Below are 57,671 nucleotides of genomic sequence, written 5' to 3' on the forward strand. Positions count from 1 at the left end.
GATTTGCGACCGCGTGGCGGTAATGGAGAACGGCAAAGTGGTGGAAGAGGGCGATGTGCTGAGCGTCTTTACCCATCCGCAGCAGCCGATCACCAAACAGTTTGTGCGCCAGGTGAGCCAGTATAAAGAAGAAGAGGCGTTCAACCCGGAGCTGAACAGCGATCTGGACGGTACGGTGATCAAGCTGACCTTTACCGGCCACAGCACGCACCAGCCGATCGTCGGCGAACTGACGCTGCGCTATGGTCTGCCGTTTAACATTTTGCACGGCAAGATGTCGCAAACCGCGCACGGCGTATTTGGACAATTATGGGTGAACGTGAAGGCGACCCCGGAACAACTGAACAATATCCTTGCAGACCTGAGCAAGACGGATATTGAAAGCGAGGTCGTGACACATGGCTGAATCTCTCTTTCCGCACCTGAAATGGGCGCAACTCTGGGCGGCGACGCAAGAGACACTGTATATGACAGCGCTGTCGGGCGCGGCGACTTTTGTACTGGGGATCGTGCTCGGTCTGGCGCTGTTTCTCACCGCGCGCGGCGGCCTGTTCCAGAATCGCACGTTGTACAGCGTGATTTCGATTGTGGTGAACGTCTTCCGTTCTATTCCGTTCATCATTTTGATTGTGCTGCTGATCCCGTTTACCAAAACCCTCGTTGGCACCATTCTTGGCGCGAACGCCGCGCTGCCTGCGCTAATTGTTGGTGCCGCGCCGTTTTATGCGCGCCTGGTCGAGATTGCGCTGCGCGAAGTGGATAAAGGGGTGATTGAGGCGACGCGTTCGATGGGCGCGCGGTTGAGCACACTGGTATTTCGGGTGTTACTGCCCGAGTCATCACCAGCGCTGGTGTCCGGGATTACCGTGACGCTGATTGCGCTGGTGAGCTACAGCGCCATGGCCGGCGTTATCGGCGCTGGCGGGTTGGGCAATCTTGCTTATCTGGAAGGATTCCAGCGGAACCATAACGACGTCACGCTGGTGGCGACGGTGACCATTCTTATCATCGTCTTCATCATCCAGTTCTGCGGCGACGTGATTACTTCTCTGTTAGATAAACGATAATTATTGGAAACCAACATCATGAAAAAAACACTGACACTGATTGCCGCAGCCACTCTCAGCGTGCTGAGCTTCTCCTCCTGGGCCGATACGCTGACCGTTGGCGCGTCAAACGTGCCGCACGCCGAAATCCTTGAGCAGGCGAAACCGATTCTGGCGAAACAGGGAATTGATCTGGAAATTAAACCATTCCAGGACTACATCCTGCCGAACACGGCGCTGGCCAGCCGCGAACTGGATGCCAACTACTTCCAGCACATTCCGTACCTGAATAGCGTTATCAAAGATCACGCGGGCGACAAAACCTATGATTTCGTCAGCGCAGGCGCCATTCATATTGAGCCGATTGGTATTTACTCCAAAAAATACAAATCGCTGAAAGATCTGCCGCAGGGCGGCAAAATTATCATGCGTGATGCGGTGTCTGAAGAGGGGCGCATTCTCTCTATTTTCGAAAAAGAGGGTGTCATCAAGCTGAAACCGGGCATCGACAAAGTGACGGCGCGTATTGATGACATCGTTGATAACCCGAAAAAACTGCAGTTCCTGCCGAACGTCGAAGCAGCGCTGTTGCCGCAGATGTACAACAATGATGAAGGCGATGCGGTGGTGATCAACGCCAACTATGCGATTGATGCCGGTCTGGATCCGGTTCACGATCCGATTGCGGTGGAAAGCGGTGAAAACAACCCGTATGCCAATATCATCACCGTACACCGTGGCGACGAGAAGAAAAAAGATATCGTGGCGCTGGTAAACGTGCTGCACTCCAAAGAGATTCAGGACTGGATCCGCACCAAATATAAAGGCGCGGTGATCCCGGTTAACAACTGATTTTCCCCTTCTGCGCGGCCTTGCTGGCCGCGCAACTTGCCGCTGCTTTCCCGCCTCTGACTTTCGCTGTGACTAATCTCACCAATTTTAAACAATTGAGTTAATACTTGTTAACAATGCACTACTATTGCCGGGTTGAACAACTGCGGGGGTAGGGATGAAAGATGTCGTGATAGTCGGCGCGGTTCGCACGCCTATCGGCTGTTTTCAGGGCGCATTGTCACGCCTCTCTGCCGTTGAGTTGGGCAGCCAGGTGGTGCGCGCATTGATTGAGCGTAGCGGCGTGCAGCCACAAGATATCGACGAAGTGATTTTAGGCCAGGTGCTGACAGCAGGCGCCGGGCAAAACCCTGCGCGGCAGTCGGCGATCAAAGGCGGCCTGCCGAATACGGTTTCGGCAATTACCATTAATGACGTCTGCGGCTCCGGGCTGAAAGCCCTGCACCTGGCCTCTCAGGCGATCCAGTGCGGCGAAGCCGATGTGGTGATCGCCGGTGGGCAGGAGAATATGAGCCGTGCGCCGCATGTGCTGACCGACAGCCGCACCGGCGCGCAGCTCGGCAACAGCCAGCTTATTGATAGCCTGGTGCATGACGGGTTGTGGGACGCCTTCAATGATTATCATATGGGCGTAACGGCGGAAAACTTGGCGCGTGAATATGGCATCAGCCGTGAACGCCAGGATGAATGGGCGTTAAGCTCGCAGCATAAAGCGCGTGTCGCTATCGATTCCGGGCGTTTTCGTGATGAAATTGTGCCGGTAAGTGCGTTGGATGCAGCAGGCCAGACGCAGGTTATCGATACCGATGAACAACCGCGTACCGACCCCAGCGCGGAAGCGCTGGCGAAACTCGCCCCCGCTTTTGAACAAAGCGGCTCCGTCACCGCCGGTAACGCCTCGCCGATCAATGACGGTGCGGCGGCGGTGCTGGTAATGAGCGAAGCAAAAGCGCAGGAACTGAATTTACCGGTGCTGGCGCGCATCCGCGCGTTTGCCAGTGTCGGCGTCGACCCGGCGTTAATGGGCATTGCGCCGGTTTATGCCATGCGCCGCTGCCTTGAGCGCGCGGGCTGGCAGCTCGATGATGTCGATCTGATTGAAGCGAACGAAGCCTATGCGGCGCAGGCGCTGTCGGTCGGTAAAATCCTTGAATGGGATGAGAAGCGGGTGAATGTCAATGGCGGGGCGATAGCGCTGGGCCACCCGATTGGCGCTTCCGGCTGTCGTATTCTGGTTTCGCTGGTGCATGAAATGCAAAAACGACAGGCCCGTAAAGGACTGGCAACCTTATGCATCGGCGGTGGCCAGGGCGTGGCGCTGGCAATCGAACGCGATTAATCTGACTTTAAGCTAAATAAAACCTTCCCGCTGGAAGGTTTTATTATTTTTGGCACCCATTACCTCTCGCGTTTCAATTTAATTAAAACTTCCACCTTTCCAACTAATAATTTTCCTGGCTTATTCAAAATCACTTCTTCAGCGCTGATTATTAATATCGTACCCTGCGTGACCATTATGTCTGCAAGCGATAAGTGTGCTTATTATTAATGATTTTGTTTTGTAGGTATCTGTTTTATTTTATGTTTTTAATTTGTATTTGAATTTGTAAGTTAACAGTTAATAGAAAGTTGGTGTGATCTTTATCATATTAATCCGCCATTTTAGGAGAAATATATTGATATTCATCACGCCGTTATACATAGTTCCGTTCCATACAAATATTTACGATCGCGATCACTAAAATAAAGTTACCAAAAAAATAAAATGAAATTCCATAAAAATGGAACATAATTTTAATTATTGAGGTAATCTCATGTTTAAGAAAACTCTGGCTCTTGCTTCACTCCTTGGCGCTTCCTTTGCTTCACAAGCCGTCACCGTGGATTTACGTCATGAATACATCGACAGCGGTTCCAACGCCGATCGCGTAGCGGTTTCTCACCGTTTCGATAATGGCTTAGGTTTCGGTGTTGAAGCGAAATGGAAATCTGGCGGCGATGACGCCGACAAACCGTTAACGGAAATCGTGGGTAACGGCCACGAAGAGTCCATTAACTGGCGCTGGGCTGCGACGCAGAATTTTGCGTTAACACCGGGCTTTAATATCGAAAGTAAAGATACCAACTCCATCTATAAACCGTATCTTCATGTGCAATACAGCTTTGATAACGGCGTCTATATTGCCGGTCGTTATCGCTACGAATACACACGTAACCCGGATTCCAATACCGTTGATAACAAGGTCAACAAATTTGATACCTGGGTCGGCTGGGCGATGGGCGACTACCGTATTGAGCTGAACTATGTTTACGCGAAGAGCACCGAAGATGTTATTCGTGAAAACAACAAAACCTATTCCAACGAATATAACGCCAAGGTGGCGTACAAACTGGATAAAAACTGGTCCCCGTATGTGGAAGTGGGCAACGTGGGTGTGAAAAGCACCGACGAACGCCAGACCCGTTTCCGCCTCGGTGTAGCTTACTCTTTCTGATTGTCTGAACTACCTGTGTTACCCTCACAAAAACCCCGGAGCCATTGGCCGGGGTTTTTTATATTTATGCCCGCCATATTCACCGCAATCACTTACTTCAGTTAGCTCCCGGGAACTCGCTGCGTTGCCGCCTTCCTGTGACTCAAATGATTCAGGGCAGACCTGAGCAAATGCAAAAAGCACTCTCCAAAAGTCCAAAGAAAGTAACGAACCTGTAGCGAAAAGTAAGGCAGCCAGCACACCAGTGGCTGAAAGTATGACGGGCAAGAACGGCACAAAAAAAAAGCCCCCCAGGAGGAGGGCAAGGCCAGTTACAGAAACACTAACTCAAAGTTTATGCTTGCAACATTACGCGTTGCTCAGGAAGTTTCGCGATATAAAGCGCCGGTTTACCGTCTTTATCGGAACTAAACAGAATCGCACTGTCGTCCGGTGTGAACGACGGATGCGGATGCGTTACCTGGCGGCTGTTGGCAACCGTTGCCCAGGAGGTATCGTGGCGCGCCACGCGGAAATAGGCTTTTTTCGCCACGTCGAAAACATACAAATACGGATCGTTATCAATGGTGTAACCGCTGGTATCTTTCACATCCACCGGCGTGCCGGAACCATCGCCGACCAGTAATGTGCCGTCGAAGTTGCTCATCAGATGTGAACACGCAGGCATCGGCATCACCGCGTCGTTCACGCCGGTATCCGGATTGAAGCTGTAAATCATGCGCCCCTGTTTGCCTTTCAGGTAAGAGACGTACACCAGCGCGGAACCGTTCGGCACCCAGAATTCGTGGGTACAGCTTTCGCCTTCGGCGTGATCTTTAACTTTGCGCACATGGCTGCCGTCTTCATTGACCAGCCACATCCGCGCATCCACCAGATCGTGCGGGCCTTCGTGGCAAAACGCCACGGTGTTGTCGTCGAATGGGCGATAGATCGGGTGCCCCAGCCAGTTTTTCTCTTCATGGATCACGCTGCTTTCGCCGCTTTGCAGATCCACGCGCAGCAGACGGCAGTGCGGGCCTTTATGAAAGAAATCATGGAACAATTTCCAGTCATTGAGCGGCGTCCAGTCGCTGGCGGCGATCTCAATCCCAACCAGTTTGCTGCAATCGCTGTTTGCCACCCAGGTGCCGTAGCCGACCCACTCATCCGGTACGCGATAAATTTCGCGCTCGGCGAGTGTCTGTAAATTCACTTCACGCAGCGTGCGATCGTTTTTCACATAATATAAGGCACTGTCATCCGGCGAGAGGAAACCGCCAAAGGTGTTATCGCCCGCGCCTTCCGTTAACTGCACGGCTTCGGCTTTCGCGATATCCAGCAGGTAATAATTCCAGTGGCCATCAAATTCACCGGCAAACAACAGGTGGCTGCCATCATTGAAAAAACACTTCTGATAGAAGTAGTTCCGGTGACAGGTCACTTCCGGTGGTGTTAAGCGGGTGACTTCCGCGCCGGTATCCGGATCGCGGCTGATTGCGTAATTGAGTTTTACCCGCATGCCTTTCGCCATATTTCACTCCTTTAGATGGTCCGGTGGGAAAGTTGCGCCCCCAATGATGACCACAGATGATTACAAGTTTAAAAATAGAGTATTAATTTATCAAAACAACGTTTCAATGTGTGTGATTGCTGACGCACTTTATAAGAAAACAACGTCTGCGAGCCGGATAAATGCGAGGTGAAAAAGCGTTTGTGCTAGCGGGCTTTGATTTTACACACAAAAATTACTGATTAGCCGTCAAAACTCAAAGACGGGGTTAACTTATTGTTTGCTATGATTTATTTAAACTTACTCTCATAACCTAACCGGTAATGACGCACTGTCAACGCCAAACAATCGTGATCGGACTTACAGATTTAATAATAAGTCGCAGAAAAATTGAAACGTTGTTTTATTCAAGATTGAAAACATGTTTTAGCCGGGATAAGATGCGCCTAATGAAGAAACGGAACACTGTTTCTGCGTTTCGTTAAGTGACGTTTCGGTCAAAATTTACTTCGGAGGTTATTGTGGAAGTCAGACAAAGCATCCACAGTGCGCATGCGAAAACGCTGGATACCCAGGGCCTGCGCAATGAGTTTTTAGTCGAAAAAATATTCGCTGATGACGAATACACCATGGTTTACAGCCATATCGACCGCATTATTGTCGGCGGTATTAAACCGGTGAATAAAACCGTTTCTGTCGGTGGCGAAGTGGGTAAACAGCTTGGCGTGAGCTATTTCCTTGAGCGCCGCGAACTGGGCGTGATTAATATCGGCGGCCCGGGCACCATCACCGTTGATGGTCAGTGTTATGAAATTGGTCATCGCGATGCGTTATATGTCGGAAAAGGCGCCAGAGAGGTGGTTTTTGCCAGCATAGATAGCGCGAAACCGGCCAAGTTTTACTACAACTGCGCACCCGCACACACCACCTTCCCAACGAAAAAAGTGACGCCAGCCGATGTCGCACCAGTGACACTTGGCGATCCGCTGACCAGTAACCGTCGCACCATCAACAAATATTTCGTGCCGGACGTGCTGGAAACATGCCAGTTAAGCATGGGGCTGACCGAGCTTGCGCCGGGCAACCTGTGGAACACTATGCCGTGCCATACCCATGAGCGCCGCATGGAAGTGTACTTCTATTTCAATATGGAAGAAGACGCCTGCGTATTCCATATGATGGGGCAGCCGCAGGAAACGCGTCACATTGTGATGCATAACGAGCAGGCGGTCATTTCTCCCAGCTGGTCAATCCATTCAGGCGTTGGTACGCGTGCGTATACCTTCATCTGGGGGATGGTGGGTGAGAACCAGGTCTTTGATGACATGGATCACGTCGCTGTAAAAGATCTGCGCTAATAGCGGGCAGCATAAAACCATGCCTGTCCAACACAGGCGCTGATAGATTAAGGAATAAACATGATTCTGGATGCATTTTCTCTTCAAGGTAAGGTTGCGGTAGTCAGCGGTTGCGACACCGGTCTGGGCCAGGGTATGGCGCTGGGCCTGGCGGAAGCGGGCTGCGATATCGTCGGTATCAATATTGTTGAACCAACAGAAACCATCGAGCGCGTGACCGCGCTGGGCCGTCGTTTTCTTAGCCTGACTGCCGATCTGCGTCAGATCGATGGCATTCCGGCGCTGCTGGAGCGCGCGGTCGCCGAGTTCGGCAAAATCGACATTCTGGTAAACAACGCTGGTTTGATCCGCCGCGAAGACGCGATCAACTTCAGCGAGAAAGACTGGGACGACGTGATGAACCTGAACATCAAGAGCGTATTCTTTATGTCCCAGGCGGCGGCAAAACACTTCATCGCACAGGGTAATGGCGGCAAGATCATCAACATCGCGTCAATGCTCTCTTTCCAGGGCGGCATCCGCGTACCGTCTTACACCGCGTCAAAAAGCGGCGTCATGGGCGTGACGCGTCTGCTGGCGAACGAGTGGGCGAAACACAACATCAACGTTAACGCTATCGCGCCGGGTTATATGGCGACCAACAACACTCAGCAACTGCGTGCCGACGAGCAGCGTAGCGCCGAGATCCTCGATCGCATCCCGGCGGGTCGCTGGGGGCTGCCGAGCGATCTGATGGGGCCGGTTGTGTTCCTGGCATCAAAAGCGTCTGACTACATCAACGGCTACACCATTGCGGTGGACGGCGGCTGGCTGGCGCGTTAATTCGCCTGGCATTAGCTGCATAAAAAACCTGCCTGCGGGCAGGTTTTTTTATCTCTGCGTATTAATTGTCCATATCTGATGAATAGAAAAATCCATATCCTTTTATCTTAATTCGCAGGCTATTGATTAAAAAGCGTTAAAAATAAGTAAGTTAAAATTAGTTTAGTGCTTAAACTATATTTTCAAAATTGTAAACTCCATCACAAAACACCATGCCACAGCGCATTTATCCATATCTTCGCGTTTTCAGCACTGACGCTTTGACCCGTCGCTGACTTACTTTCATAGGACGTCTTATTCTGTGTAGGCAGGAAAAAATGACTTCTATCAGTAATGATTCCGTAGCTTTACCGCGCGCCCTGCGTGATACCCGGCGTATGAATCTGTTTGTCTCGGTGTCGGCAGCGGTTGCCGGGCTGTTGTTTGGTCTCGATATTGGGGTGATTTCCGGCGCGCTGCCGTTTATCACCGACCATTTCACCTTATCCAGCCGTTTGCAGGAGTGGGTGGTGAGCAGCATGATGCTGGGCGCGGCGCTGGGTGCGCTGTTTAACGGCTGGCTCTCTTTCCGCCTTGGGCGCAAATACAGTTTAATGGCGGGCGCGGTGTTGTTTGTCGCCGGCTCGCTCGGTTCCGCGTTTGCCGCCAGTGTAGAAGTGCTGCTGCTTTCCCGCGTGCTGCTCGGGGTTGCGGTCGGCATTGCGTCTTACACCGCGCCACTGTATCTATCTGAAATGGCGAGCGAAAACGTGCGTGGCAAGATGATAAGCATGTACCAGTTAATGGTCACGCTGGGCATTGTGCTGGCGTTCCTGTCGGATACCGCGTTTAGCTACAGCGGCAACTGGCGGGCAATGCTCGGCGTGCTGGCGCTGCCAGCGGTGTTGCTGATTATTCTGGTGGTGTTCCTGCCTAATAGCCCGCGCTGGCTGGCGCAAAAAGGGCGGCATATTGAAGCGGAAGAGGTGCTGCGTATGCTGCGCGATACCTCGGAAAAAGCGCGCGAAGAACTTAATGAAATCCGCGAAAGCCTGAAACTGAAACAGGGCGGTTTTCAGCTGTTTAAAGCTAACCGAAACGTGCGCCGCGCCGTTTTCCTCGGCATGTTATTGCAGGCGATGCAGCAGTTCACCGGCATGAATATCATCATGTATTACGCGCCGCGCATCTTCAAAATGGCCGGGTTTACTACTACGGAACAGCAGATGATCGCCACGCTGGTGGTGGGGCTGACCTTTATGTTTGCCACCTTTATCGCGGTGTTTACCGTAGATAAAGCCGGGCGCAAACCGGCGCTGAAAATTGGTTTCAGCGTGATGGCAATTGGCACCTTGATCCTGGGCTACTGCCTGATGCAGTTTGATAACGGCACTGCGTCGAGCGGGTTATCCTGGCTTTCCGTTGGTATGACGATGATCTGTATTGCCGGGTATGCAATGAGCGCCGCGCCGGTAGTGTGGATCTTGTGTTCTGAGATCCAGCCGCTGAAATGTCGCGATTTCGGTATCACCTGCTCGACCACCACTAACTGGGTGTCGAACATGATTATCGGCGCGACTTTCCTGACCTTGCTGGACGCGATTGGCGCGGCGGACACCTTCTGGCTCTATACCGCGCTGAATCTGGCATTTGTCGGCGTCACTTTCTGGCTGATCCCGGAAACCAAAAACGTCACGCTGGAACATATCGAGCGCCGTCTGATGTCGGGTGAAAAACTGCGTAATATCGGCGTGTAACAACATCCCTCTCCCTGGCGGGAGAGGGCAAAATTACACCCGCGCCAGGTACAGCGCGGGCATGCCTTCGGCATCGGAGGTGTAGAGTACCCACTGGTTATCTGGCGAGAAAGACGGATGCGGGTGAGTGACCTGGCGGTCGCCATCCAGCACTTTCCAGCTACTGTTATGCTGGCAAATCGCGTTCTGTTCGCCGCTTTTGATATCAAATACCCAGATAAACGGATCGTTAAGGTGGATATCCCCGGTGTGATGCGGCGCGCCGTCGCCAACCACCAGGCTGCCGTCTTGATTACTCATCAGGTGCGAGCAGGGCGGGATCGCCATCAACTGCTGGTTTTCCAGCGTGTTCGGATCCGCGCTGAAGAGATACCGGCGCGGATCGTTTTCCTGGTGCGCCACGTAATAGAGCGCGGAGCCGTCCGGCACCCAGAATTCATGGGTAAAACTTTCTCCCGGCTTGTGCTGGCGCACTTTGCGCACATTGCTGCCATCTTCGTTAATCAGCCACATACGTGCATCAATCACATCGCGCGGGCCTTCGTGGCAAAACGCCACGGTGTTATCGTCAAACGGGCGATAGATCGGGTGGCCAAGCCAGCGTTTTTCCTGCAACAGGGTCTCACGTTTACCGCTTTGCAGATCAATGCGGATCAAGCGGCACTCCGGATGAGTGAAGTAGAAATCGCGGAATTTCTGCCAGTCGGTAAGCGGCTGCCAGTCACTTTTCTTGATTTCGATACCAACCAGTTTTGTGCAACCGGAGTTGGCGACCCAGGTGCCGTAAGCCACCCATTCATCGTCGACTTCGTAGACGATATGCTCTTCGAGCGTCTGCAAATCCACGCGGCGCAGTTCGCGGGTATTTTTCACATACCACAGCGCGCTGTCATCGGCGGATAAAAAGCCGCCGAAGGTATTATCGCCCGCGCCTTCGGTGAGTTGTGTCGCTTCGCGGTTAGCGAGATCCAGCAAGTAGTAATTCCAGTGGCCTTCAAACGCGCCGCCGAAAATCAGTTTCTCGCCGTCGCGGGTAAAGCATTTTTGATAGAAGTAGTTACGGTGACAAATAATATGCGGCGGCGTCAGCCGGATAACTTCATGCCCGGTTTTGTCGTCTTTCTGGCTGCGGAAGGTGAGAGAGACTATTTTCCCCTTTGCCATTACCTGCTCCTTAGATAAAAAAATACCCTGCCGCGAACGGGCAGGGTATGTCATTGCGGTAAAACCTTAGCGCATGGCGCGTTTCAGAATACGTTCAGCCTGACGCTGGAAGTCGGCTGCGGTTTCTTCAACGGATTTCTGGCCATAGTCGATGTACTGAATTGCGGTACCGAACTGGGCAACAATCTGCGGATCGTCAAAGTAAGGCGATACCGAGAGTTTGGTCGGCAGAGACTGCGCCAGACGCAGACCCGCAACCGCCGGATCGGCCTCTTTGATCGCGCCATTGGCGGTCAGCGTTTGCACCGCGGCTTTGCTCAGCGGCACACCGCGCTCCAGACCCAGCGTTTCCGCGCCTTCTTTGCTGTTCAGCAGGAAGTTGATCACCTGGGCCGCCTCTTTCGGATGCTTGGTGGATTTACCAATCGACAGCATTTGCGCCGGTTTGAAGAACAGGCCCGCGTCTTTCGCGCCCGGCAGCATCGGGTAGTCACCCAGCACCAGTTTGGCTGGCGGCTTCAGGTTGTCGGAGTATTTGGTGATGGTGGAGTTCCACATGTAAGTACCGGCCCATTCACCTTCGATCCACGGCTTCATTTCATACATGTTGCTCTTACCAAATGACGCGTAGTACTTAGCGTCCGGCATCACGTGGCTATCGACCAGTTTTTTATACATCTGGAAGAATTCGACCCATTGCTCGCTGGTGTAGCTGAATTTCTTCGCTTTTTCATCCACGGCAGGAATGTTGTATTTCTGCACCATGTAGGAGTTCAGCAGCGCCAGCGTATCCTGGTGCTCCAGCACTACCGGGTAGTACTGTTTGCCGAGCTTGCTTTCAAAGGTTTTGCCCGCGGCTAACAGCTCATCCCAGGTTTTCGGGAAGGCGACGCCCGCTTTTTTCCACTGCTCATCGTTGAAGTAGAACACGCGCGCGGTGACGGAGATTGGAATGCCGTTCAGCTTGCCGTCAACGGTGGTGGACTGCAGCTCTTTAGCGTCGAACTGGCTTAAATCAATAATGTCTTTCACCTGGTTCAGGTCGTAAAAACCGTCGCCATTTTTGGAGAAAATCGGCAGCCAGTTCCAGTTGGTCTGCATCACGTCCGGCTCGGTGCCGCCCGCGATTTGCGTGGTCAGACGGGAGAGGTGGCCGTCCCAACCGGTGTATTCGGATTTAACGGTAATGTCCGGATGCTGTTTATGAAACTCTTCCAGCGCTTTTAAGGTGACCTGATGACGACCGTTGCCCCCCCACCAGGACATACGCAGATCAACATTATCAGCGGCGGTTGCGGGTACAGCGCACATGCCCAGAGTTGCGGAGATGATGGCGCCGGTAAGCACTTTTTTCATTTTTATACTCCAACGTTTAGTTAAATTTCATTCTTCAGGCTGCCCCTTTGGTGGCTGCGTTGATGTCTGCCGGCGACTTACTTGCGTAAGCGCCGGGAGACACCGACTTGCCGCGCCGGGGCATCGCGAATGATTTCGTCGTTATAAGGAAATGTTCTGTTCTGTTTTCGCGTCAAAAATATGACACTTATTCATATCAAACTTAAAGTACACCTTCCGGTGAAGCTCCTTTGCAATCATTGGCTTAGCTTCATCAGAAGGGATTCGGGCGGTCAGTTCGTAGTCGCCAACTTTCAGGTAAACAAAGAACTCGTGACCCATGTTTTCGACGCGCACCAGCTCACCGGAGCCGCAATCGTCGCTGTAAGGCTCATCTGAAACGGAGACAAACTCCGGGCGCACACCAAAAAACACCTCTTTGTCGGCGTAATCGGCGACTTTCTCCTGCTGATAAGCGTTCAGCGCCAGCGTTTCATGACCAACGGTGATGTGCAGTTGGTCGGCTTTTTTCACGATTTTCGCCGGTTTGATGTTCATCTCCGGCGCGCCGATAAAGCCCGCCACGAACATGTTTTTCGGGAAGTGGTAGAGGTTGTCCGGGGTATCCACCTGCATGATATGACCGAGTTTCATCACGCAGATACGGTCGCCCATGGTCATTGCTTCAGTCTGATCGTGCGTGACGTAAACGGTGGTCGCCGGTTTACCGGATTTCTTTAACTGCTTGTGCAGGTCGGAAATACGGATACGCATTGAGGCGCGCAGCTTGGCGTCCAGGTTCGACAGCGGTTCGTCAAACAGGAACACATCCGGCTTTTTCACAATCGCGCGGCCAACCGCCACGCGCTGCGCCTGACCACCAGAAAGCTGGCGCGGCAGGCGGTCCATCAACTCTTCCAGTTCGAGGATCTTCGCCGCTTCATCAACCTGTTTGTTGATCTCCTCTTTCGGCATTTTGCTGAGCTTGAGGCCGAACGCGAGGTTTTCACGCACCGTCATGTGCGGGTAGAGCGCGTAGTTCTGGAACACCATCGCGATACCGCGTGATTTTGGCGCGAGGTTGTTGACGATCTTCTCGCCGATGCGCACTTCGCCGCCGCTGATGGTCTCCAGACCTGCCAGCATACGCAGCGTGGTGGATTTGGCGCAGCCGCTTGGGCCGACAATCACCATAAATTCGCCATCGGCAATTTTCAGGTCGATACCATGTACCGCTTTGAAGCCGTTGGAGTAAACCTTTTCCAGTTTGTTGAAAATAACTTCAGCCATGATACTTCCCTCTTAACCTTTAATTCCGCTGCTGGTCACGCCCTGTACGAAGTAGCGCTGTGCCAGGAAGAAGACAATGATGGACGGCAGAATGGAGATACTCGCCATTGCCAGAATTTCGTTCCACGGCGCACCTTCGGTGACGTCGATGGACATTTTCAGCGCCAGTGCGATCGGGTATTTATCCACGCTGTAGACATAAATCAGCGGCCCGATAAAGTCGTTCATTGACCACATGAACTGGAACAGTGCCACGGAGATAATCGCCGGTTTCAGGATTGGCACTACCACGTACCACAGCACCTGCCAGGAGTTACAGCCGTCGATTTGTGCCGCTTCTTCCATGTCGCGCGGTACGCCGCGTAAAAACTGAATCAACATAAAGACGAAGAAACCGTGTGTCGCAAACGCCGTTGGCAGATACAGCGGCATGTAGCTGTTGAGCATGCCCATTTCACGGAACATCAGGTATTGCGGGATCAGCAGCACGGTGCTTGGCAGCAGCATGGTGGCGATAAGCGTACCGAACCAGAAGTTCTTCCATGGGATCTCAAAGCGGGCAAAGCCGTAAGCCACAATGGTGGAAGAGATAATGGTCAGGATCACTTTCGGGATCACATACTTAAAGGTATTCAGCATGTAATGACCGAAGGTGTATTCGGTGCCGGTTTTCCAGCCGTTAATAAAGCCGTCCCAGGTGGCGTGGGTGGGCCACAGTCCCAGCGTGGTGAAGATCTCGTGGTTCGGTTTGAACGACGCCGAGAACATCCACGCCAGCGGGTAGAGCATTAACAGGCCGACAAAAAGCAGGATCGTATAGCGGATCCATGCGCTGATTTTCTCGCGGCGCAGCGTGCGCGCCACTTCACGTTCGGCTTCTTTCATGCCCGGCGTGAGATGTTGGATATCAGCCATTTTTGCCTCCCTTATCGGCAGAGTAGAACACCCAGTATTTCGAAGACTTAAAGGCGATGGAGGCAAAGACTGCTACCACCAGGAACAGCACCCAGGCCAGCGCCGCGCCGTAGCCCATGTCGAAATACTTGAAGGCGGTGTCGTAGATGTAGAGCGAGAACAGATAGGTGTAATAGGTCGGGCCGCCGCCGGTAATGACATACGGGCCGGTAAATTCCTGGAACGCCTGGGTGGTCTGCATGATGAAGTTGAAGAAAATAACCGGCGTAATCAGCGGCACGGTGACTTTCATAAACATCTGCCATTTGCTGGCGCCATCGATCATCGCTGCTTCGTACTGGGATTGCGGTACGTTCTGCAGCGCAGCAAGGAAGATGACCATCGCGGAGCCGAACTGCCAGACGCGCAGCAAGGTGACGGACATCAGCGCCAGCGACGGTTCGCCAAGCCAGTTAATCGGATCCAGACCAAACACGCCGATAAAGCTGTTCAGCAGGCCATCGATAGCGAACAGTGCGCGCCACAGTACGGCGATCGCGACAGAGCTACCGAGAATGGACGGAATGTAGTAAGCCGTGCGGAAAAAACCGATGCCGCGAAGTTTAAAGTTGAGCACAAAGGCAATCCCCAGCGCGAAGGCGAGCTTCAGCGGGATTGTCAAAAATACATACGCAAAGGTGACGCCCATTGATTTCCAGAAGAGCGTGTCTTCGGTAAACATGTAGCGATAATTCTCAATGCCGTTAAATACCGGCGGGCTCATCAGGTCATACTCAGTAAAACTGAGAAAGAACGATGAGATGAATGGGAAAGCCGTAAAGACTATCAACCCAATAACGTAGGGCGATATCCAGGCCAATCCCAGTAGTCTGTTTTCATTCATACATACCTACCTGGCGAACAATGTGTAATACGGATTCGGAGATTAACTTTTTTCCCCCGCCGCATGGGCGTCCGGGGATTAAAACAGGCTCTGCGCGTGCGCTTGATCACAATAATCAATTGAATCAATACGTTTTGAAACTTTAACCACCGGAAATTACTCACGATATTCCGGGTTTTAAAATCCTGCGAACTTGCGTTCTTGGTTTGTGAAACGTCGTTTTAAAATATTTTATTGTGTTTTGAATTGGCGTCATTCGATTAATTCGTGAAATGTGATCGAAGTCGAAACGATGTTTCAATAAAGTGAGGTGGGTGTCATTTTTGCCGAAAAACAGCGGGTTTAAAGCCAATAAGCGTAAAGATTTAAGTAACAGCCTAAGGTATTAAAAATTGCGAAATGAAATCATTGGAAATTAAAACGATTATCCGGCGAACTATTTTTATTGGCCGGGAAATAAAAACGCCCCCCTAATTATGGGAGGCGTTAACTATTTTAGGGCGCGATCAACGTTTTAAAAAATCTTCACGTACCGGTGTAAAGGTATCGAGCAGCGTTCCGGCTTTTAAACACACACATCCGTGCATAATGTGCGGTTCCTTATAAAGTGTATCGCCTGCGGTGACGATATGTTTCTCATCACCAATGGTAAATTCGAACTCGCCGGATAAAACGTACGTAAGTTGTTCATGAGGATGGTTGTGCATTGGGCCGATGGCGCCTTGTTCGAACATAACTTCGACCGCCATCATTTTGCCGTTATGGGCAAGAATACGGCGGCTGACGCCGTTGCCCAGGTCTTCAAGCTGAGTGTCTTTATGGAAGATAAACATCGGAGTGTCCTGTAGTAGGTATCGTTAGTGGTTACGACAGAGTAAATGATGAAACGTTGTTTCAAAATAACTTATCTCAGCGTTCTATAAAAATAAACGCGAGGCCAGAGAAGTTGAAAGTCGATCACAACTTTGATTGACTGAGCGCTAAACCAGACGGAGACAAGCGATGAAAACGATAGGACTGCTGGGCGGTATGAGCTGGGAATCGACCATTCCTTATTACCGCCTGATTAATGAGGGCGTGAAAGCTCGTCTCGGCGGCTTGCACTCCGCCAGCTTGCTTCTGCACAGCCTGGATTTCCATGAAATTGAGACCTGCCAGGCGACAGCGCAGTGGCACAAAGCCGGTGAGATCTTAGCCCAGGCGGCGGCGGGTCTGGAGCAGGCGGGCGCGCAGGCGATTGTGCTGTGTACCAACACCATGCACAAAGTCGCCGGTCAAATTGAAGAGCGCTGCCATATTCCGTTCCTGCATATTGCCGACGCCACCGGACGGGCGATTCAAAACGCCGGCATGCGCAATGTCGCGCTGCTGGGTACGCGCTACACCATGGAGCAGGATTTTTACCGTGGCCGCCTGGAAAAACAGTTTGGCATCGAAACCTCCGTGCCGGGCCCGGAAGATCGCGAGCGCATCAACGACATCATTTTTAGTGAGCTCTGTCTGGGAACGTTCACCGATGAGTCTCGCTACTATTTTGTTAATTTAATCAAGAAATTGGCTGGCGAAGGCGCGGAAGGGGTGATTTTCGGTTGCACCGAGATCGGCCTGCTGCTGCCGGAAACGCATTGCCCGATTAAGGTGTTTGATACGGCGGCGCTGCATGCTGCCGATGCGGTGGACTTTATGCTCTCTTAACATTCGCCCAGCATGGCAGCCAGCGGTCCGCTCACCAGCGGCATGGCTGCCTGCAAATGGGCGGTAAACGCCTCGACCAGCGCGGAAGCGGGGCGGTGCAGTGGACGGATCAGGCTCACCGTAAACGGCACATCAATACTGAAACGGCGCACGGCGACACCGCTGGCCGCGTAATCCAGCGCGGTCAGCGGGTTCACCACCGAAATGCCCACCCCGGCGCGTACCATCGCGCACACTGAGGCGGCGCTGTGCGTTTCCAGTACCATCCGCCGCTTCACCTGATGTTCATTAAACAGCGCGTCCAGCAACTGTCGGTAGCTGTCGGAGCGCGACAAACTGATGTAATTCTCGCCCTGAAAGTCTGCCGGTGTTAACACGGTTTTGCGCGCCAGCGGGTGATCCTGTGGCATGACGCAGACTTCATTACAGGTGAGCAGCGGCGTGCGCTCGGTGCCCGCCGGGGTGCTGAGCGTTTCGGTTAAGCCCAGATCGTGGCGCTGCGCCGACAGCCACTCCTCCAGCAATGGCGACTCCTGCGGCACGATATTCAGGCTGACATCCGGATAGCGCGCCAGAAACGGTTGCAGCAGCAGCGGTAAAAAAGACTGCGAAAATACCGGCAGGCAGGCGATAGAAAGCTCGCCCTGGCGGAACTCACGCAGGCTTTCGGCGGCGCTGACAATCCGGTCCAGCCCGTACCAGGAGCGCTGCACCTCTTCGAATAACCGCAAGCCTTGCACTGTGGGTTGTAAACGCCCGCGCGTGCGCTCGAACAGTTTCAGCCCCAGCACTTTTTCAAAGCGCGCCAGCTCGCGGCTTACCGTCGGTTGCGAGGTATGCAGCAGTGCGGCGGCCTCCGTCAGATTGCCGGTGGTCATTACAGCGTGAAAGATTTCGATATGGCGCAGATTGACAGCGGGCATCGGCAGATCCAGTTTCAGCAGGTTATCCATATCATTTTTGCATAGAGTCGCGATAAAACGATATTTTTTATTCTCTTCGCGCTGTGGCGTAATCAGTAAAAATTTTGTTGCCCGGAGTCACCATGCCACGCTCATTACACCAGACTGAAACCGACCTTAACGCCGCTAATCTGCTGCGCTTACCTGCTGAATTTGGCTGCCCGGTATGGGTTTATGACGCGCAAATCATTCGCGCGCAAATCGCCAAACTGCGCGCCTTCGACGTGGTGCGCTTTGCGCAAAAAGCCTGCTCGAATATTCATATTTTGCGTCTGATGCGCGAGCAGGGCGTGAAAGTCGATTCCGTTTCGCTCGGTGAGATCGAACGTGCGCTGGCAGCGGGTTACGATCCGCAAACGCACCCGGACGATATCGTTTTTACCGCCGATGTGCTGGACGAGGCGACCATCGCGCGGGTGAGCGAACTGGGTATCGCAGTGAACGCCGGTTCGGTGGATATGCTGGAACAGCTTGGCGCGGTCTCGCCTGGGCATCGCGTCTGGTTACGCGTTAACCCTGGTTTTGGTCATGGTCACAGCCAGAAAACCAACACCGGCGGCGAAAACAGCAAGCATGGCATCTGGTACAGCGATCTGGCCGATGCGCTGGCGGTAATGCAGCGCTACCAGTTGAAACTGGCGGGCATTCATATGCATATCGGTTCCGGCGTGGATTATGGCCATTTGGAACAGGTGTGCGGGGCGATGGTGCGCCAGGTGGTCGATTTCGGCCAGGATCTGCATGCTATTTCCGCGGGCGGTGGTCTTTCGATCCCCTATCACGAAGGGGAGGAGCCGGTGGATACCGCGCATTATTTCGGGTTGTGGAACGCGGCGCGCGAGCAAATCGCCAAACATCTGGGGCATGCGGTGAAACTGGAGATCGAACCGGGGCGCTTCCTGGTGGCGGAATCTGGCGTGCTGGTTTCACAAGTGCGTAGCGTGAAAAACATGGGCAGCCGCCACTTTGTGCTGATCGACGCCGGTTTTAACGATCTGATGCGCCCGGCAATGTACGGCAGCTACCACCACATTACGGCGCTGGCCGCCGACGGCCGCGATCTTCGCCATGCGCCATTGATTGATACCGTGGTTGCCGGCCCGCTGTGCGAATCCGGGGATGTCTTTACCCAGCAGGAGGGCGGGAAAGTGGAAACCCGCGCGTTGCCGGAAGTGAAAGCCGGAGATTATCTGGTGCTGCATGACACCGGCGCGTATGGCGCATCGATGTCATCAAACTACAACAGCCGTCCGCTGCTGCCGGAAGTGTTGTTCGATAACGGCGTCGCGCGGTTGATTCGCCGCCGCCAGACCATCGAAGAACTGATCGGTCTGGAGCAGTTCTAAGCCTTGCTGCCCGGTCCCGCCGCTACCGACTCACGCAAGACCAGTGTGCCGGTAAACGGTGGGATCGCGGCGATCTGTTCGTTGTTCACCAGTTTGATCGCCTGATCAATCGCGGTGGTGATCATGTTGTCGATCGGCAAATAGACCGTCGACAGGCCTGGCTCCAGCCAGCGGGCGCTTGGTGCGTCATCAAAGCCGAACAGCGAAATATCCTGCGGAATACGCAAACCCGCCTGCCAGATGGCCTTTGAGGCACCCAGCGCCATATCGTCGTTACAGGCGAACAGGGCGCTGAATTTCACCCCTTCCTGCAACATCTGCTGGCACAGCTCATACCCGCGCGTCATGGTCGAGTCGCCGTACTTCACTCTGTGCGGATCCCAGGGAATGCCGTGTTTTTCCAGCGCCTTGCGATAGCCCATCAGCCGCGCTTTACCGGTTGGTGTATGGATCGGCGCGGTAATACAGGCAATATCCCGGTGGTGTTGTGTGATCAGGTAATCCACCGCCTGGAACGCCGCGTCCTGCTGCTCGAAGAACACGCATTTGTCATGCGCCTGAAACAGCTCGCGGTTGATGACAATCAGCGGCATTGGCGTGGCGTCAATGAGCGTTAAGATCGCTTTTTCGCTCATAAACCGGGTGTAAAGAATAATGGCGTCGCAACGCCTGTCCGCCAGCATCTGCACCGCCAGCTCTTCCCGTTCGGGCGTATCGTGACCGTCGGTGACAATCAGCTGTTTGCCGTGTAATTCCGCCTGACGCGACGCCTGCTGCAATAAGCGGCCGAAATAGAAACCGTCAAAACTGGACACCACCAAGCCAATGCTGTTGCTGGTGCGGTTTGCCAGCGAGCGGGCAAGAAAGTTGGGGCGATAATCCAGCTCCTCCATCGCCTTAAAAACCTGATTGCGGGTGCTCTCTTTGACCTGACCCGTACCATTCAACACGCGGGAAACCGTTGCTTTCGAAACGCCCGCGCGCAGTGAGACATCCAGCATTGTGACCATGACGAGTTCTCGTTTCGCGTAATGAAACGCAGTTTACCACACTCATTTCACGGGTTAAGGCCAGCGGTAACGGTTTGCGCTAAGTGTTGGAAATCCCTGCGAAGCGCAAGGTGGTATGCCAATGTTGTCATCCGTCTCGTTTTGGAATACCAGTAAGCGGGTTGCGAGTCTCGTCACAGAACTTTCCGCCACGCATCGCTATTTTTGGTATGCCAAATGGGACTGTGCTGTATCCCTGCATCGATAAAAAAGCCCCTTTACTGAGGTGTTAACTCATGGCCCTACAAGAAAAGCTCATCGATTCTCTGGGTAGTTTTGCGACAAAGTTCAACAGCTATCGCTATATCATGGCGATCAAAGCCTCGTTCATTACCCTGATGCCGGTGATCATCGTCGGCGCATTCTCCGTCCTGATCTCCAACATGGTGCTGGATCCGAAAAACGGCCTCGCCAGCTTCCAGTCACTCTCATTCCTTGCCGCGCTAAAGCCGATCACCAGCGCGATTAACTACGCCACGCTCAACTTTCTCAACATTGGCGCGGTGTTCTTAATCGGTATTGAACTGGGGCGTATCAACGGCATTAAGACGCTGTTTCCTGGTTTGCTGGCGGTAATCTGCTTTATCTGCGTCACACCAACCACCGTGGAAATGCTGGTAGACGGGCAAATGCACGTAGTGAAAGACGTGCTGCTGCGCCAGTTCTCCGATACCCGTAGCCTGTTCCTCGGCATGTTTATCGCTATTTTGTCGGTGGAAATTTACTGCTGGCTGGAGAACCGCGACGGGCTGAAGATCAAAATGCCGGACACCGTGCCGCCTAACGTCTCCGCGTCGTTTTCCGCGCTAATCCCGGCGATCATCACCACCACCGTGATTGCCACCTTCGGTTTTGTTTTCCACCAGGTGACCGGCATGTACCTGTATGACGCCGTTTACCAAGTAGTGCAGCAGCCGCTGGAGCGCGTGGTACAAAGCCTGCCGGGCATTTTATTGCTGATGTTTGTGGCGCAACTGTTCTGGGTGATCGGTATTCACGGCAACCAGATGATTAAGCCTATCCGCGAACCGCTGCTGCTGGGCGCGATCACCGTCAATATGAGCGCCTTTGAGCAGGGCAAAGAGGTGCCGAACATCATCACCATGCCGTTCTGGGATGTTTATATGAGTATCGGCGGCTCGGGTTTAACCATCGGTCTGCTGATCGCGGTGATGATCGCTACCAAACGCAAAGAGATGAAAGAGATCGCCAAACTCTCTATCGGGCCGGGGGTATTTAATATTAACGAGCCGGTGATTTTCGGTATGCCGATCATGCTCAACCCGATCCTCGCGATCCCGTTCATCATCACTCCGCTGGTGACCGGCTCGATCGGTTATTTCGCCACGGTGACCGGTTTTGCCGGCAAAGCGGTGGTGATGGTGCCATGGACGACGCCGCCGTTGATCAACGCCTGGCTGTCGACTGCCGGTTCAATGGGCGCGGTAGTGACGCAGCTTATCTGCATTATCACCTCCGTCATTATCTATCTGCCGTTTGTGAAAATTGCTTCTCGCCGCGCCGAACAAGCGCAACTGCAAGCCGAAGCGACGAACAACGCCTGAGGATGTAATGAGCACGAAAACAATTGCGATACCGCCGTCGTTTATTCTGGGTGCGGCGGCCTCAGCCTGGCAAACCGAAGGCTGGACAGACAAGCGGGAGGGCCAGGATTCCTGGCCCGATCTCTGGTACAAAAACGATCGTCACGTCTGGCACGACGGCTACGGTCCGGCGGTGGCGACCAACTTTTACCAGCGCTTTCGTGAAGATGTGCAACTGATGAAACAGGCGGGGCTAACCCACTATCGCACCTCGATCAACTGGTCACGCTTTCTCACCGATTATGAAAACGGCGTGGTCGATGAACGCTATGCCGCCTATTACGACGGACTGTTTGACGAGATGCAGCGCCACGGCATTGTGCCGATGATCTGCCTGGAACATTACGAACTGCCGGGTTATTTGTTGGAAACCTACGGCGGCTGGGCGTCAAAAAAAGTGGTTGAGCTGTACCTGTTGTATGTCGAAAAAGTGTTCGAGCGCTTTCATCAAAAAGTGACCCGCTGGTTCACCTTCAACGAGCCAATTGTGGTGCAAACCCGTGTCTACCTTGACGCGCTGCGCTGGCCTTATGAGCAGAACACCGGTACCTGGATGCAGTGGAATCACCACAAAAACCTGGCCACCGCGAAAGTGGTGAAACTGTTTCGTGAGAAGGGTTATCAGGGCACCGTGGGCTGTATTCTCAACCCGGAGGTCACCTATCCGCGCTCGTGCGCACCGCACGATGTGCTGGCCGCCGAATGCTACGATCTCTTTTATAACCGTGTTTTTCTTGATCCGATGGTGAAAGGTCACTATCCACCGGAGTTGTTCCCGTTGCTGGAAAAACACCAGGTCACGTGGGATTACAGCGAGGAAGAGCTGGCGATCATCCGCGATAACACTGTCGATGAGCTGGGCATTAACCTTTACTACCCGCACCGGGTAAAAGCGCCTTCCCGTGCCTGGCACCCGGAGACACCTTTCCACCCGGCGTACTACTACGAGCCGTTTGAGTTGCCGGGCAGAAAAATGAACAAATCTCGCGGCTGGGAGATCCTGCCGGAGATCATTTATGACATGGCGATGCGCATCAAAAACGACTACGGCAACATTCCGTGGTTTGTTGCCGAAAGTGGCATGGGCATTGAGAACGAAGGGCAGTTTCGCAATGCGGCGGGCACCATTGAGGACGATTACCGCATTGATTTTATTGCCGCGCATTTATACCAGACGCTGCGCGCCAGAGAAGCGGGCGCGAACTGCCAGGGTTACATGTTGTGGGCGTTTACCGATAACGTCTCGCCAATGAATGCGTTTAAAAACCGCTATGGCCTGATTGAGATTGACCTGCAAAACAACCGCGACCGCAGGCCGAAAAAGTCTGCCGGCTGGTTTCGCAAGCTGCGCGATGAACGCCAGCTTACCCTGACTATTGATGACGAATGGAAATAAGGAGCCACCATGAAACGTATTGTGTTGTGCTGCTCCGCCGGGATGTCCACATCGCTGGTGGTGACCAAAATGGAAAAAGCGGCGGCCGAGCGCGGTCTTGAGCTGAAGATCTACGCCATTGCCGAGCAATCCCTGCGCGACGAGCTGCAAAGTTATGCCACCGAGATAACTGCCGTGCTGCTGGGGCCGCAGGTGCGCTTTAAGCTGGCGGAAAATAAAAAGTTAACTGACGAATACGGCATTCCGATTGATGTGATCGATTCGGTGGCTTATGGCACCTTAAACGGCGCGAAAGTTCTCGATCAGGCGCTGGCTTTGGTAAGATAGCGCCGACAGGCCGGGGCGCCCGGCCTGCGCGATAACTCAGACTTGCAGGTGATATTGTGGAGAAGGCCGTCGTCCCGCCGGAAAAAAAACAGTACCAGGAGATTGGCGAAGATTTACGCGAGCAGATAATCCAGGGGCATTACCCCGTGGGTTCCCGTCTGCCGCCGGAGCGCAATATCGCCGAAAAATATGGCGTTAGCCGCACCATCGTGCGTGAAGCGCTGTTGATGCTTGAACTGCAAGGCACGGTAGATATTCGCCAGGGCTCCGGCGTCTATGTGATGCGTATTCCGCAGGAGCACGAGAACGAAGAGGAGCGCTTTCTGAGTAGCGATGTTGGCCCCTTTGAGATCTTACAGGCGCGCCAGCTACTGGAGAGCAATATCGCTGCCTTTGCCGCCAAAATGGCGACGCGCGCGGATATCGATAATCTTCGGCGCATTCTTGAGCAAGAGCAGCGCGCCATCGCGATGAACGACACCTCGCAGGACAACAGCAAAATGTTCCACCTGGTGCTGGCGGGCGCATCGCAAAACCAGATGCTGCTGGCGACGGTGGAGAGTATCTGGCACCACATGGACAGCAGCCCGCTGTGGCAACAATTCAACGTGCATATTGCCAGCCGGCCCTATCGCCTGAAATGGTTAGGCGACCGGCAGACCCTGCTGGCGGCGCTACGTCGCCGCGATGTGATGGGTGCCTGGCAGGCGATGTGGCAGCATCTGGAAAATGTCAAAAAGAGTCTGCTGGAGCTTTCCGATGAGGATGCGCCTGACTTTGACGGCTACCTGTTTGAATCAGTGCCGATTTTTCAGGGAAAGATCTTATGAAGATTATTCCCCTTTACGACGCGCCACACTTTGCAGAGCAGGTGGTGGACTGGTTATGGCGTGAGTTTGGCGACTCGCTGCCGCGTGATTTCTTCGCCTCTATTATCACGCACAGCCAGACGCCCGGGCAGTTGCCGCTGACGTTTGTTCTGGTTGATGGGGAGCAATTGTTGGGCACCGTTGGGCTGTGGCGCTGCGATTTAATCAGCCGCCAGGATCTGTTCCCGTGGCTGGCGGCGCTGTATGTGAAAGAGAGTGCTCGTGGGCAGGGGTTGGCCGGGCAGTTACAGCGCCATGTTATCGAGCAGGCGAAAGCGATGGGTTTTCAGGAGCTGCATCTTTATTCGGCGTGTCGCGATTTTTATGAGCGTTTTGGCTGGCACTATATTGGCGACGGTCTCGACTATCCGGACAAGACCGTGCACCTCTATCGCTACTCTTGCGGCGCAATCACCGAATGACGACGCACCAGCGTTGGGTTAAACAGGTGCGTGATTTCCGGCAGCGGGCGGTTTTCCGCCAGCGCCAGCGCCAGCTCGGCGGCCTGTGTTGCCATGGTGACAATCGGGTAGCGCACGGTGGTTAAGCGCGGGCGGACATAGCGCGACACCAGCACATCATCGAAACCAATCAGGGAAATCTCACGCGGCACCTCAATGCCGTTGTCATTCAGCACGCCCATAGCACCTGCGGCCATCGAATCGTTATAACAGGCGACGGCGGTAAAGTTACGCCCGCGACCGAGCAGCTCGGTCATCGCCTGTTCGCCGCCGCTCTCATCCGGCTCGGCAAACGTCACCAGCCGGTCGTTGCAGGGCAAACCGTTCTCTTTCAGCGCATCGTAATAGCCCTGCAAGCGATCTTCCGCATCAGAGATTGCGTGGTTGGAGCAGAGGTAACCAATTTTCGTGTGGCCTTGCTGGATCAAATGGCGCGTAGCCAGCCAGGCACCATAACGGTCATCCAGCGCCACACAGCGTTGTTCAAACCCCGGCAAAATGCGGTTGATTAACACCATGCCCGGCATCTGTTTCATCAGCGAGGCGAGTTCATCGTCAGGAAGGGTTTTGGCGTGAACGACCAGCGCTGCGCAACGGTGGCGAATCAGTTGCTCAATGGCTTTGCGCTCTTTTTCTTCGTTATGGTAGCCGTTGCCAATCAGCAGGAAATTCCCGGTAGCCGAGGCGACTTGCTCGACAGCCTTTACCATCGCGCCGAAGAAGGGATCGGACACGTCGCCCACCACCAGACCTACGGTTTCGGTGGACTGCTGCGCCAGCGCGCGGGCATTGGCATTCGGGTGATAATTGAGCGCATCCATTGCGCTTTGCACCGCCAGGCGCGAGGACTCGCTCGCTTTTGGCGAGTCGTTAATCACGCGGGAAACCGTTGCGACCGAAACTCCTGCCAGCCGCGCGACATCTTTGATAGTCGCCATTACGCACCTTCCTTTGGGTAAGCGTTTACACGCTGCATAGTGTTACGGAAAAGAGATGTGTAATCAAGGAAGCTACCCGGCAGGTGTCTGCAAACGTGAGCTGACGCGAAGGAAATCAGTGAAACCGTTACACGCGGGAAATTGCAAAGTAATTCAGGCACAACCTTTAGTTACACTTTGCGAAGGGCTGTTTCGATTGTCCGCTGGTGGCAGATATCCCCCCGTGACAGAGTAGAACTCCCAGAGGTATTGATAGGTGAACGCGGCCCCCAGGGTTGCACACTCGAATTACACCAACCTGCGCAGATGCGCAGGTTTTTTTTTACCTTAAGTCTGTAACAGTAATCGCTAATGGACACACCTCGTTTCACTTCGGCTCACTCTCTTGCTTTTTCCCGCTGGTGAGGCGCGGTGCCGCACGCGACAATCAAGGTCCCAGAGGTATTGATTGGTGATTTATTCGGTACGCTTTTCGTACTCATTTCTTGCACCAACCTGCGCGGACGCGCAGGTTTTTTTTCGCCCGCGTTTTAACCCGCCGCACTTCTCATGTAATCTGCCACAATTTGATAACGTCCTTAATTTACTGGCAAAAGGAGTTGAAATGCTACTGGGCTTTTTCCGCGGCCTGTTCCGTGTGTTGTTTCGCGTACAACTGACCGGCAACACGCAGGCGCTGCACGGCGAACGTGTGCTTATTACCCCTAACCATGTCTCTTTTATTGATGGCATTTTGCTGGCGTTGTTTCTGCCAGTACGCCCGGTTTTCGCGGTCTACACCTCCATCAGCACCCAGTGGTACATGCGCTGGATAAGCTCAATTATTGATTTTGTCCCGCTGGACCCGACCAAGCCGATGTCGATTAAACACCTGGTTCGGCTGGTGGAACAGGGGCGTCCGGTGGTAATTTTCCCGGAAGGGCGCATTTCGGTTTCCGGATCATTGATGAAAATTTACGACGGTGCGGGGTTCGTGGCGGCAAAATCGGGCGCGACGGTGGTTCCACTGCGTATCGATGGCGCGGAGCTAACCTACTTCAGCCGCCTGAAAGGGCTGGTAAAACAGCGCCTGTTCCCGCGCATTACCTTGCATATTCTGCCGCCAACAAATCTGCCGATGCCGGATGCGCCGCGTGCGCGTGACCGTCGCAAGCTGGCGGGCGAAATGCTGCATCAAATCATGATGGAAGCGCGCATGGCCGTGCGTCCGCGCGAAACCCTGTTCGAAGCGTTGCTTTCTGCGCAGTATCGCTATGGCGCCAATAAGCACTGTGTTGAAGACATCAATTTCACCCCGGATAGCTACCGCAAGCTGCTGACTAAATCGCTGTTTGTTGCCCGTATTCTGGATAAATACAGCGCGCCGGGCGAGAAAATCGGCCTGATGCTGCCAAACGCCGGGATCAGCGCGGCGGTGATTTTCGGCGCGATTGCGCGTGCGCGCATCCCGGCGATGATGAACTACACCGCCGGTGTCAAAGGGTTGAGTAGTGCGATTACGGCGGCGCAGATCAAAACCATCTTCACATCCCGTACGTTTATGGATAAAGGCAAGCTGTGGCACCTGCCGGAGCAGCTCACGCAGGTGCGCTGGGTGTACCTGGAAGATCTGAAAGGCGATGTCACCTGGGAAGACAAACTGTGGATTTTCCGCCATCTGCTGACGCCATTAAAAGCGCAGCTGCCGCAAAAACCGGAAGACCCGGCGCTGATCCTCTTCACCTCCGGTTCTGAGGGCAATCCGAAGGGGGTGGTGCATAGCCATAAAAGCCTGCTGGCGAACGTTGAGCAGATCAAAACCATCGCGGATTTCACCGCCAACGACCGCTTTATGTCGGCGCTGCCGCTGTTCCACTCGTTTGGCTTAACGGTGGGGTTACTCACTCCGTTATTCACCGGCGCGGAGGTGTTTCTTTACCCGAGCCCGCTGCACTACCGCATTGTTCCTGAACTGGTGTATGACCGTAACTGCACCGTGCTGTTTGGCACCTCGACGTTCCTTGGTAACTATGCACGTTTCGCCAACCCGTATGATTTCTTCCGCTTGCGCTATGTGGTTGCCGGTGCTGAAAAATTGCAGGACAGTACCCGTCAGTTGTGGCAGGACAAATTCGGCCTGCGCATTCTCGAAGGTTACGGCGTGACCGAGTGCGCGCCAGTGGTTTCCATTAACGTGCCGATGGCGGCAAAACCCGGCACTGTCGGGCGGATCTTACCGGGGATGGATGCGCGTTTAATGGCGGTACCGGGCATTGAAGACGGCGGCCGCCTGCAATTAAAAGGACCCAACGTGATGACCGGCTATCTGCGGGTGGAAAACCCTGGCGTGCTGGAAGCGCCAGCCGCGGAAAATATCAATGGCGACATGGAAGCGGGCTGGTATGACACCGGCGATATCGTGCGTTTTGATGAGCAGGGCTTTGTGCAGATTCAGGGACGGGCGAAGCGTTTTGCCAAAATCGCCGGGGAGATGATCTCGCTGGAGATTGTCGAACAACTGGCGCTGGCGGTGTCGCCGGAGAAACTGCACGCCACGGTGGTTAAGAGCGATGTCAGCAAAGGCGAGGCGCTGGTGATGTTCACTACCGACAGCGAACTGACGCGCGATAAGCTGCAACAGCAGGCGCGGGCGCAGGGCGTGCCGGAGCTTGCCGTGCCGCGCGATATTCGCTTCCTGAAACAACTGCCGGTGCTGGGCAGCGGCAAACCTGATTTTGTGACCCTGAAAAGCATGATTGAAGAGGCGGAATCGACACATGCATGAGTCAGTAAGCACTAACTCCTCGCTGTGGTCGCGCGGGATGATGGCGGTGATTGCCGCGCAATTTCTCTCGGCGTTTGGCGACAACGCGCTGCTGTTCGCCACGCTGGCGCTGCTGAAAGCGGAGTTTTATCCCGACTGGAGCCAGCCGATTTTGCAGATGGTGTTTGTGGGCGCTTACATTCTTTTCGCGCCCTTTGTCGGGCAGGTCGCCGACAGCTTCGCCAAGGGGCGGGTGATGATGTTTGCCAACGGCCTGAAACTGATTGGCGCGGCGAGTATTTGCGTCGGCATCAATCCTTTTATTGGCTATTTGCTGGTAGGTGTGGGCGCGGCAGCCTATTCCCCGGCGAAGTACGGCATCCTTGGCGAAATCACGACCGGCGATAAGCTGGTGAAAGCGAACGGTCTGATGGAGTCGTCGACCATTGCCGCCATTTTACTCGGCTCGATGGCTGGCGGTGTGCTGGCCGATTGGCATGTGCTGGCGGCGCTTGCTGTTTGTGCGCTGGTGTATGCCGGAGCGGTGATCGCCAATCTGCTGATCCCGAAGTTGCCTGCTGCGCGTCCGGGGCAATCCTGGCGCTTTACACCGATGACATCCAGCTTCTTCAACGCTTGTAAAAGCCTGTGGCGCAACGGTGAAACGCGCTTCTCACTGGTCGGCACCAGCCTGTTCTGGGGCGCGGGCGTGACGCTGCGTTTCCTGTTGGTGCTGTGGGTGCCGGTGGCGCTCGGGATCACCGATAACGCGACACCAACGTATCTTAACGCGATGGTCGCCGTGGGGATTGTTGCCGGTGCCGGGCTGGCGGCGAAGCTGGTGACGCTGGAAACCGTGGCGCGATGTATGCCTGCCGGCATTCTCATTGGCGTGGCGGTGGTGCTGTTTTCCTTGCAACACGCGTTACTGCCAGCCTACGGCGTACTGATGTTGATCGGCATGTTGGGCGGTTTCTTTGTGGTGCCGCTGAATGCGCTGTTGCAAGCGATTGGCAAAGAATCCGTTGGCGCGGGTAATGCGATTGCGGTGCAGAACCTCGGCGAAAACATGGCCATGCTGCTGATGCTCGGTCTGTATTCGCTGACGGTGAAAGCGGGTGTGCCGGTAATTGGCACCGGCGTTGGCTTTGGCGTGATTTTTGCGCTGGCGATTGCGGCGCTGTGGATCTGGCAGCGCCGCCGTTAACCGTTACGGTGCGGGGTAGGTGTAAACCTGATGCACCGCTTCGATCTCAGCCAGCACCTCTGCGCTGAGATCGAGATGCAAACTTTCCACGTTGGTTTTCAGTTGCTCCATCGTCGTCGCGCCCAGCAGGGTGCTGGCGACGAAGGGCTGACGCCGCACGAAAGCCAGCGCCATTTGCGCCGGATCGAGATTGTGGCGCTTCGCAATATCCACATACGCCGCGACCGCTTTTTGCGCCTGCTCACCGCTGTAACGCGTAAAGCGGCTAAACAGCGTGTTGCGCGCGCCAGCGGGTTTCGCTCCGTTGAGATATTTGCCGGTTAGCGTCCCAAACGCCAGGCAAGAGTATGCGAGCAGCTCGACGCCTTCATACTGGCTCACTTCCGCCAGACCCACTTCAAAGCTGCGGTTTAACAGGCTGTACGGGTTCTGAATTGTCACGATGCGTGGCAGTTCATGCTTCTCGGCCAGTTGCAGATAACGCATCACGCCAAACGCCGTTTCGTTGGAAACGCCGATATAGCGGATTTTCCCGGCGCGCTGGCACTCGGTCAGCGCCTCCAGTGTTTCCAGTAGCGTCACGACCGGCGCGCTATCAACCCAACTGTAACCCAGCTTGCCAAAGCAGTTGGTCGGGCGCTGGGGCCAGTGTACCTGGTAAAGATCGAGATAATCGGTTTGCAGGCGCTTTAAGCTATCGTCCAGTGCCACGCGGATGTTTTTGCGATCCAGTGCCTGGTTCGGGCGAATACCGCTGTCATTGTTGCGGCTTGGGCCGCTGACTTTGGAGGCGATAACCAGTTTTTCACGGTTACCGCGTTTCGCCAGCCAGTTGCCGACATAGGTTTCCGTCAAACCCTGCGTTTCCGGACGTGGCGGAACAGGGTACATCTCTGCAACGTCAATCAGGTTGATGCCCTGGCTGACGGCGTAATCGAGCTGTGCATGGGCGTCGGCTTCGCTGTTTTGTTCACCAAACGTCATAGTGCCCAGCCCCAGGGTGCTTATTTCAAGCGAACTGTGGGGGATACGGTGATACTGCATAGCCGGCTTCCTTAAAAGTACAACGTCAGTTGACCTGACAAAGGAATATAAACATGGCAGAGGGGAGGAAAAAGGGAAAGAGAAAAATCAAATAAAGGCCAGCAGGTAACTGACCTTTATAGCAATTTCTTAGCGTTCAATAATCTGGGATACATCATCGCGGTTAATCTGCATCTTATTGCCCTGCTGATCGCGGTAGCTGACCAGCCCGGTATCATCGTCAATTTCCGGTTTACCGTCGGTCAGGATCATCCTGCCGTCTTTTGTCGCCATCACGTAATCACTGCTGCATCCGGAAACGGCGAAAGCCAACCCCACTGCGGAAATAATCACTGCCCATTTCTTCATCATTCTGATCCTCTGGTGGCATGCGTCTGACAACAAGTTTAGTAATAACTTGCTGTCTGGAGACGAAAAAGCAGGATAATCTGAAAAAAGTTGTTAAAGGCAGATCAAAGATAAAAAACGCTTCCCCGGTTGAGGAAGCGTTTTGTTTACAGCGGATTCTTCTTATTTCGCATCAGGTTGAGCGTTTCAACCGCGATGGAGAAGAACATGGCGAAGTAGATGTAACCTTTCGGCACATGAATGGAGACGCTTTCCAGAATCAGCGTAAAGCCAACGAGGATCAAAAACGACAGCGCCAGCATTTTGACCGACGGGTGGCGGTCAACAAACTCGCCAATCGGACGCGCGGCAAACATCATCACGCCAACGGCGATAACCACTGCCGCCATCATAATAAACAGATGATCGGACAGCCCCACCGCGGTGATCACCGAGTCGAGACTGAAGATAATATCCAGCAGCATAATCTGCACAATCGCGCCAAAGAACGAATGCACATTGGTCTTCAATCCTTCCTCTTCGCCTTCGATCGATTCGTGGATCTCTTTACTCGCTTTCCAGATAAGGAACAGACCGCCGAGGAACAAGATCAAATCGCGGGCCGAAACGCTGTGATCAAACACGCTGAACAGCGGGTGTGTCAGTCTTGTCACCCAGGCGATAGACGCCAGCAGCAACAGTCGCATGATCATCGCCGCAGCCAGACCTAGCCGACGAGCGTGATTACGCTGCGCGGTAGGCAGTTTCGCGACCACCAGAGAGAGGAAAATAATATTGTCGATCCCTAAAACGATCTCCAGCAGCGTCAGCGTACCGAGCGCGAGCCAGGCGTTGGGATCGGTTATCCATGCAAATAACATCTCTATAAAGTCCTGCCAAAAAAAGAAGCGCTAATTATAAGCGTCGCTGTGGAGTAGGCAAAAAATTAATAGGGTGAGAGCAAAAAATGGCGCGCCAGCAGTGCGCCGGTGAAGTTCTTTTTCAGGTAAAAACCGCGCGGCAGCGTGAGAATGGTTTCGCCATGTTCGCCAATGGCTTCGGTTAGCGCTTTACTGTTGGCCGCCTTCGGGCGCAGTTGCAGCACTTCGCCGTGACGGGCGGTAATGCGGGTGACCTGGCCTAACACAATCAAGTCCATCAACTCTTCCCAGTCGAGCCGTAACTGCTGTTCTTCTTCTGCATTGGGACTCCAGAGCAACGGCGAACCGACGCGGCGATCCGCGACCGGGATCTCGCGTGAACCTTCAATCGGAATCCATAAGACGCGCTTGAGCTTATGCCGCACATGGCTGGTTTCCCACACGACACCGCTGTTGCCGGTAAGAGGGGCCACGCAAACAAACGTGGTCTCCAGCGGGCGTCCCTGGTTATCCACCGGTATGGTTTTTAGCTCAACGCCCAGCGCGGCAAAATCCTGCTCGGGTTTACTGCCTGCGCTGGCGCCGAGCCACAGCTCCAGCAGAACACCCGTCCAGCCTTTATCACGCTTTAAATCGCGCGGAACGGGCAAGCCTGCCAGCGTGGCCAGTTCGCCGAGCGTGTAGCCCGCCAGGCGCTGCGCCTGGGCCAGTAATTGCGCTTCTGATTCAGGCGGTGAAGTGAAAGGAGCCAACGCGAACATGTTAAAAACCTTTTGTCTAAAAAATAACCGCTAGTTTTGCACCGTAGCCAGGCAGTGTACCTTTTTCTGTCCTGTGTGAGCAAGCAGATGATTTATAAAGGAATTTAACGAGGGTTTTGATGAGTTGCGCAACTGTGCGCCGGGTTTTCCAAATCTGGTCACTGACAATAAACAGGATCTTACACCATGTTATCCACAGAAAAGTGGGATAACTGGGGAAAAGTGCCACTACTGTTTCGATTTACAGCCTTGACGTGCGATGAAAATCGAAATTCTGCACAAAATGTGCCTAACTTATTGGCATAATCTGTGGATAAATTCGGCTCTGTTCGATCTTTCATCAGCGCCAGGATCCTTAAGGTGATGATCGTCACATTATGGGGCTGTTATCGGTTGAAAAGCTATTTAACTGCATGAATTGCTGTATGTTATTTCTTTGATGTAAATCGGGGCTATTCAGACTGTTCCGGGTTTTCCCTGGGTAATTCCATACTTTTTCACAACTCTATCCACAGAAAAGGTGAATAAAAACCGTCGTCAGCATCGCTTTCTGTTTATAACTTTGATGATTACTGTGAGTTATTCAAATGTTATTCGTTCGTATCCCTGTCATAGAGTGGTTTACCGTTTTCCGGGAGTGTGAAACAATCGCTTTATTCAGACTTTTTTTGAGGTAGTCCGGTGATTGATGACGATGGCTACCGCCCAAATGTGGGAATCGTAATCTGTAATCGACAAGGTCAGGTCATGTGGGCCAGACGCTTTGGACAGCACTCATGGCAGTTCCCCCAGGGGGGGATTAACCCTGGCGAGTCCCCGGAACAAGCAATGTACCGGGAACTGTTCGAGGAAGTGGGCTTAAGTCGTAAAGATGTTCGTATCCTTGCTTCTACGCGTAACTGGTTGCGTTACAAGTTACCGAAACGTTTGGTGCGTTGGGACACAAAGCCGGTTTGTATCGGCCAGAAACAAAAATGGTTTCTTTTGCAGTTGATAGGTAACGATAGTGAGATCAACATGCAGACCAGTAGTACGCCCGAATTTGATGGCTGGCGTTGGGTGAGCTACTGGTATCCTGTTCGCCAGGTAGTGTCGTTTAAACGCGATGTCTACCGGCGGGTGATGAAAGAGTTTGCAAGCGCGGTGATGTCGCTTCAGGAAACGCCTCCGAAGCCGCAAAGCGCGCCTGCCTGGCGACGTAAACGAGGTTAAGCCACCCATATTATGCTCACCCGACTGCGAGAAATAGTTGAGAAAGTCGCCAGCGCGCCACGCCTTAATGAAGCGCTGGAAATATTGGTTACCGACGTTTGTCTGGCGATGGAAACCGAAGTGTGCTCGGTCTATCTCGCAGATCACGACCGGCGTTGTTATTACCTGATGGCGACGCGCGGTTTAAAAAAGCCGCGTGGTCGCACTGTCACGCTCGCATTCGATCAGGGGATTGTCGGTCTGGTAGGCAGGCTGGCGGAACCCATCAACCTGGCGGATGCACAAAAACACCCCAGTTTTAAATATATTCCCGCTGTAAAAGAAGAGCGCTTTCGCGCTTTTCTTGGCGTACCTATTATTCAGCGCCGTCAGTTGCTTGGCGTGCTGGTGGTACAACAGCGTGAGCTACGCCAGTACGATGAAAGCGAAGAGTCCTTTCTGGTTACGCTCGCCACCCAGATGGCGGCCATTCTCTCCCAGTCACAATTAAACGCGCTGTTTGGTCAGTATCGGCAGACGCGAATTCGCGCCTTACCGGCAGCACCTGGTGTTGCTATCGCTGAAGGTTGGGTTGACGAAACGCTGCCGTTAATGGAGCAGGTTTATCCGGCTTCGACGCTTGATACCTCGCTTGAGCGCGAAAGGCTCACGGCGGCTCTGGAAGAGGCCGCCAACGAATTTCGCCGTTACAGCAAACGTTTCGCCGCCGGGGCGCAAAAAGAGACGGCAGCAATTTTCGACCTCTATTCGCACCTGCTTTCCGACGCGCGCCTGCGCCGTGATCTGTTTGAGGAAGTCGATAGAGGCGTGGTGGCGGAATGGGCGGTCAAAACGGTTATTGAACGTTTTGCCGAACAGTTCGCTGCGCTCAGCGATGGCTACCTGAAAGAGCGTTCAGGGGATTTGCGCACGCTGGGCCAGCGTTTGTTATTCCACCTCGATGACTCTATTTCGGGGCCAAACAGCTGGCCGGAGCGCTTTATCCTGGTTGCCGAGGAACTCTCCGCCACCACACTTGCAGAGCTGCCGCACGACAGGCTGGCGGGCGTGGTGGTGCGCGATGGCGCGTCAAACTCGCATGCGGCAATTATGGTGCGTGCGCTTGGCATCCCGACGGTAATGGGGGCAGATATCCAGCCCGCCGTGCTGCAACGTCGCATGTTGGTGGTGGACGGTTATCGCGGCGAGTTGTTGGTGGATCCTGAACCGGTGCTGTTGCAGGAATACCAGCGCCTTATCAGTGAAGAGAATGAACTCAGCCGCCTTGCCGAAGATGATGTGAACCTGGCCGCGCAGCTTAAAAGCGGCGAGCGGGTGAAGGTGATGCTGAACGCGGGTTTAAGCCCGGAACATGAAGAGAAACTGGGTAGCCGCATTGACGGTATTGGGCTTTATCGCACCGAAATCCCGTTTATGTTGCAAAGTGGTTTCCCGTCCGAAGAGGAACAGGTGGCGCAATACCAGGGCATGTTGCAGATGTTTAACGACAAGCCCGTGACGCTGCGTACGCTGGATGTCGGCGCGGATAAGCAACTGCCCTATATGCCCATCAGCGAAGAGAACCCCTGCCTTGGCTGGCGCGGTATTCGGATTACCCTCGACCAGCCGGAAATCTTCCTGGTGCAGGTGCGCGCCATGCTGCGTGCCAATGCGGCTACCGGGAATCTCAGCATTCTGTTGCCGATGATCACCAGCATCGACGAAATCGATGAAGCGCGCAGACTGATTGAACGCGCCGGTCGTGAAGTCGAAGAGATGATTGGTTACGCCATTCCTAAACCGCGTATCGGGGTGATGCTGGAAGTGCCGTCAATGGTGTTTATGTTGTCGCACCTGGCGAACCGCGTCGATTTTATCTCGGTTGGCACCAACGACCTGACGCAATACATCCTGGCCGTCGATCGTAACAATACCCGTGTAGCAAATATGTACGACAGCTTGCACCCGGCGGTGCTGCGGGCGCTGGCGATGATTGCCAGTGAAGCAGAACGCTTAGGCATTGATATCCGTTTGTGCGGCGAAATGGCCGGTGATCCGATGTGCGTCGCCGTGCTTATTGGTCTGGGATACCGCCATCTTTCCATGAACGGACGCTCAGTGGCGCGCATTAAATATTTGCTGCGGCGCATTGACTGTGAAGAGGCGCAAACGCTGGCGAGACGTACGCTGGATGCGCAACTGGCGACAGAAGTGCGTCATCAAATTGCCGCATTTATGGAACGGCGTGGGCTGGGCGGTCTGATTCGCGGCGGAATTTAGCTGGCTCAGGGATATACATAACTTTTACAACTTCGCCGCCACCCGCTCGCGGTGCCTTATGCTATGATTCGCAGCTTTGGAGCGGCCAGCAATTGCGGTCGCGTAGGTGAACCGCTGTCCACTTTCGGCGGAATAACAACAAGTTGTGGTGACAGATGAACAGTGGCTATCTGCATTTTCCGGACTTTGATCCGGTGATTTTCTCCATTGGACCGGTTTCTCTCCACTGGTACGGATTAATGTACCTGGTAGGCTTCGTTTTTGCGATGTGGCTGGCAACGCGCCGGGCGAATCGTCCGGGCAGTGGCTGGACAAAAAACGAAGTTGAAAACCTGCTTTATGCGGGCTTTCTCGGTGTTTTCCTCGGCGGCCGTCTCGGCTATGTGCTGTTCTACAACTTCCCGGTTTTCCTGGACGATCCGCTTTATCTGTTCCGCGTATGGGACGGGGGCATGTCTTTCCACGGCGGTTTGATTGGCGTGATTGTGGTGATGATTATCTTCGCCAGACGCACCAAACGCAGCTTCTTCCAGGTTTCTGATTTTATTGCGCCGCTGATCCCGTTTGGCCTTGGCGCAGGGCGCCTGGGTAACTTTATCAACGGTGAGCTGTGGGGACGTGTTGATCCGTCATTCCCCTATACCATGCTGTTCCCTGGCTCACGCGCGGAAGATATGGCGCTGCTGCCTTCACATCCGGAGTGGCAATCGCTTTTTGATACTTACGGCATGTTGCCGCGCCATATGTCTCAGCTTTACGAGCTGGCGCTGGAAGGCATTGTGCTGTTTATCATCCTTAACTTGTTTATTCGCAAACCTCGCCCGACGGGCGCGGTCTCCGGCTTGTTCCTGATTGGCTACGGCGCGTTCCGTATCATCGTTGAGTTCTTCCGCCAGCCCGACGCGCAGTTTACCGGCGAGTGGGTGCAATACATCAGCATGGGGCAGATCCTCTCCATTCCGATGATCGTTGCAGGCGCAATCATGATGATTTGGGCGTACCGCCATCGTTCGCCGCAACACGTTTCCTGAGGAACCATGAAACAGTATTTAGAATTGATGCAAAAGGTGCTGAATGAAGGCACCCCGAAAAACGACCGCACCGGGACAGGCACGCTGTCTATTTTTGGCCATCAGATGCGTTTTAATCTGCAGGACGGCTTTCCGCTGGTGACCACCAAGCGCTGCCATTTGCGTTCAATTATTCATGAGCTGCTGTGGTTCCTGCAGGGCGACACCAATATTGCCTATCTGCGCGAAAACAAAGTCACCATCTGGGACGAATGGGCCGACGAAGAGGGCAATCTTGGCCCGGTTTACGGCAAACAGTGGCGCGCGTGGCCTACGCCTGACGGCCGCCATATCGACCAGATCACAACAGTGATTAACCAGCTGAAAAACGACCCGGATTCACGCCGCATTATTGTCTCCGCATGGAACGTAGGTGAGCTGGACAAAATGGCGCTGGCCCCTTGCCACGCGTTCTTCCAGTTCTACGTGGCGGACGGCAAGCTCTCCTGCCAGCTCTACCAACGCTCCTGCGACGTGTTCCTTGGTCTGCCGTTCAACATCGCCAGCTATGCGTTGCTGGTGCATATGATGGCTCAGCAGTGCGATCTGCAACCGGGCGATTTTGTCTGGACCGGTGGCGACACCCACCTTTACAGCAATCACCTGGAACAAACGCGTCTGCAATTAAGCCGTGAACCGCGCGCGCTGCCGAAACTGGTTATCAAACGTAAGCCTGAGTCGCTTTTTGACTACCGTTTCGAAGACTTCGAAATCGAAGGCTACGATCCGCATCCGGCCATCAAAGCGCCTGTCGCTATCTGACTTCTACCAACATGTCATAACCGGTGCGGCATCGTACCGGTTTTTTTTACCCGATAATCGTTTCTTCGGCTCTGTTTCCACCCCGCCTGCAACTCACTGCAACATACTGCATTTCTTTCGTGCTGCCTCGTAACCTCTCTGTTTGCACCTCGACCTGAATGCGTAGTGACGACACACTGCCGCCATGAAAAAAGAAGATGGCTTCACCCTGATTGAAACCCTCGTCGCAATGGTGCTGATAGTTATCCTGAGCGGAGCGGGAATCTCTGGCTGGCAGAGTTGGCAGGCGCAGCAGCGGCTGTGGCAAACCGCGTTGCAGGTGCGGCATTTGCTTGAGCGTCTGCGTGATGATGCCAACTGGCACAACCGTTCACAGCTGGTATATGGCATTCGGGATGGCGAACACTGGTGCCTGGTGAATTCGCCGTCGCAAAACTGCGCTGCACAGAATGCTTTCTCACTGCAGCCTCGCTGGCCGGACGTCACGCTGGTTGATGTGACACCTTCGCTGGGGTTCTTTGGGCTGCGCAACACTGCCTGGCCCGGCAGTATTCGGCTACGTAGTAGTGCAGGGGAGTGGCGGGTAGTGGTTTCAGCATGGGGGCGGATCAGAATGTGTCAGCCATCAGCGGAGAATCTATGTTAGACAGGCAAAAAGGATTTTCACTGTTGGAAACCGTGCTGGCGATGGCAATTGGCAGCGTGCTGTTACTGGCGTCTGCCCGTTTTTTACCGGCGCTACAGCTGGCGGTAACGCAGCACACCCGTATCCAGACGGTGGAAGACGATCTCTGGCTGCAACTGCGCGGCATCGCAAAACATCTCCAGCGAGCGGGATATTGCAATGGCAGCTGTAGCGGCCAGCCGTTGGTTATCAATAGCACTGGCGACTGTGTTATTGCTCAGTGGGACGCCAACAGCAATGGACGCTGGGAGTCATCGGGAAGCAGCGAACCGGAACAAACCGGCTTTCGGCTGCAAAGTGGTGCGCTGGAAATCATGCGTGGAGCCACATCCTGCAGTGGCCGGGGCTGGGAAAAAATCACCGATCCTGCCCAAATGAGTATTGAGCGTTTTCATGTCGCTCAGCATCAAAGACCGGGGTTTGCACCACAGCTTGCGATCACGCTCTCGGCTCGTGTTCCGGGTAATGCCGGGCAACCCTTTACCGCTGATTTAAGCGTGATCGGGTACAACTTATGAACCGGCAACGAGGGATGTCGTCACTGGCGCTGGTTTTGCTGTTATTGCTGTTGGGGAGCCTGATGTTGCACGGCTTAAACCTGCAATTGAGCAGCCATATCTGGCGCGTGAACAATGAAAATCAGGGGATACGTAATGCTGCGGAAATTGCTTCAGCCATGGAGTGGGCGCGTCATCAAACCTGGCCTGCCCAGCCCGCGCTACAGTGCCAGCAAAGCGCCGGGCAAAATGTTCGAAGCTGCTTACGCATTTTCACCGATGGGGCCGCGCTGCTGATTGTCGCTAATGCTGAAGCAGCGCTGTGGCATCTGGGGCGCGTGGAGGGGGCGCAGGTACGTTTTTTGCCCCATGGCTGGAGTGATTTTTGTCCACTAAAAGAGGAAGCGCTATGCCGGTCGCCGTAAACAAACAACGAGGTTTTAGCCTTACCGAAGTTCTGCTGGCTATGGTGTTAATGGTGATGGTTGTTACCGCGCTTGGCGGTTATCATCGTGCGCTGGCCTCGGGGTTTGTATCCACCAGCCAGTGGCGACAGCTATGGCGCTACGCCTGGGAACAAGCGCAACCAGAAGTATCATCGTTACCGCCAGGCTGGCAGGTTCAGTGGGGGCAGACAACCACCGGGGGATGTGTCAGCATCAACGTTACCGTTAGTTCGCCAGCGGGCAGGCAGGGGCAAATGACGCGATTATTTTGCCCGAACAGTCAGTAGTCAGGAGCGCTTATGTTAAGGGTCTACCACTCCAATCGTCTGGATGTGCTGGAAGCATTGATGGAGTTTATTGTTGAGCATGACAGGCTCGACGATCCCTTTGAGCCAGAAGTGGTGCTGGTGCAGAGCACCGGCATGGCGCAATGGCTGCAAATGACGCTCGCGCAGAAGTTTAGTATTGCCGCCAATATTACCTTCCCGCTACCTGCGAGTTTTATCTGGGAAATGTTCGTCACCGTACTGGACGGCATTCCGAAAGAGAGCGCATTTAACAAACAGAGTATGAGCTGGAAGCTGATGTCGCTATTGCCCGACATGCTGGAGCAAGATGCGTTCACCATGCTGCGCCATTATCTGAATGACGACGATGACAAGCGTAAACTCTTCCAGCTCTCTTCACGCGTGGCGGATCTCTACGATCAATATCTGGTTTACCGCCCGGAATGGCTAACACGATGGGAAGCGGGTGAACAGATCGACGGGCTGGATGAAGCACAGCGCTGGCAAGCACCGCTATGGCGTGCATTGGTGGAACATACCGCGGCGCTGGGGCAGCCACACTGGCATCGTGCCAACCTCTACCAGCGTTTTATCGATAAGCTTGAATCGGCTGAGCAGCGGCCCGCCGGTTTGCCTTCGCGCGTCTTTATTTGTGGGATTTCCGCGCTGCCGCCCATCTATTTGCAAGCGCTTCAGGCGCTGGGTAAGCATATTGATGTCCATCTTTTGTTTACGAATCCCTGCCGTTACTACTGGGGCGACATTAAAGATCCGGCGTTTCTGGCGAAACTGATCACCCGTAATCGTCGGCATCACCGGGAAAACCGACAGTTTCCGCTGTTCCGTGATACGCAAAATGCCGAAGGTCTGTTCAATGCCGATGGCGAGCAGGATGTTGGTAACCCTTTGCTGGCTTCATGGGGCAAGCTGGGACGGGACAACATTTTCCTGCTGGCGGGCATGGAGCGCTATGAAGAGCTGGATGCTTTCGTCGACATTACGCCCGGCTCGCTGCTGCAAAATCTGAAGTACGACATCCTGGAACTGCAAAATGGTGCGGTGGCGGGCGTAACGGCAGAAGAGTTTTCCCGCAGTGATAAAAAACGTCTGCTTGATCCCAACGATCGCAGCGTAACGGTGCATATCTGCCACAGCCCGCAGCGAGAAGTAGAGATCCTGCATGACCGGCTGCTTACGATGCTGGAAGAGGATCCTGAACTGACGCCTCGCGATATCGTGGTCATGGTCGCCGATATCGACAGCTACAGCCCGTATATTCAGGCGGTTTTCGGGAGCGCCACTGGTGAGCGTTATCTTCCCTATGCTATTTCCGACCGCCGCGCGCGGCAGGCTCATCCGGCGCTGCAGGCCTTTATCAGTTTGCTCTCCCTGCCGGACAGCCGCTTTGTGAGTGAAGATGTGCTGGCGCTGCTGGATGTTCCGGTGCTGGCGGCGCGTTTCAACATCAATGAAGAGGGGCTGCGTTACCTGCGTTTATGGGTCAATGAGTCCGGCATTCGCTGGGGAATGGACGACGACAACGTTCGCGAGCTTGAATTACCCGCGACCGGGCAGCACACCTGGCAATTTGGCCTGACGCGAATGCTGCTCGGTTATGCGATGGAAAGCCGCCAGGGTGAGTGGCAGTCGATTTTACCGTATGACGAATCCAGCGGGCTTATCGCGGAGTTAGTTGGCCACCTGGCGGAGCTGTTGATGCAGCTTAATATCTGGCGTCGCGGCTTGTCTGAGGCGCGACCGCTGGAAGAGTGGCTCCCGGTTTGCCGCGACATGCTTAATGACTTTTTCCTGCCAGACCAGGACACAGAAGCCGCGCTGGCCCTGATTGAACAGCAGTGGCAGGACATTATCGCGCAGGGAATTGGTGCAAATTACCACGACGCGATCCCGCTTTCGCTACTGCGTGACGAGCTGGCTCAGCGCCTCGATCAGGAACGTATCAGTCAGCGTTTCCTCGCGGGGCCTGTGAATATCTGCACCCTGATGCCGATGCGCTCTATTCCGTTTAAAGTGGTCTGCCTGCTGGGCATGAACGATGGTGTCTACCCGCGCGCACTGCCTCCGCTGGGGTTTGACCTGATGAGCCAGAAACCGCAGCGAGGCGACCGCAGCCGTCGGGATGATGACCGCTACTTGTTCCTCGAAGCGCTTAACTCAGCGCAACAGCAGCTCTATATCAGCTATATCGGCCGGTCTATCCAGGATAACAAAGAGCGTTTTCCCTCGGTGTTGGTACAGGAACTGGTGGATTACATTGGGCAGAGCCACTATTTGCCAGGCGATGCCTTGCTTAATTGCGATGAAAGCGAGCAGCGGGTAAAGGCACATATTACGCATCTGCATACGCGTATGCCGTTTGATCCGGCAAACTATACGGCTGATGAGTGGCAAAGTTATGTCCGCGACTGGCTACCTGCCGCGAGTTCGCAGGGGCAGGCGCATGCCGAGTTTATTCAATCGCTGGATGACGTGCCGCTTGAAACGCTCACGTTTGATCAGCTCCAGCGTTTTTGGGCGCATCCGGTGCGCGCTTTTTTCCAGATGCGCCTGCGCGTTAATTTCCGCCCGGAAGAGAGTGAAATCCCGGATGCAGAGCCGTTTATCCTTGATGGCCTGAGCCGTTACCAGCTCAATCAGGAGATATTAAATACGCTGGTTGAAGAGCAAGACGCAGAGAAGCTGTTTCGCCGCTACCGCGCGGCTGGCGTACTGCCTTATGGGGCGTTTGGCGAAATCATCTGGGAAACCCAATGTCAGGAGATGCAGGAGCTGGCTGACCGCGTTATTGAATATCGCCAGCCTTCTGACAGCCTTGAAATTGACTTACATTGTGCAGGCGTTCATCTCACCGGATGGCTGCCGCGTGTGCAGCCAGACGGGCTATTGCGCTGGCGTCCGGCCTTGTTGAACGTTTCGCAAGGCCTGCAACTTTGGCTGGAACATCTTGTCTATTGTGCCAGCGGTGGCACCGGCACCAGCCGCTTGTTCGTGCGCAAAGAGGGTAAATGGTGTTTTCCCCCGCTACCCGCTGATAAGGCGCGGGAATATCTGGCAACGCTGATTGAAGGTTATCGGGAAGGCATGGTTAAACCGCTCCTGCTATTGCCGGAAAGCGGCGGCGCATGGATAAAAGTCTGTTATGACGCGGCAAATGATGCCATGTTAAAGGACGAAGAGACGTTACAAAAAGCGCAGAGTAAATTCCTGCAGGCGTACGAAGGCAACATGGTGGTGCGCGGTGAAGGCGATGATGTCTGGTATCAGCGCCTGTGGCGAACCCTTGAACCTGAGTACTACGCTGAAATTACCAAACAAGCGCAGCGTTTTCTGTTACCGCTTTATCGACACAACCAGTCCGATTGATTGTATAAAAATTGCGCGAAATGGTTGCATCCATTATCATGCGCGACGGTCACGGACTGATATAACAAGAGTGCTGGCTCAGCCAGCACAGGTTTACCCGGCTTTCTCCATTCTCCCTGGGCGAGCCGGAAAAGTTAATGATGAGGTTCGTGAATGCCCCGCAGCACCTGGTTCAAAGCTTTCGTCCTGTTTTTTGCCCTCTGGGCTTCATTCAGTCAGGCAGACAACGGTTGGCAACCTGTTCAGGAAACTATCCGTAAGAGCGACAAAGATACCCGGCAATATCAGGCGATACGCCTTGATAACGGCATGGTTGTATTGCTGGTGTCCGACGCGCAGGCGGTAAAATCGCTCTCCGCGCTGGTGGTGCCGGTCGGCTCGCTTGAAGATCCGGATGCGCATCCCGGCCTTGCTCACTATCTTGAGCACATGACACTGATGGGTTCCAAAAAATACCCTCAGCCCGATAGCCTGGCCGAATTCCTGAAACTGCATGGCGGCAGCCACAATGCCAGCACCGCGCCTTATCGCACCGCTTATTATCTGGAAGTGGAGAACAATGCGCTGGAAGGGGCTGTTGATCGCTTAGCCGATGCCATCGCCGCCCCCATGCTGGATAAAAAATATGGTGAACGTGAGCGCAACGCGGTCAACGCCGAGCTGACAATGGCCCGCACGCGTGACGGTATGCGTATGGCGCAGGTCAGCGCGGAAACCATCAACCCGGCGCACCCTGGCGCGCGCTTCTCCGGCGGTAATCTCGAAACCCTCAGCGATAAGCCGGGCAGCCCTGTTCATGCCGCGCTGCTGGCATTTCGCGATAAATACTATTCGGCCAACCTGATGAAAGCGGTGATCTACAGTAACCGCCCATTAGCGGATCTGGCGAAAATTGCTGTCGAAACGTATGGCCGTGTGCCGAATAAGAATATCGACAAGCCGGACATCACGGTTCCCGTGGTGACCGATGCGCAGAAAGGCATCATTATCCATTATATCCCGGCGGTGCCGCGTAAAGTGCTGCGTGTGGAATTTCGTATCGATAACAATACCGCCGCTTTTCGCAGTAAAACGGACGAGCTTATAACCTACTTAATTGGTAACCGCAGCCCGGGCACGCTCTCGGACTGGCTGCAAAGTCAGGGGTTGGTAGAAGGTATTCGCGGTGATTCCGATCCGGTAGTGAACGGCAACAGTGGCGTGCTCGCCATCTCTGCAACGTTGACCGATAAAGGCCAGGCCAATCGTGATGAAGTCGTGGCTGCTATTTTCAGCTATCTGCAACTGCTGCGCGAAAAAGGCGTTGATAAACGCTATTTCGACGAGCTGGCACATATTCTCGATCTCGATTTCCGCTATCCCTCTATTACCCGCGATATGGATTACGTCGAGTGGCTGGCGGATACCATGATCCGCGTACCTGTCGCCCATACGCTGGATTCGGTGAACATTGCCGATCGGTTCGATGCCAAAGCGGTACAGGCGCGTCTTGATGAGATGACGCCGCAAAATGCGCGTATCTGGTACATCAGCCCGGATGAACCGCACAATAAAACGGCCTATTTTGTTGAAGCGCCTTACCAGGTGAATAAAATCACGCCGGAAACCTATGCCGACTGGCAGACGCGCCAGAGCCGTATTGCGCTGAAATTCCCGGAGTTAAATCCCTATATTCCCGATGACTTCTCGCTGATAAAACCGGCGAAGCAGTACGAACACCCTGAATTGATTGTCGATGAGCCGACGCTGCGCGTGGTGTATATGCCAAGCCAGTATTTCGCCAATGAGCCCAAAGCGGATGTCAGCGTGGTGCTGCGTAACCCGCAGGCGATGGATAGCGCAAAAAACCAGGTGATATTTGCCCTGAATGATTATCTGGCGGGGCTGGCACTCGATCAGCTCAGCAATCAGGCGGCGGTCGGTGGCATCAGTTTTTCCACCAACGCCAATAACGGGTTGATGCTCAACGCCAACGGTTATACCCAGCGTTTGCCGCAGCTTTTCCAGGCACTGCTGGCGGGTTATTTCAGCTATACGCCGACAGAAGAACAGCTTGCCCAGGCCAAATCCTGGTATGCGCAGATGATGGATTCTGCCGAAAAAGGCAAAGCGTTCGATCAGGCAATCATGCCGATCCAGATGTTGTCACAGGTGCCTTATTTCCAGCGTGAAGAGCGTCGCGCACTGCTGCCATCTATTACCTTGCAGGATATTTTGCACTACCGCGATGCGCTGAAAGATAATGCGCGTCCGGAATTCCTGGTGGTGGGTAACCTGAGCGAACAGCAGACGAAAGACCTCGCTCATGACGTGCAAAAACAGCTTGGCGCTAACGGTACGGTGTGGTGCCGAAACCAGAACGTCGTGGTGGACAAGCAGCAGAATGTGAGCTTTGAAAAAGCGGGCAACAGTACAGACTCCGCACTCGCGGCGGTGTTCGTACCTACCGGTTTTGATGAGTTCAGCAGTTCGGCATACAGCGCGATGTTAGGGCAAATCGTGCAGCCGTGGTTCTATAACCAACTGCGTACAGAAGAACAACTGGGTTATGCCGTGTTCGCCTTTCCTATGAGCGTAGGTCGCCAGTGGGGCATGGGGTTCTTGTTGCAAAGCAATGATAAGCAGCCAGCCTATCTCTGGGAGCGCTACAAGGCTTTCTTCCCCACCGCAGAAGCGAAATTACGGGCAATGAAGCCGGAAGAGTTTGCGCAGCTTCAGCAGGGCGTCATCGCGCAACTTACGCAAGCGCCGCAAACGTTAGGTGAAGAAGCTTCCAAACTCAGCAAAGATTTTGATCGTGGCAATATGCGCTTCGATTCGCGTGATAAAGTAGTTGCTCAGATAAAACTGCTGACGCCGCAAAAACTTGCCGATTTCTTCCATCAGGCGGTGGTAGAGCCGCAAGGTATGGCGATCCTGTCGCAGATCTCCGGTAGCCAGAGCGGTAAAGCAGATTATGCCCGCCCGCAAGGCTGGAAGGTCTGGGATAGCACCAGCGCGTTGCAGCAAACCTTACCGAAGATGACCGAGAAAGATGAGAGAAACGACCGCTGAGACCCTTGATCCCCTGCGCTTGCCGCTCACCGGCGAGCGCCTGATTGAAGCCTCGGCGGGTACCGGTAAAACCTTTACCATTGCCGCGCTCTATTTGCGGCTGCTATTAGGGTTAGGCGGCAGCGCCGCCTACCCGCGCCCACTCAGCGTTGAAGAACTGCTGGTGGTGACTTTCACCGAGGCTGCGACAGAAGAGCTGCGCGGCCGCATTCGCAGTAACATCCATGAGTTGCGCATTGCTTGTCTGCGCGAAACGAGCGATAACCCGCTATACGCACGCCTGCTGGACGAGATTGCCGATAAGCAACAGGCGGCGCAGTGGCTGCTGCTGGCAGAGCGGCAAATGGACGAAGCGGCAATCTTTACGATCCACGGTTTTTGCCAGCGCATGCTGAGCCTCAATGCCTTCGAATCCGGCATGCTGTTTGAACTGCAACTGCTGGAAGATGAGTCGCTGCTGCGTTACCAGGCCTGTGCGGATTTCTGGCGTCGTCACTGCTACCCGCTAGCGCGTGAAATTGCTGAAGTTATCCATGCTTCGTGGAAAGGACCGCAGGATCTGCTGAAAGCGATCGATCGTTATCTGCAAGGGGAAGCGCCGCAAATTAAAACGCCGCCCGCAGCAGACGAAACGCTGGCCTCGCGCCATCAGCAAATTATTGCGCAGATTGGTGAGGTGAAGCGTCAGTGGAGCGCTTGCGTCAATGAAATCGAGCCACTGCTCGAAAACTCCGGTATTGACCGACGTAAATTTAACCGTGGCAACCAGGCGAAATGGATCGAGAAAATCTCCACCTGGGCGCAGGAAGAGACCCGTAGTTACCTGTTGCCGGACGCGCTGGAAAAATTCACTCAGTCCTTTCTTACTGAACGCACAAAACCTGACGGCGTTGTACCAGAACACCCGCTTTTCGTCGCCATTGAAAACTTGCTGGCGCAGTCATTGACGCTTAACGATCTGGTGCTGACCAGCGCGATGCGTGAGATTCGTGAAACGGTGGCAAAAGAGAAACGTCGGCGCGGCGAACTGGGCTTTGATGACATGCTCAGCCGCCTTGATGATGCCCTGCGAAGCCCGAGCGGCGAAGCGTTGGCCGCGGCAATCCGCACCCGTTTCCCGGTTGCGATGATCGATGAGTTTCAGGATACCGACCCGCAGCAGTACCGTATTTTTAGCCGCATCTGGTTGAAACAGCCGGATTGCGGTTTATTGCTGATTGGCGATCCAAAGCAGGCCATTTACGCATTTCGCGGCGCGGATATTTTCACGTATATGAAAGCGCGCGATGAAGTGAGTGCCCGCTATACGCTGGATACCAACTGGCGCTCGTCGCCTGGCATGATTGCCAGCGTCAACCAGCTCTTCAGCCGGATGGACGACGCTTTCATGTTCCGTCAGATCCCGTTCCAGCCGGTAAAACCCGCCGCCAAAAACGCAGGTTTACGTTTTGCGTATCAGGGGGAAACACAGCCAGCGATGAAGCTGTGGCTGATGGAGGGCGACGGCGTAAGCGTCGGGGATTATCAGGGATTTATGGCGCAGTTATGCGCAGCGCAAATCCGCGACTGGCTGAGCGCCGGGCTGCGGGGCGAAGCGCTGCTGTATGAAGGGGAAAATGCGCGGCCGGTAAAAGCCTCGGATATTACCGTGCTGGTGCGCAGCCGCCATGAAGCCTCACTTATTCGCGATGCGCTGACGTTACTGAATATTCCGTCTGTGTATCTTTCCAACCGCGACAGCGTTTTTGAAACACCGGAAGCGCAGGAGTTGCTGTGGCTATTGCAGGCGGTGCTGGCGCCGGAGCGCGAAAGTACGCTGCGCAGTGCGCTGGCGACCTCCTTGCTGGGGCTTACTGCGCTGGATATTGATGCGCTCAACCAGAATGAGCTGGCGTGGGATGAGATTGTTGAAGAGTTTTCTGGCTATCGCGAGCTGTGGCAAAAACGCGGTGTGATGGCGATGTTGCGCAGGCTGATGAGTGCGCGACATGTGGCGGAAAACTTGCTGGCGACCCCCGGCGGTGAACGACGGCTGACGGATATCCTGCACATCAGCGAGTTGTTACAGGAGGCGGGGACGCAACTGGAAAGTGAACACGCACTTACCCGCTGGCTGGCGCAGCGTATTGCCGAGCCGAACGCTAATGCATCAAGCGAGCAATTGCGGCTGGAGAGCGATAAACACCTCGTGCAGATTGTCACCATCCACAAATCGAAAGGGCTGGAGTATCCGCTGGTCTGGCTGCCGTTTATCGCCAATTTCCGCATTCAGGATCAGGGCTTTTACCACGATCGTGACTCTTTTGCCGCCGTGCTCGATCTCAGCCATGCCGAAGAGAGTGTCGCGCTGGCGGAAGCAGAGCGTCTGGCCGAAGACCTGCGTTTGCTGTACGTGGCGTTGACGCGTTCTGTCTGGCATTGCAGCCTGGGGATTGCCCCGCTGTTTCGTCGCCGTGGCGAAAAAGCCGGAGCCAGTGATTTTCACCAGAGCGCGCTGGGGCGGCTTTTGCAGAAAGGCGAAGCGCTGGATGCCGCCGCGTTGCGTAACGTTTTGCAGCAACTGTGCAATGACGATATTGCCCTTTGCATTCCTTCTCTGCCGGACGCCGGGCGCTGGCAGCTACCGCAAACGGAACCACCGACGCTGAGCGTGCGTGAAATCACGCGGCGCATCAGCGATGACTGGCGTGTCACCAGCTATTCCGGATTGCAGCAGCGGGCTCATGGCATCGCTCAGGATCTGCTGCCGCGTCTGGATATTGACGCAGCTGGAGAGCGAGAAGCGTTGCAGGAGCCGGTATTAACGCCGCATCAGTTTCCGCGCGGCGCGGCACCGGGGACATTTTTGCACAGCTTGTTTGAGGATCTGGATTTTACGCAGCCGGTAGCTGACACCTGGGTTGCAGAGAAACTACTGGCGGGCGGTTACGAAGCACACTGGCAGCCGGTGCTAAGTCGCTGGCTGGAAACCGTGCTGCATGTGCCGCTGGCGCAAACAGGCATCTCGCTGAGCCAGCTGACGAACAAAGAAAAACAGGTGGAGATGGAGTTTTACCTGCCGATTAGCGCCACGCTGAGCGCGGAGGCGCTGGATGAACTCATCCGGCGTTATGATCCGCTCTCGGCTGGCTGCCCGCCGCTCGATTTCCGCGATGTGCGCGGCATGTTGAAAGGCTTTATCGACCTGGTGTTTCGCCACAACGGGCGCTATTACCTGCTGGATTACAAATCCAACTGGCTGGGCGAGAGCGCAGAAGCCTACACGCAAGCAGCCATGGCGGCGGCGATGCAGTCGCACCGTTATGACTTGCAGTACCAGCTTTACAGCCTGGCATTGCACCGCTTTTTGCGTCATCGCATTACAGGGTATGACTACGAACGCCATTTCGGCGGCGTGATTTATCTGTTCCTGCGTGGCGTGGATGCGCAAAACCCACAGCAGGGGATTTTCACTATCCGGCCTGATGTTGAATTAATTACACAAATGGACGACCTGTTCGCAGGCGTTGCGCCGGAGGTTGCGCCATGAGTATGCAAAGTTTGCTACAGGAAGCGGTGGAGCAGAAATTGCTGCGTGCGCTGGATGTGCAGTTTGCGCTGACGGTCGCCACGGAACAGGAACCCGCCGTGATGCTGGCTGCAGCGCTGCTCAGCCATGATACTGGTGAAGGGCACGTATGCCTGCCGCTCGCGCGTCTTACGCCTGAGACATACGGTAACGACTCACCGCTGTTTAGCGAGTTATTCGCCCTCGCGGGCAACCCGGATGACTGGCGTAACGTCTTGCTGCGTTCGCCCGCAGTGAGCGAATGTGAAGCCGCGACGCCGATGATCCTCACCGATTCTCGCCTCTACCTGAACCGCATGTGGTGTCATGAGCGGCGGGTTGCCGCGTTTTTTGCCGCACAAGCGCCACTGCAGGATGTTGATGAAACGCGAATGGCGCAGACGCTGGAGACGCTATTTCCCTCCTCGTCGGAAACTGAAATCAACTGGCAAAAAGTGGCCGCTGCCGTGGCGCTTACCCGGCGGATTTCGGTGATTTCCGGTGGTCCAGGAACCGGCAAAACCACAACTGTGGCGAAACTGCTTGCCGCGCTGGTGCAGATGGTGGACGGCGACAAGTGCCGAATTTGCCTTGCCGCGCCAACCGGTAAAGCTGCCGCGCGCCTGACCGAATCGCTGGGCAGTGCGCTACGCCAGTTGCAACTGGATGCCCGACAAAAAGCGATGTTGCCGGATGAAGCCAGCACGCTGCACCGGTTGCTTGGCGCGCAGCCCGGCAGCCAGCGCATGCGTCACCATGCGGGTAACCCGTTGCATCTGGATGTGCTGGTCGTCGATGAAGCATCAATGATCGACTTACCCATGATGTCCCGCTTGATTGATGCGCTGCCTTCACGCGCCCGGGTCATTTTCCTCGGCGATCGCGATCAACTGGCCTCGGTGGAGGCCGGCGCGGTGCTGGGCGATATCTGCGCGTGGGTCAATGCCGGGTATAGCGCTGAACGCGCAGCGCAATTGTCGCGTCTGACGGGCGCTCAGGTTCCCGAAGGTATCGCCGAGGCAGGCAGCTTGCGCGATAGTCTCTGTTTGCTGCAAAAAAGCTACCGCTTTGGCAGTGATTCCGGGATTGGCCAGCTCGCCGCCGCCGTCAACCGGGGCGATAAACGCGCGATGCAAGCGGTATTCAGCCAGGGCTTTGCGGACATTGAGCGTAAACCCCTGAACAGCGCGGAAGAGTATCAGGGCATGATTGACGATGCGCTGGCGGGTTACGCGCGCTTTCTCTCATTGGTGCGAAGCCACGCCGGGCCGAAAGAGGTGATTGCCGCCTTTGGCGAATATCAGCTGCTCTGCGCCTTGCGTGAAGGGCCGTTTGGCGTCAGCGGGCTGAATGAGCGGCTTGAACTGGCGCTGGTTCGTCAGCACCAGATTACCCGGCTGGCGCATTCGCGCTGGTATCACGGGCGACCGGTAATGATTTCGCGTAACGATTCGGCGCTGGGGTTGTTTAACGGCGATATCGGCATCGCGCTGGATCAAGGGCAGGGGATCCGCGTCTGGTTCCCGATGCCGGACGGTGAAATCAAACCGGTATTGCCAAGCCGTTTGCCGGAGCATGACACCGCGTGGGCGATGACGGTGCATAAATCGCAGGGGTCGGAGTTTGATCATGCCGCGCTGATCCTGCCGGGACAGATTGCACCGGTGGTGACGCGTGAACTGGTTTATACCGCGATAACCCGCGCCCGTAATCGCTTGTCGGTGTATGCCGACGAACGCGTGCTGGGGCAGGCGATCGCGACGCGCACTGAACGGCGCAGCGGGCTGGATTCACTCTTTCGTTCCTGGATGTAAAAAGCCCCCGCAGAAGGCGGGGGCGAAAGCTCAGGTGAGATCGGCCATCAGCACTTTTGACCGGCGCTGGTAGTTGTACATCTCTTTTTTGGTTTCCGGCAGGGAATCAATATCCACTGGCGTGAAACCGCGCTCCTGGAACCAGTGAATGCTGCGGGTAGTCAGCACAAACAATTTGCTCAGCCCCATTTGCTTCGCCTGAGCGGCAATGCGCTCCAGCAGCACTTCGCCGCGCGATGAGCTGCGGTAATCGGGATGAACCGCGACACAGGCCATCTCCCCAATTTTCTCTTCCGGGAAAGGGTACAGCGCCGCACAGGCGATGGTCAGGTTATCGCGCTCGATGATCGTGAACTTGTCGATCTCCATCTCCAGTTGTTCGCGCGAGCGGCGTACCAGGATCCCTTGCTGTTCCAGCGGGCGGATAAGTTCCAGGATCCCGCCGATATCGTTGATAGTGGCGCGGCGGATCTGCTCGGCGCTCTCCATCACAATTTGCGTACCGATACCGTCGCGTGAGAAGAGTTCCTGCAACAGCGCGCCGTCTTCCTGGTAGCTGATTAAATGGCTGCGGCGCACACCGCTGCGGCAGGCTTTGACCGCGCCACGCAGGAAACGCACGGTGCCGGAGTGGTAATCGCCACGTGCTTCCAGCGTCTCGACGCGCGCCTGCGCTTCATTCGGGAACAGCTCAGAAACGATTTCGCCTTCATCATTCATCACACCTTGCGATGAACAAAAGCCGATCATCTTTTCCGCTTTCAGTTTGATCGCAAGCTGAGTGGCAATCTCTTCCGAGGTCAGATTAAAACTTTCGCCAGTGACCGAAACTGCCACCGGCCCCATCAGCACAATCGCGCCGCTGGCAAGCTGGCGGTTAATCGCTTCTTCATCAATACGACGAATACGGCCGCTGTGGCAGTAGTCGACACCATCATCTACGCCCAGTGGCTGAGAGATAATAAAATTGCCGCTAACGACATTAATATGCGCGCCTTGCAGCGGCGTATTGTTGAGGCTCATCGACAAACGTGCGGTGATATCCAGTTGCAACAACCCGGCGGCTTGCTTAACCAGCTCAAGGGTTTTCGCGTCGGTAACGCGGGTATGTTTGTGGTAAATCGGCTCATGGTTGTGTTCGGCGAGATTCGCGTCGATCTGCGGACGCGCGCCGTAGACCACCACCAGCCGGATACCCAGGCTATGCAGCAGGCCGATGTCATTGACAATACTGGAAAAGTTTTCATGCTCAATGGCTTCACCGCCGAGCATAATGACAAATGTCTTGCCACGGTGGGCATTAATATAGGGAACGGAGTGGCGAAATCCCTGCACCAGTTCGGTTCTACGCTCTTTTACCACGGCCTGTCCTCAATGCATGATTATTCGTAAATTGTGTATTTTTATTCTTTTCTGCCGCCGCGTGCAAGTGCAAATTTTGCTGTCGTATAACAAATGTTCCTCGCCGCAGCCCGCGGGCAGACATATGTTTACCCTTTAATAGATGACAGTTTATGCATCATTCGTTAAAGTTTTCCGTCAATTTTGACGAATATTATTACGTAGATAAAAATTGCTCGGGAGAAGCATGTCGGGAAGTCAATCAGCGCTGAGCCGCCGCAGATTTTTAAAAGGCGCGGGGGCCATGTGGTTATTAAGCGTGAGCCAAATTGGTTTGGCCGCAGTCAGCCAGGTGGTGGCGGTTCGCGTCTGGCCAGCGTCAAGCTATACGCGCGTGACGGTGGAATCGAACCATGTCGTCAAATATAAGCAGTTCGCGTTGAGTAATCCCGACCGGCTGGTGGTGGATCTTGAAGGTGTGCATCTGAACTCCGTGTTAAAAGGCATGGGCGCGCAGATCCGTGGCGACGATCCTTATATCAAATCCGCGCGGGTAGGGCAGTTCGATCCGCAGACCGTGCGCATGGTGTTTGAGCTGAAACAGGACGTGAAGCCGCAGTTGTTTGCGCTGGCACCGGTGGCCGGTTTTAAAGAGCGTCTGGTGATGGATCTCTACCCGGCCAATGCGAAAGATGTGCAGGACCCGCTGCTGGCGCTGCTTGAAGAGTACAACAAAGGCGATCTTGAGCAGCAGGTGCCGCCCGCAGAGAGCGGCCCGAAGCCGGGGAAAGCCGGGCGTGACAGGCCAATTGTGATCATGCTCGATCCTGGTCACGGCGGTGAAGATCCGGGGGCGATGGGGAAATATCGCACCCGGGAAAAAGATGTGGTGCTGCAAATCGCGCGTCGGCTGCATGCGCTGATCGAGAAAGAGAGCAATATGAAAGCCTATATGACGCGCAACGAGGATGTATTTATTCCGTTGAAAGTGCGCGTTGCCAAGGCGCAGAAACAGCGCGCTGACCTGTTTGTGTCGATTCACGCTGATGCTTTCAGCAGCCGCCAGCCGAGCGGTTCTTCTGTCTTTGCGCTGTCGACCAAAGGGGCGACCAGTACCGCCGCGAAATATCTGGCGGAAACGCAGAACGCGTCCGACTTAATCGGTGGGGTGAGCAAGAGCGGCGATCGCTATCTGGATCACACCATGTTCGATATGGTGCAGTCGTTAACCATTAACGACAGCCTGAAGTTTGGCAAAGCGGTGCTCAATAAACTTGGCAATATTAATAACCTGCATAAAAACCAGGTTGAACAGGCCGGCTTCGCGGTGCTGAAAGCGCCGGACATTCCGTCAATTCTGGTGGAGACCGCGTTTATCAGTAACGTGGAAGAGGAGCGTAAGCTGAAGACGGCGAAATTCCAGCAGGAAGTGGCAGAGTCGATTCTGGCAGGAATTAAAGCCTACTTCGCGGATGGCGCGACGCTGGCGAGAAGGGGATAACCGAGTGGCGCTGAACAGCGCCATTTTTTGGCGAACCACAGAAACAAAAAAACACCCGTTAAGGTGTTTATTGTGTTGGTTGCGGGGGCCGGATTTGAACCGACGACCTTCGGGTTATGAGCCCGACGAGCTACCAGGCTGCTCCACCCCGCGTCCGTCTTGTTTACACTTCCGTCATGTAAACTTTTTTCTTCACATTTTAATTGGTTGCGGGGGCCGGATTTGAACCGACGACCTTCGGGTTATGAGCCCGACGAGCTACCAGGCTGCTCCACCCCGCGTCCGTCTTGTTTACACTTCCGTCATGTAAACTTTTTTCTTCACATTTTAATTGGTTGCGGGGGCCGGATTTGAACCGACGACCTTCGGGTTATGAGCCCGACGAGCTACCAGGCTGCTCCACCCCGCGTCCGTGGATGCGCACTATACTCTGCAAACGTTTTGATGCAACCTTTTTTTTGCCTGGATCGCATAATTGGTGGGATTATGTGTAAAAACAACACAATCCGTTTATTTTTTGCACTAAATTAGCGCCGGGTAGTGATAGCGCATTTCATTAGCGGGTGGGGTTTGTTATCTTCACCCCGCTCCGGGTTAATCAGAAGATGAGAGATAATGAAAGGACGTTGGGTTAAGTTCGCACTCACAGGCGCAATGGTGGCAATTCTCGCGGCCTGCTCTTCAAAACCGACCGATCGCGGTCAACAGTATAAAGACGGAAAATTTTCCCAGCCTTTTTCCCTGGTCAATCAACCTGACGCCGTAGGGGCGCCAATCAACGCCGGAGATTTCTCCGAGCAGGTTAATCAAATTCGCAGCGCCTCACCGCGCCTCTACGGCAGCCAGAGCGGCGTCTATAACGCGATTCAGTCGTGGCTGATGTCCGGTGGCGATACGCGTAATTTGCGCCAGTTTGGCCTCGACGCCTGGCAAATGGAAGGCACGGATAACTATGGCAACGTGCAATTCACCGGTTACTACACGCCAGTTGTGCAGGCGCGCCATACCCGCCAGGGCGAGTTCCAGTACCCCATCTACCGTATGCCGCCTAAACGTGGTCGCTTGCCATCCCGCGCGGAAATCTACGCCGGTGCGCTCAGTGACAGTTATGTGCTGGCCTACAGCAACTCGCTGATGGACAACTTCATTATGGATGTGCAGGGCAGCGGCTATATCGATTTTGGCGACGGCAGCCCGCTTAACTTCTTCAGCTATGCCGGGAAAAACGGCCACGCTTACCGCAGCATCGGCAAAGTGCTGATCGATCGTGGTGAAGTGAAGCGCGAAGATATGTCGATGCAGGCGATTCGCGAATGGGGCGAAAAACACAGTGAAGCGGAAGTTCGCGCGTTGCTGGAAGAGAACGCCTCGTTCGTCTTCTTTAAACCGCAATCCTGGGCACCGGTAAAAGGTGCCAGCGCGGTGCCGTTGATTGGCCGTGCTTCTGTCGCTTCCGACCGGTCGATTATTCCGCCGGGCACGACGCTGCTGGCGGAAGTGCCGCAGCTTGATAACAACGGCAAGTTCAACGGCAAATATGAGCTGCGCCTGATGGTGGCGCTTGATGTTGGTGGCGCAATCAAAGGCCAGCACTTCGATATTTATCAGGGTATTGGCCCGGATGCGGGTCATCGCGCCGGATGGTACAACCATTATGGCCGCGTCTGGGTGTTGAAAACCGCCCCCGGAACCGGCGCTGGCGGCGGCGTGTTCAGCGGCTGAGTGTGCTACACTCGCACCCTCTTCCGGCTCCGGAAGAGGGGCTTTCGTTTCATCTTGAGGTTTGTTTATGTCAGCAGTAATCAGTGACGCCTGGCGCCAGCGCTTTGGCGGCACCGCGCGGTTGTATGGTGAAAAAGCGCTGCAGTGGTTTGCCGATGCGCATATCTGCGTGGTGGGCATTGGCGGTGTCGGCTCGTGGGCGGCGGAAGCGTTGGCGCGCACCGGTATTGGTGCGATCACGCTGATTGATATGGATGATGTCTGCGTCACTAACACCAACCGGCAAATCCACGCGCTGCGTGAAAATGTGGGGCTGGCGAAAGCCGAGGTGATGGCGGAGCGTATTCGCCAGATAAACCCGGAGTGCCTGGTGACGGTGGTTGATGATTTTGTCACTGCCGATAACGTCGCACAGTTAATGAGCCGTGATTACAGCTATGTGATTGATGCGATTGATAGCGTGCGCCCAAAAGCGGCGATCATTGCCTACTGCCGACGCAATAAGATCCCGCTGGTAACGACCGGTGGCGCAGGCGGGCAGATCGATCCGACCCAGATCCAGGTGAGCGATCTGGCGAAAACCATTCAGGATCCGCTGGCGGCGAAACTGCGCGAGCGCTTAAAAAGCGATTTTGGCGTAGTCAAGAACAGCAAAGGCAAGCTGGGCGTGGATTGCGTGTTTTCCACCGAAGCGCTGGTTTACCCGCAGGCGGATGGCTCGGTGTGTGCGATGAAAAGCACGGCGGAAGGGCCAAAACGCATGGATTGCGCCGCCGGTTTCGGCGCGGCGACCATGGTGACCGCGACGTTTGGCTTTATCGCGGTCTCCCATGCCCTGAAAAAACTGATGGCGAAGGCGGAACGTCAGGCTAGCGCCTGACGGGCTGCTTCCTGCACGGCGGCGGCCAGCGCCGCCAGCCCCTGGCTACGTGACGCGCTAAGCTGGGCGCGTAAGCCCAGCTCATCAAACAGCGCCAGCGGATCGTTTTCCACCAGCGTTTGCGGGGTTTTGCCTTCTACGGCGGTAAGCAGGACTGCCAGCAACCCGCGTACGATGCGGCCTTCACTGTCGCCAAAAAAGTGCATTTTTCCGTC

At 54.6% G+C, this 57,671-nt stretch carries 48 protein-coding genes and 3 tRNA genes (2 of these 51 running past the window's edge); 32 read left to right on the top strand and 19 right to left on the bottom strand.

The window, feature by feature from the left end:
* From RT644_RS05230 to RT644_RS05250, 5 genes are all read left to right on the top strand, one after another.
* A protein-coding gene (locus RT644_RS05230; protein ID WP_045512519.1) for a methionine ABC transporter ATP-binding protein crosses the window boundary here: on the top strand, nt 1-406 show its 3' portion. The gene continues 617 nt to the left of window position 1, outside the view; the window shows 406 of its 1,023 coding nt (coding positions 618-1,023); its start codon lies off the left edge, out of view; its stop codon occupies nt 404-406.
* Nucleotides 399-1,067: a methionine ABC transporter permease gene (locus RT644_RS05235; protein WP_020455079.1), complete on the top strand. Its 669-nt coding sequence runs from the start codon at nt 399-401 to the stop codon at nt 1,065-1,067. The genes RT644_RS05230 and RT644_RS05235 overlap by 8 nt, the downstream gene beginning before the upstream one ends.
* Before the next feature lie 18 nt (nt 1,068-1,085).
* Nucleotides 1,086-1,898: a MetQ/NlpA family ABC transporter substrate-binding protein gene (locus tag RT644_RS05240; RefSeq protein WP_025263848.1), complete on the top strand. Its 813-nt coding sequence runs from the start codon at nt 1,086-1,088 to the stop codon at nt 1,896-1,898.
* 157 nt (nt 1,899-2,055) lie between these two features.
* On the top strand, nt 2,056-3,237 hold the full coding sequence (locus tag RT644_RS05245; protein WP_020455078.1) for an acetyl-CoA C-acetyltransferase: 1,182 nt from the start codon (nt 2,056-2,058) through the stop codon (nt 3,235-3,237).
* 475 nt (nt 3,238-3,712) lie between these two features.
* Nucleotides 3,713-4,393 carry a porin gene (locus RT644_RS05250; RefSeq protein ID WP_020455077.1) on the top strand — a complete coding sequence of 227 codons (681 nt, stop codon included), beginning with the start codon at nt 3,713-3,715 and terminating at the stop codon, nt 4,391-4,393.
* A 334-nt stretch (nt 4,394-4,727) separates the two neighbouring features.
* Here the strand turns inward: RT644_RS05250 and RT644_RS05255 are convergent, their stop codons facing one another.
* Nucleotides 4,728-5,903: an oligogalacturonate lyase family protein gene (locus RT644_RS05255; RefSeq protein WP_020455076.1), complete on the bottom strand. Its 1,176-nt coding sequence runs from the start codon at nt 5,901-5,903 to the stop codon at nt 4,728-4,730.
* Nucleotides 5,904-6,403: 500 nt separating this feature from the next.
* On the opposite strand from RT644_RS05255, the gene kduI reads away from it, so the two are divergent.
* From kduI to RT644_RS05270, 3 genes are all read left to right on the top strand, one after another.
* The gene (gene kduI, locus RT644_RS05260) at nt 6,404-7,240 is read left to right on the top strand and encodes a 5-dehydro-4-deoxy-D-glucuronate isomerase (protein WP_045512591.1); all 837 of its coding nucleotides are present in this window, start codon (nt 6,404-6,406) and stop codon (nt 7,238-7,240) included.
* Nucleotides 7,241-7,300: 60 nt separating this feature from the next.
* Nucleotides 7,301-8,062, top strand: a complete 762-nt coding sequence (gene kduD, locus RT644_RS05265; RefSeq protein WP_017457661.1) for a 2-dehydro-3-deoxy-D-gluconate 5-dehydrogenase KduD — start codon at nt 7,301-7,303, stop codon at nt 8,060-8,062.
* A gap of 317 nt (nt 8,063-8,379) precedes the next feature.
* Nucleotides 8,380-9,798: a sugar porter family MFS transporter gene (locus tag RT644_RS05270; RefSeq protein WP_313626079.1), complete on the top strand. Its 1,419-nt coding sequence runs from the start codon at nt 8,380-8,382 to the stop codon at nt 9,796-9,798.
* Nucleotides 9,799-9,831: 33 nt separating this feature from the next.
* On the opposite strand, the gene RT644_RS05275 is transcribed toward RT644_RS05270, so the two are convergent.
* From RT644_RS05275 to RT644_RS05300, 6 genes are all read right to left on the bottom strand, one after another.
* A complete protein-coding gene (locus RT644_RS05275; RefSeq protein WP_313626080.1) occupies nt 9,832-10,962 on the bottom strand; it encodes an oligogalacturonate lyase family protein in 1,131 nt (376 codons plus the stop codon).
* A 66-nt stretch (nt 10,963-11,028) separates the two neighbouring features.
* On the bottom strand, nt 11,029-12,318 hold the full coding sequence (locus RT644_RS05280) for an ABC transporter substrate-binding protein (RefSeq protein ID WP_020455072.1): 1,290 nt from the start codon (nt 12,316-12,318) through the stop codon (nt 11,029-11,031).
* A gap of 141 nt (nt 12,319-12,459) precedes the next feature.
* Nucleotides 12,460-13,587, bottom strand: a complete 1,128-nt coding sequence (locus tag RT644_RS05285; RefSeq protein ID WP_313626081.1) for an ABC transporter ATP-binding protein — start codon at nt 13,585-13,587, stop codon at nt 12,460-12,462.
* Between the two features lie 12 nt (nt 13,588-13,599).
* Nucleotides 13,600-14,502 carry a carbohydrate ABC transporter permease gene (locus RT644_RS05290; protein WP_017457666.1) on the bottom strand — a complete coding sequence of 301 codons (903 nt, stop codon included), beginning with the start codon at nt 14,500-14,502 and terminating at the stop codon, nt 13,600-13,602.
* Complete coding sequence (locus RT644_RS05295; protein ID WP_025263850.1) at nt 14,495-15,385, bottom strand: carbohydrate ABC transporter permease; 891 nt, start codon at nt 15,383-15,385, stop codon at nt 14,495-14,497. Before RT644_RS05295 ends, RT644_RS05290 begins: the two co-directional genes overlap by 8 nt.
* A 506-nt stretch (nt 15,386-15,891) precedes the next feature.
* A complete protein-coding gene (locus RT644_RS05300) occupies nt 15,892-16,218 on the bottom strand; it encodes a cupin domain-containing protein (RefSeq protein ID WP_020455070.1) in 327 nt (108 codons plus the stop codon).
* Nucleotides 16,219-16,387: 169 nt separating this feature from the next.
* On the opposite strand from RT644_RS05300, the gene RT644_RS05305 reads away from it, so the two are divergent.
* Complete coding sequence (locus tag RT644_RS05305; RefSeq protein ID WP_020455069.1) at nt 16,388-17,080, top strand: aspartate/glutamate racemase; 693 nt, start codon at nt 16,388-16,390, stop codon at nt 17,078-17,080.
* On the opposite strand, the gene RT644_RS05310 is transcribed toward RT644_RS05305, so the two are convergent.
* Complete coding sequence (locus RT644_RS05310) at nt 17,077-18,003, bottom strand: LysR family transcriptional regulator (protein WP_313626153.1); 927 nt, start codon at nt 18,001-18,003, stop codon at nt 17,077-17,079. The two genes, RT644_RS05305 and RT644_RS05310, sit on opposite strands and share 4 nt — an antisense overlap.
* A gap of 122 nt (nt 18,004-18,125) precedes the next feature.
* On the opposite strand from RT644_RS05310, the gene lysA reads away from it, so the two are divergent.
* On the top strand, nt 18,126-19,388 hold the full coding sequence (gene lysA / locus RT644_RS05315; protein ID WP_313626082.1) for a diaminopimelate decarboxylase: 1,263 nt from the start codon (nt 18,126-18,128) through the stop codon (nt 19,386-19,388).
* Here lysA and RT644_RS05320 read toward each other — a convergent pair.
* Nucleotides 19,385-20,389 carry a LacI family DNA-binding transcriptional regulator gene (locus tag RT644_RS05320; RefSeq protein ID WP_174240592.1) on the bottom strand — a complete coding sequence of 335 codons (1,005 nt, stop codon included), beginning with the start codon at nt 20,387-20,389 and terminating at the stop codon, nt 19,385-19,387. The genes lysA and RT644_RS05320 overlap by 4 nt on opposite strands.
* A 284-nt stretch (nt 20,390-20,673) precedes the next feature.
* On the opposite strand from RT644_RS05320, the gene RT644_RS05325 reads away from it, so the two are divergent.
* From RT644_RS05325 to RT644_RS05345, 5 genes are read left to right on the top strand one after another with little or no spacing between them, the layout of a single operon-like run.
* Entirely contained in the window at nt 20,674-22,002 is a 1,329-nt protein-coding gene (locus RT644_RS05325) for a PTS sugar transporter subunit IIC (protein WP_017457673.1), read from the top strand.
* Nucleotides 22,003-22,009: 7 nt separating this feature from the next.
* Nucleotides 22,010-23,437, top strand: coding sequence for a glycoside hydrolase family 1 protein (locus tag RT644_RS05330; RefSeq protein ID WP_313626083.1), 1,428 nt, complete (start codon nt 22,010-22,012; stop codon nt 23,435-23,437).
* Nucleotides 23,438-23,446: 9 nt separating this feature from the next.
* On the top strand, nt 23,447-23,764 hold the full coding sequence (locus RT644_RS05335) for a PTS sugar transporter subunit IIB (RefSeq protein ID WP_020455064.1): 318 nt from the start codon (nt 23,447-23,449) through the stop codon (nt 23,762-23,764).
* A gap of 56 nt (nt 23,765-23,820) precedes the next feature.
* Nucleotides 23,821-24,594: a GntR family transcriptional regulator gene (locus RT644_RS05340; protein ID WP_313626084.1), complete on the top strand. Its 774-nt coding sequence runs from the start codon at nt 23,821-23,823 to the stop codon at nt 24,592-24,594.
* Complete coding sequence (locus RT644_RS05345; RefSeq protein WP_269231824.1) at nt 24,591-25,055, top strand: GNAT family N-acetyltransferase; 465 nt, start codon at nt 24,591-24,593, stop codon at nt 25,053-25,055. The genes RT644_RS05340 and RT644_RS05345 overlap by 4 nt, the downstream gene beginning before the upstream one ends.
* Here RT644_RS05345 and galR read toward each other — a convergent pair.
* A complete protein-coding gene (gene galR / locus RT644_RS05350; RefSeq protein WP_020455061.1) occupies nt 25,028-26,032 on the bottom strand; it encodes an HTH-type transcriptional regulator GalR in 1,005 nt (334 codons plus the stop codon). The two genes, RT644_RS05345 and galR, sit on opposite strands and share 28 nt — an antisense overlap.
* Nucleotides 26,033-26,636: 604 nt before the next feature.
* Here galR and aas point away from each other — a divergent pair.
* Both aas and lplT read left to right on the top strand, forming a co-directional pair.
* Entirely contained in the window at nt 26,637-28,796 is a 2,160-nt protein-coding gene (aas, locus tag RT644_RS05355; protein WP_313626085.1) for a bifunctional acyl-ACP--phospholipid O-acyltransferase/long-chain-fatty-acid--ACP ligase, read from the top strand.
* A complete protein-coding gene (lplT, locus tag RT644_RS05360; RefSeq protein WP_313626086.1) occupies nt 28,789-29,982 on the top strand; it encodes a lysophospholipid transporter LplT in 1,194 nt (397 codons plus the stop codon). The genes aas and lplT overlap by 8 nt, the downstream gene beginning before the upstream one ends.
* A 3-nt stretch (nt 29,983-29,985) precedes the next feature.
* On the opposite strand, the gene RT644_RS05365 is transcribed toward lplT, so the two are convergent.
* The 4 genes from RT644_RS05365 to mutH form a co-directional block, all read right to left on the bottom strand.
* Entirely contained in the window at nt 29,986-31,026 is a 1,041-nt protein-coding gene (locus tag RT644_RS05365) for an NADP(H)-dependent aldo-keto reductase (RefSeq protein ID WP_020455058.1), read from the bottom strand.
* Between the two features lie 129 nt (nt 31,027-31,155).
* Complete coding sequence (ygdR, locus tag RT644_RS05370) at nt 31,156-31,374, bottom strand: lipoprotein YgdR (RefSeq protein WP_007370351.1); 219 nt, start codon at nt 31,372-31,374, stop codon at nt 31,156-31,158.
* A 146-nt stretch (nt 31,375-31,520) separates the two neighbouring features.
* Nucleotides 31,521-32,234: a TerC family protein gene (locus tag RT644_RS05375; protein ID WP_020455057.1), complete on the bottom strand. Its 714-nt coding sequence runs from the start codon at nt 32,232-32,234 to the stop codon at nt 31,521-31,523.
* A 65-nt stretch (nt 32,235-32,299) separates the two neighbouring features.
* The gene (gene mutH / locus RT644_RS05380; protein WP_020455056.1) at nt 32,300-32,995 is read right to left on the bottom strand and encodes a DNA mismatch repair endonuclease MutH; all 696 of its coding nucleotides are present in this window, start codon (nt 32,993-32,995) and stop codon (nt 32,300-32,302) included.
* Nucleotides 32,996-33,676: 681 nt separating this feature from the next.
* Between mutH and rppH the strand changes: the two genes are divergently transcribed.
* From rppH to recD, 12 genes are all read left to right on the top strand, one after another.
* Nucleotides 33,677-34,207 (top strand): RNA pyrophosphohydrolase, encoded by a 531-nt coding sequence (gene rppH / locus RT644_RS05385; protein WP_017457684.1) that lies wholly within the window; start codon nt 33,677-33,679, stop codon nt 34,205-34,207.
* Between the two features lie 12 nt (nt 34,208-34,219).
* Nucleotides 34,220-36,466, top strand: a complete 2,247-nt coding sequence (ptsP, locus tag RT644_RS05390) for a phosphoenolpyruvate--protein phosphotransferase (RefSeq protein ID WP_020455054.1) — start codon at nt 34,220-34,222, stop codon at nt 36,464-36,466.
* Between the two features lie 155 nt (nt 36,467-36,621).
* Complete coding sequence (gene lgt / locus RT644_RS05395; RefSeq protein ID WP_045512476.1) at nt 36,622-37,497, top strand: prolipoprotein diacylglyceryl transferase; 876 nt, start codon at nt 36,622-36,624, stop codon at nt 37,495-37,497.
* Between the two features lie 6 nt (nt 37,498-37,503).
* Nucleotides 37,504-38,298, top strand: a complete 795-nt coding sequence (gene thyA, locus RT644_RS05400) for a thymidylate synthase (RefSeq protein WP_020455052.1) — start codon at nt 37,504-37,506, stop codon at nt 38,296-38,298.
* 184 nt (nt 38,299-38,482) lie between these two features.
* Nucleotides 38,483-38,944, top strand: a complete 462-nt coding sequence (locus RT644_RS05405) for a prepilin peptidase-dependent protein (RefSeq protein ID WP_020455051.1) — start codon at nt 38,483-38,485, stop codon at nt 38,942-38,944.
* Nucleotides 38,938-39,501, top strand: coding sequence for a prepilin peptidase-dependent protein (locus RT644_RS05410; RefSeq protein WP_045512473.1), 564 nt, complete (start codon nt 38,938-38,940; stop codon nt 39,499-39,501). The genes RT644_RS05405 and RT644_RS05410 overlap by 7 nt, the downstream gene beginning before the upstream one ends.
* Nucleotides 39,498-39,905 carry a DUF2509 family protein gene (locus tag RT644_RS05415; protein ID WP_269231826.1) on the top strand — a complete coding sequence of 136 codons (408 nt, stop codon included), beginning with the start codon at nt 39,498-39,500 and terminating at the stop codon, nt 39,903-39,905. Before RT644_RS05410 ends, RT644_RS05415 begins: the two co-directional genes overlap by 4 nt.
* A complete protein-coding gene (locus RT644_RS05420) occupies nt 39,890-40,213 on the top strand; it encodes a prepilin-type N-terminal cleavage/methylation domain-containing protein (protein ID WP_020455048.1) in 324 nt (107 codons plus the stop codon). Before RT644_RS05415 ends, RT644_RS05420 begins: the two co-directional genes overlap by 16 nt.
* Nucleotides 40,214-40,225: 12 nt before the next feature.
* Nucleotides 40,226-43,597 carry an exodeoxyribonuclease V subunit gamma gene (gene recC / locus RT644_RS05425; protein WP_313626087.1) on the top strand — a complete coding sequence of 1,124 codons (3,372 nt, stop codon included), beginning with the start codon at nt 40,226-40,228 and terminating at the stop codon, nt 43,595-43,597.
* A gap of 153 nt (nt 43,598-43,750) precedes the next feature.
* Nucleotides 43,751-46,651 (top strand): pitrilysin, encoded by a 2,901-nt coding sequence (gene ptrA / locus RT644_RS05430; RefSeq protein WP_313626088.1) that lies wholly within the window; start codon nt 43,751-43,753, stop codon nt 46,649-46,651.
* Nucleotides 46,632-50,180, top strand: coding sequence for an exodeoxyribonuclease V subunit beta (recB, locus tag RT644_RS05435; RefSeq protein WP_313626089.1), 3,549 nt, complete (start codon nt 46,632-46,634; stop codon nt 50,178-50,180). Before ptrA ends, recB begins: the two co-directional genes overlap by 20 nt.
* The gene (gene recD, locus RT644_RS05440) at nt 50,177-52,012 is read left to right on the top strand and encodes an exodeoxyribonuclease V subunit alpha (RefSeq protein ID WP_313626090.1); all 1,836 of its coding nucleotides are present in this window, start codon (nt 50,177-50,179) and stop codon (nt 52,010-52,012) included. Before recB ends, recD begins: the two co-directional genes overlap by 4 nt.
* 30 nt (nt 52,013-52,042) lie before the next feature.
* Here the strand turns inward: recD and argA are convergent, their stop codons facing one another.
* Nucleotides 52,043-53,374, bottom strand: a complete 1,332-nt coding sequence (gene argA, locus RT644_RS05445) for an amino-acid N-acetyltransferase (RefSeq protein ID WP_020455043.1) — start codon at nt 53,372-53,374, stop codon at nt 52,043-52,045.
* 226 nt (nt 53,375-53,600) lie between these two features.
* On the opposite strand from argA, the gene amiC reads away from it, so the two are divergent.
* Nucleotides 53,601-54,854: an N-acetylmuramoyl-L-alanine amidase AmiC gene (gene amiC, locus RT644_RS05450; protein WP_017457697.1), complete on the top strand. Its 1,254-nt coding sequence runs from the start codon at nt 53,601-53,603 to the stop codon at nt 54,852-54,854.
* 76 nt (nt 54,855-54,930) lie between these two features.
* On the opposite strand, the gene RT644_RS05455 is transcribed toward amiC, so the two are convergent.
* The 3 genes from RT644_RS05455 to RT644_RS05465 form a co-directional block, all read right to left on the bottom strand.
* Nucleotides 54,931-55,007 (bottom strand) — tRNA-Met (locus RT644_RS05455).
* 51 nt (nt 55,008-55,058) lie between these two features.
* Nucleotides 55,059-55,135: transfer RNA gene (locus RT644_RS05460), tRNA-Met, on the bottom strand.
* A 51-nt stretch (nt 55,136-55,186) separates the two neighbouring features.
* Nucleotides 55,187-55,263: transfer RNA gene (locus RT644_RS05465), tRNA-Met, on the bottom strand.
* 206 nt (nt 55,264-55,469) lie between these two features.
* Between RT644_RS05465 and mltA the strand changes: the two genes are divergently transcribed.
* The gene (gene mltA, locus RT644_RS05470) at nt 55,470-56,576 is read left to right on the top strand and encodes a murein transglycosylase A (RefSeq protein WP_020455041.1); all 1,107 of its coding nucleotides are present in this window, start codon (nt 55,470-55,472) and stop codon (nt 56,574-56,576) included.
* Nucleotides 56,577-56,643: 67 nt separating this feature from the next.
* Nucleotides 56,644-57,456: a tRNA cyclic N6-threonylcarbamoyladenosine(37) synthase TcdA gene (gene tcdA, locus RT644_RS05475; protein WP_313626091.1), complete on the top strand. Its 813-nt coding sequence runs from the start codon at nt 56,644-56,646 to the stop codon at nt 57,454-57,456.
* Here the strand turns inward: tcdA and csdE are convergent.
* On the bottom strand, nt 57,441-57,671 hold the 3' portion of the coding sequence (gene csdE, locus RT644_RS05480) for a cysteine desulfurase sulfur acceptor subunit CsdE (protein ID WP_020455039.1). The gene runs 219 nt beyond the window's last position; 231 of the gene's 450 nt are visible here — the last part of the coding sequence; the start codon falls outside the window, past its right edge; its stop codon occupies nt 57,441-57,443. The genes tcdA and csdE overlap by 16 nt on opposite strands.

Origin of the sequence: Kosakonia sp. (genome assembly GCF_032104925.1) — a bacterium.
Taxonomy (GTDB): Bacteria; Pseudomonadota; Gammaproteobacteria; order Enterobacterales; family Enterobacteriaceae; genus Kosakonia.

Coding starts and splice junctions, on each gene's coding strand:
- RT644_RS05290 (WP_017457666.1), bottom strand. CDS start 14,502: ATGGCTGATATCCAACATCTCACGCCGGGCATGAAAGAAGCCGAACGT.
- tcdA (WP_313626091.1), top strand. CDS start 56,644: ATGTCAGCAGTAATCAGTGACGCCTGGCGCCAGCGCTTTGGCGGCACC.
- RT644_RS05320 (WP_174240592.1), bottom strand. CDS start 20,389: ATGCTGGATGTCTCACTGCGCGCGGGCGTTTCGAAAGCAACGGTTTCC.
- recD (WP_313626090.1), top strand. CDS start 50,177: ATGAGTATGCAAAGTTTGCTACAGGAAGCGGTGGAGCAGAAATTGCTG.
- kduD (WP_017457661.1), top strand. CDS start 7,301: ATGATTCTGGATGCATTTTCTCTTCAAGGTAAGGTTGCGGTAGTCAGC.
- RT644_RS05235 (WP_020455079.1), top strand. CDS start 399: ATGGCTGAATCTCTCTTTCCGCACCTGAAATGGGCGCAACTCTGGGCG.
- RT644_RS05335 (WP_020455064.1), top strand. CDS start 23,447: ATGAAACGTATTGTGTTGTGCTGCTCCGCCGGGATGTCCACATCGCTG.
- RT644_RS05275 (WP_313626080.1), bottom strand. CDS start 10,962: ATGGCAAAGGGGAAAATAGTCTCTCTCACCTTCCGCAGCCAGAAAGAC.
- RT644_RS05300 (WP_020455070.1), bottom strand. CDS start 16,218: ATGTTTATCTTCCATAAAGACACTCAGCTTGAAGACCTGGGCAACGGC.
- RT644_RS05415 (WP_269231826.1), top strand. CDS start 39,498: ATGAACCGGCAACGAGGGATGTCGTCACTGGCGCTGGTTTTGCTGTTA.
- RT644_RS05280 (WP_020455072.1), bottom strand. CDS start 12,318: ATGAAAAAAGTGCTTACCGGCGCCATCATCTCCGCAACTCTGGGCATG.
- RT644_RS05420 (WP_020455048.1), top strand. CDS start 39,890: ATGCCGGTCGCCGTAAACAAACAACGAGGTTTTAGCCTTACCGAAGTT.
- amiC (WP_017457697.1), top strand. CDS start 53,601: ATGTCGGGAAGTCAATCAGCGCTGAGCCGCCGCAGATTTTTAAAAGGC.
- RT644_RS05365 (WP_020455058.1), bottom strand. CDS start 31,026: ATGCAGTATCACCGTATCCCCCACAGTTCGCTTGAAATAAGCACCCTG.
- RT644_RS05325 (WP_017457673.1), top strand. CDS start 20,674: ATGGCCCTACAAGAAAAGCTCATCGATTCTCTGGGTAGTTTTGCGACA.
- RT644_RS05305 (WP_020455069.1), top strand. CDS start 16,388: ATGAAAACGATAGGACTGCTGGGCGGTATGAGCTGGGAATCGACCATT.
- mltA (WP_020455041.1), top strand. CDS start 55,470: ATGAAAGGACGTTGGGTTAAGTTCGCACTCACAGGCGCAATGGTGGCA.
- RT644_RS05270 (WP_313626079.1), top strand. CDS start 8,380: ATGACTTCTATCAGTAATGATTCCGTAGCTTTACCGCGCGCCCTGCGT.
- RT644_RS05405 (WP_020455051.1), top strand. CDS start 38,483: ATGAAAAAAGAAGATGGCTTCACCCTGATTGAAACCCTCGTCGCAATG.
- mutH (WP_020455056.1), bottom strand. CDS start 32,995: ATGTTCGCGTTGGCTCCTTTCACTTCACCGCCTGAATCAGAAGCGCAA.
- RT644_RS05410 (WP_045512473.1), top strand. CDS start 38,938: ATGTTAGACAGGCAAAAAGGATTTTCACTGTTGGAAACCGTGCTGGCG.
- RT644_RS05285 (WP_313626081.1), bottom strand. CDS start 13,587: ATGGCTGAAGTTATTTTCAACAAACTGGAAAAGGTTTACTCCAACGGC.
- RT644_RS05310 (WP_313626153.1), bottom strand. CDS start 18,003: ATGCCCGCTGTCAATCTGCGCCATATCGAAATCTTTCACGCTGTAATG.
- RT644_RS05375 (WP_020455057.1), bottom strand. CDS start 32,234: ATGTTATTTGCATGGATAACCGATCCCAACGCCTGGCTCGCGCTCGGT.
- ptrA (WP_313626088.1), top strand. CDS start 43,751: ATGCCCCGCAGCACCTGGTTCAAAGCTTTCGTCCTGTTTTTTGCCCTC.
- recC (WP_313626087.1), top strand. CDS start 40,226: ATGTTAAGGGTCTACCACTCCAATCGTCTGGATGTGCTGGAAGCATTG.
- RT644_RS05345 (WP_269231824.1), top strand. CDS start 24,591: ATGAAGATTATTCCCCTTTACGACGCGCCACACTTTGCAGAGCAGGTG.
- recB (WP_313626089.1), top strand. CDS start 46,632: ATGAGAGAAACGACCGCTGAGACCCTTGATCCCCTGCGCTTGCCGCTC.
- RT644_RS05330 (WP_313626083.1), top strand. CDS start 22,010: ATGAGCACGAAAACAATTGCGATACCGCCGTCGTTTATTCTGGGTGCG.
- RT644_RS05295 (WP_025263850.1), bottom strand. CDS start 15,385: ATGAATGAAAACAGACTACTGGGATTGGCCTGGATATCGCCCTACGTT.
- lgt (WP_045512476.1), top strand. CDS start 36,622: ATGAACAGTGGCTATCTGCATTTTCCGGACTTTGATCCGGTGATTTTC.
- lplT (WP_313626086.1), top strand. CDS start 28,789: ATGCATGAGTCAGTAAGCACTAACTCCTCGCTGTGGTCGCGCGGGATG.
- RT644_RS05240 (WP_025263848.1), top strand. CDS start 1,086: ATGAAAAAAACACTGACACTGATTGCCGCAGCCACTCTCAGCGTGCTG.
- thyA (WP_020455052.1), top strand. CDS start 37,504: ATGAAACAGTATTTAGAATTGATGCAAAAGGTGCTGAATGAAGGCACC.
- galR (WP_020455061.1), bottom strand. CDS start 26,032: ATGGCGACTATCAAAGATGTCGCGCGGCTGGCAGGAGTTTCGGTCGCA.
- ptsP (WP_020455054.1), top strand. CDS start 34,220: ATGCTCACCCGACTGCGAGAAATAGTTGAGAAAGTCGCCAGCGCGCCA.
- RT644_RS05255 (WP_020455076.1), bottom strand. CDS start 5,903: ATGGCGAAAGGCATGCGGGTAAAACTCAATTACGCAATCAGCCGCGAT.
- lysA (WP_313626082.1), top strand. CDS start 18,126: ATGCCACGCTCATTACACCAGACTGAAACCGACCTTAACGCCGCTAAT.
- ygdR (WP_007370351.1), bottom strand. CDS start 31,374: ATGAAGAAATGGGCAGTGATTATTTCCGCAGTGGGGTTGGCTTTCGCC.
- RT644_RS05250 (WP_020455077.1), top strand. CDS start 3,713: ATGTTTAAGAAAACTCTGGCTCTTGCTTCACTCCTTGGCGCTTCCTTT.
- aas (WP_313626085.1), top strand. CDS start 26,637: ATGCTACTGGGCTTTTTCCGCGGCCTGTTCCGTGTGTTGTTTCGCGTA.
- RT644_RS05245 (WP_020455078.1), top strand. CDS start 2,056: ATGAAAGATGTCGTGATAGTCGGCGCGGTTCGCACGCCTATCGGCTGT.